The sequence below is a fragment of the Streptomyces sp. NPDC007856 genome, from assembly GCF_042868225.1.
Taxonomy (GTDB): Bacteria; Actinomycetota; Actinomycetes; order Streptomycetales; family Streptomycetaceae; genus Streptomyces.
This window is the reverse complement of record NZ_JBIAEC010000002.1, coordinates 286,381-341,438: the sequence shown is the minus strand read 5'-3', so window position 1 is coordinate 341,438 and position 55,058 is coordinate 286,381. Positions and strand designations below refer to the sequence as shown.

The window sequence follows — 55,058 nt, the reverse complement described above, 5'->3', positions numbered from 1 at the left end:
GTCATACCGGGGACGCTGTCCGATACACCCGGGGTGCCGGCCATGCCGGAGACGCTGTCGGTCACGCCGGGACCGTCGGTCATTCCGGAGACGCTGTCCGATACGCCCGGGGTGCCGGTCACGCCGGAGACGCTGTCGGTTCCGCCGGGACCATCGGTCGTACCCGCCACGCCGTCGGACGCACCGCAACCGCCGACGGCACCGGAAACGCCGTCGGACAGGCCAGGGCCGTCACGGATCCCGCCCCCGCCGGGGGGCCGGCGCTGGGCCGTGCGGCGGATACCCGGTGTCCTGCCGGTGCTGCTCGGCTCTCTGCCCGGGCTGGTGGCCGTTCTCGTGCTGGCCCTGTGCCCCACCGGCGTCGAGGGCTCCGCCGTGGCCCGCTTCGACCGGCCCGTCCCGGCCCGCACCCCGGTCACCCACCGCGCCCCCCGGCCGCACATCGTGCCCCGCTCCGTCTGGCTGGGCGCCGCCGCGCGCACCCAGCCGCCGCCGCGCTACGACGACAAGGTGGTCGCCGTCTTCCTGCACCACACCGACTCGCCGAGCGACTACGACTGCGCGGACGCGCCGGAGATCATCCGCCGCCTGTACGCCGGCCAGACCGGCGTCCGGAACTGGGACGACATCGGCTACAACTTCCTCGTCGACCGCTGCGGCACCATCTACGAAGGCCGCGCCGGAGGCGTCGACCGGGCGGTCACCGGCGCCCACACCCAGGGCTTCAACCACCGCACCGTCGGCATCGCCGCCATCGGCACCTTCACCGCGGGCGTGCCCGTGCCCCGGGCCATGACCGACGCGATCGCGGCGCTGGCCGCCTGGAAGCTCGGCCTGGCCGGCATCGACCCGCGGGCCAGCGTCCGGCTGGTCTCCAGCAACAGCCTCAGCCGCTACCAGGCCGGCACCAAGGTCACCCTGCCCGTCCTGGCCGGCCACAACGCCGGGTTCATGACCAGCTGCCCCGGCGCCGCGCTCACCGCCCGGCTCCCCGAGATCAGGGAGCAGGCCGCGCGCCGGCAGGGCCGGACCACTCCGGTATGGCCCATAGGAACCCCCTAGGTGCCACGCAGCCCGCTCCGAGCCACGCGCCCTACGGTCGTGGACGTCACAAGCCGACTGGAGGCGGGGTTCATGAAGAACAGTCGTACGGGTGAAAAGTCCACGGCCGCGAGCACGGCCGAGAGCACGGAGCGGGCGCGCTGGACGTGGACCGCGCGCGGCCCCTGGGTGGTGCTCTGCGCGGTCGCGACCGTCGTCCTCGGCCCGGCCGCGGCCACCGCGTCCGCCCTCGACCAGGCCAACGCCGCGCCGCTGCACCACGCGGTGCGTGCCGACCAGCCGCAGGCGCATCTGCCGGCCGACAGCCTCCGCAGGCGCGCGGTCGGCTGAGCCGGGGCCGGCTACTCCCGGAAGCGGTCCCACAGCCGGGGGAACCGTGCGGCGAGCTCCCGCTCGTTCTCGAAGTCCACCGGCGAGCCCTCCGGTTCGGCGGGCGCCGGGGCGATGCCCAGATCGGGCGCGACGGTGCCGGTCAGCTGCTCGTAGGCCTCGTCCGCCGCGTAGCCCAGCTCCTCGCCGTCGCCGTCGATCTCCTCGTCGAACTCGTCCAGCAGCTCCGCCAGCGCGTCGGGATCGTGCAGGGCGCCCTCGTAGACCTCCCGGCCCTGGCCGATCAGCCAGCAGCGGAAGAAGTCGAAGGCGTCGTCGCTGGCCCCGTCCAGCAGCAGCCAGGCCGCGCCCCACAGGTCCCAGCGGTAGGCGCGGTTGTAGCGGGCCTCGAAGTGACGGGCGAAGTCCAGGATCAGATCGGGGTCCAGCTGGAGCAGCCGGTCCACGAGCACGTCGGCCTGTTCCTCGGGGTCGCCCTCGGCGGTCTCGCGGGCGGCGTCGATCAGCTCCCAGAACTCCGTCTCGTCCATCACGGCACCAGCATCGGGCCTCCACCCGTGCGACGCACGCGGAGTACGCCGGAGTACGGCGGGATCGCTATCCGGCGTCCGTCCGGCCCTCCGGACGCGCACCGTCGTACAGCGCGGCCAGCCGTGCCGCGTCCCCGGCGAACCGCTCGCGCAGGCCCTTCGGCGCGAGCACCTCCGCCTCCGCGCCGAGCGCCGTCAGCTGCGCGTGCGCCACCTCCTCGGACTCCACCGGCAGCGTCACCGTCACCCAGCCGGCCCCGTCCGGCTCGCCGGCGCCGCTCAGCGCCTCGCGCGCCGACACGGGATCGACGGCGTACCGCAGCATGCGCGCTCCTTCCGGGGACAGCCGTACGACGACCTCGGCGCGCAGGATCGACCGCGCGAACCGCTCGGCCTGCTCGGCCCAGTGGCCGGGCAGATCGAAGTCCGGATCACGGGCGAACCGTTCCTCCAGCCGTGCCACCTCGGTGAACCGGTCGATCCGGTAGGTCCGGAAGCGGCCGTCGCCGGTCCGGGAGGGGCCGTCGCCGGCCACCCGTGCGCACAGGTACCAGACACCAGCCTTCAGCACGAGCCCGTACGGCTCCAGCATCCGCTCCACCTCACGCTCGCCCCGCCGGTAGCGGGCGGTGACCCGGCGGTCGTCCCACACCGCCTCCGCGACCGCCGGCAGCAGCGCGGGCGGCTCCGGCTCCCGGAACCAGGCCGGCGCGTCCAGATGAAACCGCTGGGCGGCGCTGTCCGGGGCGTCCCGCAGCGAGGGCAGCAGCGCCGCGGACACCTTCAGCCGGGCCGCGGAGGCGGCGTCCTCCAGCCCCATCTCCCGCAGTGCCCCCGGCACCCCGCTCAGGAACAGCGCCTCCGCCTCGCTCCTGGCCAGCCCCGTCAGCCGCGTCCGGTATCCGCCGACCAGCCGGTAGCCGCCGGCCCGCCCCCGGTCCGCGTACACCGGCACGCCCGCCTCGGACAGCGCCTGCGCGTCCCGGGTGACCGTCCGCTCCGACACCTCCAGCTCCCGGGCGAGTTCGGCGGCGGTCATGGACGGCCGGGACTGCAGCAGGAGCACCATCTTGATGAGCCGGGCCGCACGCATGGCGCCAGCCTGCCACGAAGCCCGCCGGCCCGGCGGCGATCTCCTCCGCTGGCGGCACATGGGGAGCGGGGAAGGGAGGGGGCATGCGGGGGGAGATCCTCGACGGCCGGTACGAACTGGCCTAACGGCTGGGCCGGGGCGGCATGGGGCAGGTGTGGGCGCCCCGCGACACCCGGATGCACCGGGAGGTCGCGGTCAAGCTCGTCACCGCGCTGCCGCGGATCGGGGAGCAGAAGACCTTTCTCCGGTTCCGCCGCGAGATCAGGTCGGCGGCACAGCTGCCCGGCCGGTACACGGTCATCGCCCACGACTGCGGCGAGGCCGTCCCGGACGACGAACGCGTGCTCTACATGGTGAGGGAACGCCTGACCGGGCGGACCCTGTACGACGAGGTCGTGCAGCAACGTCCGTCCTGGCGGCGCACCGTGGCCTGGGCACGGCCCCGCCGCCGACTTCGAGACGAACCTCGCCAAGCGGCGCGAGCAGTCGGAGCGGGATCTGGCCGCGCGGCAGCACAAGGCGGAGAAACGGCTCACGGAGATCGAGGGGCGTGCCGAGCAACTGCGCCTGGAGGCCGAGGCCATGGTGACCGGGGCGACCGAGAAGGCCGGCCGGATCCTCTCGAACGACGCGGTGAGCGAGCTGCGGGACAAGGTGGCCGCGATCATCGCCGACAGCAAGTTCACCCCGGTCGGCGGCCTGGTCGAACAACGCGCTCTGATCCTGCGTGAGCTGACCGGGCTGCACGACGCGCTGTCACGCTTCGACGAGCTTGAAGGCGGCTGGGAAAGGGTCGGCGGCTGAGAACGGAAGCGGCGGACAGAGGGCACCCGCACCCCTTGTCCGCCGCAACGTCGCTGACTACAGCCCGTACCTCTCCCGGGCCTCCTTGACCGCCGTGGCCTTCACCTCGCCGCGCTTGGCGAGCTGGGCCAGGGCCGCGACGACGATCGACTGGGCGTCGACGCCGAAGTGGCGGCGGGCGGCCTCACGGGTGTCCGACAGACCGAAGCCGTCGGCGCCCAGCGAGGACCAGTCCTGCTCGACCCACTGCGCGATCTGGTCCGGCACCTGGCGCATGTAGTCGGAGACGGCCAGCACCGGGCCCTCGGCGCCCTGCAGCGCCTGGCGGACGTACGGCACCCGCTCCTCGCCGCGCAGGAGGGCGGCGTCCGCGTCCATCGCGTCGCGGCGCAGCTCCGACCAGGAGGTCGCGGACCACACGTCGGCGGCCACGCCCCACTCCTCGGCGAGCAGCCTCTGGGCCTCCAGGGTCCAATGGATCGCCGTACCGGAGCCCAGCAGCTGGATGCGCGGGGCGTTGGCGGCCGGGGACAGCCCCGCCGACTCCGCCGTGTTGAAGCGGTACAGGCCCTTGACGATGCCCTCGTCGATGCCGAGGCCGGCCGGCTTGGCGGGCTGCGGCAGCGGCTCGTTGTAGACCGTCAGGTAGTAGAAGACGTTCTGGTCCTCGCCCGGCTTGGCCTCGCCGTACATCCGGCGCAGACCCTCACGGACGATCACCGCGATCTCGTAGGCGAACGCGGGGTCGTACGACAGCGCGGCCGGGTTGGTCGCGGCGATGACCGGCGAGTGGCCGTCGGCGTGCTGCAGGCCCTCACCGGTGAGGGTCGTACGGCCCGCGGTCGCGCCGACGAGGAAGCCGCGGCCGAGCTGGTCGCCGAGCTGCCACATCTGGTCGGCGGTGCGCTGCCAGCCGAACATCGAGTAGAAGATGTAGAACGGGATCATCGCCTCGCCGTGCGTCGCGTACGCGGTGGACGCGGCGATGAAGTCGGCCATCGAACCGGCCTCGGTGATCCCCTCGTTGAGGATCTGGCCGTTCTTGGCCTCCTTGTAGTACATCAGCTGGTCGCGGTCGACCGGCTCGTACGTCTGGCCCTTGGGGGAGTAGATGCCCAGCGACGGGAACAGGCTCTCCATGCCGAAGGTGCGTGCCTCGTCGGGGACGATCGGCACCCAGCGCCTGCCCGTCTCCTTGTCGCGGACCAGGTCCTTGACCAGGCGGACGAAGGCCATGGTGGTGGCCACGTTCTGCGAGCCGGAGCCCTTGTCGAAGGAGGCGAAGGCCTTCTCCGCTGGGGCCGGCAGCGGGGCCAGCGCGTGCGTACGGCGGGCCGGGGCGGGGCCGCCGAGGGCCGCGCGGCGCTCCTGGAGGTAGCGGACCTCGGGGGAGTCGGCGCCCGGGTGGCCGTAGGGGACCACGCCGTCGACGAAGTCGCTGTCCTTGATCGGCAGGTCGAGGCGGTCGCGCATCGCCCTGAACTCGTCCACCGTCAGCTTCTTCATCTGGTGGTTGGCGTTCTTCGACGCGAAGCCCTCGCCGAGGGTGTGGCCCTTGACCGTCTGGGCCAGGATCACGGTCGGCGCGCCCTTGTGCTCGACGGCGGCCTTGTACGCGGCGTAGACCTTGCGGGCCTCGTGACCACCGCGCGAGAGGTGGAAGCATTCCAGGATCTTGTCGTCGCTCAGCAGCTTCGCCATCTCGGCGAGCGCCGGGTCCTTGCCGAAGAAGTCGGCGCGGATGTAGGCGGCGTCGCGGGTCTGGTACGTCTGGATCTGCGCGTCCGGTACCTCGCGTAGCCGGCGTACGAGCGCGCCGGTGGTGTCGAGCTGGAACAGCTCGTCCCAGGCCGTGCCCCACAGCGTCTTGATGACGTTCCAGCCGGCGCCGCGGAACTGGGCCTCCAGCTCCTGCACGATCTTGAAGTTGGCGCGGACCGGGCCGTCGAGGCGCTGCAGGTTGCAGTTGATGACGAAGGTGAGGTTGTCCAGCTCTTCACGGGCGGCGAGCGCGAGGGCCGCCGTCGACTCCGGCTCGTCCATCTCGCCGTCGCCGAGGAACGCCCACACGTGCGAGGACGAGACGTCCTTGATGCCGCGGTTGGTGAGGTAGCGGTTGAAGCGCGCCTGGTAGATGGCGGAGAGCGGGCCGAGGCCCATCGACACCGTCGGGAACTCCCACAGCCAGGGCAGGCGGCGCGGGTGCGGGTACGACGGCAGGCCGTTGCCGCCGGCCTCCTGGCGGAAGTTGTCCAGGTGCGCCTCGTTCAGGCGGCCGTCGAGGAAGGCACGGGCGTAGATGCCGGGGGAGGCGTGGCCCTGGATGTACAGCTGGTCGCCGGAGCCGACAGCGTCTTTGGACTCCTTGCCCTTGAAGAAGTGGTTGAAGCCCGTCTCGTAGAGCCACGCGGCGGAGGCGAAGGTGGCGATGTGGCCGCCGACGCCGTGCTTGCTGCCCCGGGTCACCATCGCGGCCGCGTTCCAGCGGTTCCAGGCGGTGATCCGGGCCTCCATCTCCGGGTCGCCGGGCAGGGCCGGCTCGGCGGAGGTGGGGATGGTGTTGACGTAGTCCGTCTCGAGGAGCTTCGGCAGCGCGATGCCGCCCGCCTCGGCGCGCTCCAGCGTGCGGCGCATCAGGTACGCGGCGCGGTGCGGCCCGGCCTCCCTGGCGACGGCGTCGAGGGAGGCCTGCCACTCGGCGGTCTCCTCCGGATCGCGGTCGGGGAGCTGGTCGAGCGCGCTCGGCTGGATGGCGTTGGGGTCGGTCATGTCGCCGCCTTCCTCAGTCGAAGGGGGTTCCCTCATCGGTAAGGGTTCGGGGGTGCCCTAGGTCTTTGGCAGGACAGGGCTGGGACTTCGGTGGAAGTCCGTCGGCGACTGTAACTCCCTGATCGATGATCGATCAAAGGGTTGAGGGGGAAAAAGTCTCGATTCCGAGAAAGTCGGCACGCGGTGCCTTGGGTGATGGCACCCGGTGACGCGATTTCGCCTTGTTTTCGCAGGTCGAGCGGCGTTTGAGCGTGGGTCCGCTCGGCTGAATCAAGCGCGCGGCGCGCAGCCCAGAACGTGCGCCTTCACGATCTCCGCGATGCGCGGGTCCCGCCGCTTGAAGGCGGCCACCAGCTCCTCGTGCTCCTCCGCGTACGACTGCTGGACCGTGCCCAGCCAGCGGATCGACAGTGCCGTGAAGACCTCGATGCCCAGGCCCTCCCAGGTGTGCAGCAGCACCGAGTTGTGCGCGGCCCGCACGAGTGCGCGGTGGAAGCCGACGGTGTGGCGGACCTGGGCGGTGCCGTCGGCCTTGCGGTCGGCCTCGTACAGCGCCAGGACGTGCGGCTCCAGGGCCGAGCAGTCCTCGGCGAGGCGTTCGGCCGCCAGCTCGGCCGCGATGGCCTCCAGGCCGGCCCGCACGGGGTAGCTCTCCTCCAGGTCGGCCGCCGTCAGGTTCCGTACCCGCACGCCCTTGTTCGGCGCGGACTCGATCAGCCGCAGGGACTCCAGCTCGCGCAGGGCCTCACGGACCGGCGTCTGGCTGACCTCCAGCTCCGTGGCGATCCGGCGCTCCACGATCCGCTCGCCCGGCTGCCAGCGCCCGCTGACGATTCCCTCCACGATGTGCTCGCGGATCTGTTCGCGCAGCGAGTGGACGACGGGCGCGGTCATGGAGGCTCCTTAGGGAGGGCTGACGTTTAGACAATAAGGCCGGACGCTCCGGTTGGAAGGGCGCGTGGGGTGCTTTGGCGCAGGTGAGACGAGGCTTACACGCAAGGCGCGCCGACAAACACGAACACCCCGCCCGGAAAGCTCCGGACGGGGCGCCGTACTGCCGAAGGGGTGTCAGAGGCCGAGCTCGACCTCGAACTCACCCGCCTCCAGGATCGCCTTGACCGCCGTCAGGTAACGGGCCGCGTCGGCGCCGTCGACCAGGCGGTGGTCGTAGGAGAGGGTCAGGTAGGTCATGTCGCGGACGCCGATGACCGTGCCCTCCTCGGTCTCGATGACGGCCGGACGCTTGACCGTGGCACCGATGCCGAGGATCGCGACCTGGCCTGGCGGCACGATGATCGTGTCGAACAGCGCGCCGCGCGAACCGGTGTTGGAGATGGTGAAGGTCGCGCCGGACAGCTCGTCCGGGGTGATCTTGCTGGCGCGGACCTTGCCCGCCAGCTCCGCCGTGGCCTTGGCGATGCCCGCGATGTTGAGGTCGCCGGCGTGCTTGATGACCGGAGTCATCAGGCCCTTCTCGGAGTCCACCGCGATACCGATGTTCTCGGTGTCGAAGTAGGTGATCGTGCCCTCGGCCTCGTTGATCTTGGCGTTGATGACCGGGTGGGCCTTCAGCGCCTGCGCGGCGGCCTTCACGAAGAACGGCATCGGGGAGAGCTTGACGCCCTCGCGGGCCGCGAACGAGTCCTTCGCCTGGCCGCGCAGCTTCATCAGGCGGGTGACGTCGACCTCGACGACCGACGACAGCTGGGCCTGCTCGTGCAGCGCCTTGACCATGTTGTCGCCGATGACCTTGCGGATGCGAGGCATCTTGACGGTCTGGCCGCGCAGCGGGGAGACCTCCAGCGCCGGGGCCTTCTTCGCGGCGGCGGCCGGAGCGGCGGCGGCCGGAGCCGGGGCAGCGGCGGCGGCCTTCGCGGCCTCGGCGGCGGCGATGACGTCCTGCTTGCGGATACGGCCGCCGACGCCGGTGCCCTTGACGGTGGCCAGGTCGACGCCGTTCTCGGCGGCGAGCTTGCGCACCAGCGGGGTCACGTAGGCGCCCTCGTCGGTCGCCTGGGTGGCGGTCGGGTGGGTCGGCGCGGTGGCCGGGGTGACCGGAGCCGGGGCGGGCGCCGGAGCCGCGGGGGCGACCGGGGCCGGGGCGGCAGCGGCGGGAGCCGGAGCCGGGGCGGCCGGAGCCGCGGGGGCGGCCGGGGCCGGGGCCGGAGCGGCCGGGGCAGCGGCGGCGGGGGCCGGAGCCGGGGCGGCCGGAGCCGGAGCGGCGGCCGGGGCGGCACCCGGGGCGCCGATGACGGCGAGCTTGGCGCCGACCTCGGCGGTCTCGTCCTCGTTCACCACGATCTCCAGCAGCACGCCGGAGGCGGGCGCCGGGATCTCGGTGTCGACCTTGTCCGTGGAGACCTCGAGCAGCGGCTCGTCGGCCTCGACGGAGTCGCCGACCGACTTCAGCCAGCGGGTGACGGTGCCCTCGGTGACGGACTCACCGAGCGCGGGCAGGACCACGTCCGTGCCGGTGGCGCCACCGGCCGGGGCGGCGGGGGCCGCCGGGGCCTCGGGAGCCGGGGCGGGGGCCGGAGCCTCGGCCACCGGAGCGGCGAGGGCCGGAGCCGGCGCCGGAGCCTCGGCAGCGGCGGGGGCCGGGGCGGCCGCGGGGGCGCCGGTGCCGTCGTCGATCACGGCCAGCTCGGCGCCGACCTCGACCGTCTCGTCCTCGGCGACCTTGATGGAGGACAGCACACCGGAGACGGGCGAGGGGATCTCGGTGTCGACCTTGTCGGTCGACACCTCCAGCAGCGGCTCGTCGGCCTCGACGCGCTCGCCCTCGGCCTTCAGCCAGCGGGTGACAGTGCCCTCGGTGACGCTCTCACCGAGCGCCGGAAGGGTTACGGAAACCGCCATGGTTTCGGTTGCTCCTAACGAATTGCGGAAGTCTGTGTCGTCGCGCCCGTGGACCGAGGGCTCAGTCGTGGGAGTGCAGCGGCTTGCCGGCCAGGGCAAGGTGCGCCTCGCCGAGCGCCTCGTTCTGCGTCGGGTGGGCGTGGATGAGCTGGGCGACCTCGGCCGGCAGCGCCTCCCAGTTGTAGATCAGCTGGGCCTCGCCGACCTGCTCACCCATGCGGTCGCCGACCATGTGGACGCCGACCACGGCACCGTCCTTGACCTGGACGAGCTTGATCTCGCCCGCGGTCTTCAGGATCTTGCTCTTGCCGTTGCCCGCCAGGTTGTACTTCAGAGCGACGACCTTGTCCGCGCCGTAGATCTCCTTCGCCTTGGCCTCGGAGATACCGACGGAGGCGACCTCCGGGTGGCAGTACGTCACCCGCGGAACACCGTCGTAGTCGATCGGAACGACCTTCAGACCGGCCAGACGCTCCGCCACCAGGATGCCCTCGGCGAAGCCGACGTGCGCGAGCTGGAGCGTCGGGACGAGGTCACCGACGGCGGAGATGGTCGGAACGTTGGTGCGCATGTACTCGTCGACGAGGACGTAACCGCGGTCCATGGCGACCCCGGCCTCCTCGTAGCCCAGCCCCTGCGAGACCGGGCCACGGCCGACGGCGACGAGGAGGACCTCGGCCTCGAACTCCTTGCCGTCCGCCAGGGTGACCTTCACGCCGTCCTGGGTGTACTCGGCCTTCTGGAAGAAGGTGCCGAGGTTGAACTTGATGCCGCGCTTGCGGAACGCGCGCTCAAGAAGCTTCGAAGAGTTCTCGTCCTCGACCGGGACGAGGTGCTTCAGGCCCTCGATGATCGTGACGTCCGAACCGAAGGACTTCCACGCCGAGGCGAACTCGACGCCGATGACACCGCCGCCCAGGATGATCGCGGACTTCGGCACGCGGTCCAGGACGAGGGCGTGGTCGGAGGAGATGATCCGGTTGCCGTCGATCTCCAGGCCCGGCAGCGACTTCGGCACGGAGCCGGTCGCCAGCAGGACGTGGCGGCCCTGGATGCGCTGGCCGTTCACGTCGACGGAGGTGGGGGAGGACAGACGCCCCGCACCCTCGATGTACGTCACCTTCCGGGACGCGATGAGACCCTGCAGACCCTTGTACAGGCCCGAGATCACGTCGTCCTTGTACTTGTGGACGGCCGGGACGTCGATGCCCTCGAAGGTGGCCTTGACGCCGAACTGCTCGCTCTCGCGGGCCTGGTCGGCGATCTCGCCCGCGTGCAGCAGGGCCTTGGTGGGGATGCAACCCCGGTGCAGGCAGGTGCCGCCGACCTTGTCCTTCTCGATCAGGGCGACGTCCAGGCCCAGCTGCGCCCCGCGCAGGGCCGCGGCGTAACCACCGCTACCACCGCCGAGGATCACTAGGTCGAAAACGGTGCTGGCGTCGTTCGCCACGTCACGTCCTCCATGCATGTGCGCCTTGCGCCGATCTCCTGTGACCGGCGGGCGGCTGGTGTCCGGCCGCTTGATGCTTCGGCCCTTCGGTGGGGGCCCTGTCCTGCCGGGCTCCATCTTTGCACTTGTTCGAGACGAACGATGCGCCGGGCTGGAGTGTGAGACGTCCCACGTTCACTTGGCACGAACGGGGAAGCGGCCGACACAGAGGGGCGTGGGGAACTGCGCGAACAAGCCCCACGCCCCCGCGGCCGTCACTCGAACCGGGCGCCCCGAGTCAGTGGGCGAACGTCAGCCCAGGTCACCCGCGGCGGTCAGCTCCGCGAGGCGGACCAGCGTCCGGACAGCGGATCCGGTGCCACCCTTCGGCGTGTACCCGAACGGGCCGCCCTCGTTGAACGCCGGGCCGGCGATGTCCAGGTGCGCCCAGGTGATCCCCTCGCCCACGAACTCGCGCAGGAACAGACCGGCGACCAGCCCGCCGCCCATCCGCTCACCCATGTTCGCGATGTCGGCGACCTGGGACTCCATGCCCTTGCGCAGATGCTCCGGCAGCGGCATCGGCCAGGCCGGCTCGCCGACCTCCTCCGCCGCCTCGTGCACCGCGGAGCGGAACGCGTCGTCGTTGGCCATGACACCGAACGTCCGGCTGCCCAGCGCCAGCATCATCGCGCCGGTGAGGGTCGCGACGTCCACGATCGCGTCCGGGTTCTCCTGCGAGGCCGCCCACAGCGCGTCCGCGAGCACCAGTCGGCCCTCGGCGTCGGTGTTGAGGACCTCCACGGTCTTGCCGCTGTACATGCGCAGCACGTCACCCGGGCGCGTCGCGGAGCCGGACGGCATGTTCTCCGCCAGCGCCAGCCAGCCGGTGACGTTGACCTCCAGGCCGAGGCGCGCGGCGGCGACGACGGCGGCGAACACGGCGGCGGCACCGCTCATGTCGCACTTCATCGTCTCGTTGTGCCCGGCCGGCTTCAGCGAGATGCCGCCCGAGTCGTAGGTGATGCCCTTGCCGACGAAGGCCAGGTGCTTGTCCGCCTTCGGGTGGGTGTACGACAGCTTCACCAGGCGCGGCGCGGCCGAGGAGCCGGCGCCGACGCCGAGGATGCCGCCGTAGCCGCCCTTGGCCAGGGCCTTGTCGTCGAGCACCTGAGCCTTGATGCCGTGCTCCTTCGCCGCGGTCTGCGCGATGCCGGCGAAGGCGGCGGGGGTCAGGTCGTTCGGCGGGGTGTTGATCAGGTCGCGGGCGCGGTTCAGCTCCTCGGAGACCGCGACGGCGCGGGCGACGGCCCCCTTGTGGGCGGCGTCGCGCGGCTTGCCGCCGAGCAGCGCGACCTCGGCCAGCGGCGCCTTGCCGTTCTTGGCCTTGGCGTCCTTGCCGTTCTCCTTGTAGACGTCGAAGGAGTACGCGCCGAGCAGGATGCCCTCGGCGATCGCGCCGACGGCGCCGGGGCTGTCGACCGGCAGCGCGAAAGCGGCCTTCTTGGAGCCGGCGAGCGCGCGGGCGGCCACGCCGGCGGCCCTGCGCAGCGCCTCGGCGTCGTAGCCCTCGTCGCCCGCGTCCTCGCTCTCGGCGTCCGGCTCCGCGCCCAGGCCGACCGCCACGACGATCGGTGCCTTGAAGCCGGCCGGAGCGGGCAGCTTCGTGAGCTCGCCCTCGGCACCCGAGGCGCCGAGGGTCTGCAGGACGCCGGCCAGCTTGCCGTCGTACGCCTTGTCCACGGCCTCGGCGCCCGGCGCTACGACGAGGTCCCCGGACCTGGATCCAGCGCCCTTGGCGACACCGATCACGATCGCGTCGGCCCGCAGGCCGGGCGCCGCGGCGGTGCTGAGAGTCAGAGCAGTCACGGTGGTGAAATCTCGCTTCCGATGTGAGGTTGCTGTGGCCGTTGCGATCCTCGGTCGTCCTCGTGGGACGACCGCCGCAGTGGGGTGGGTCGACCGGACCCGAGAGCCGACCCTAGGTCCATGCCTGGGCACAGGTGGCAACCGGGGCCTTCACCCTGTCGGCGAACACCCGGGACGAGACTACGCGCGTGCGCGCGTTCGCTCATTCCTGCGGGCGTTCACCTGTGCGTGGCGGCATGCGGAGAGCTCAGCGGGCGCCTCAGTGGCCCAGGGACGACACGATCAACGCCGTTGTCGCCGCCGTCTCCGCCAGTGCGCCGAAGACGTCCCCCGTCACTCCGCCGAACCGGCGCACGCAGCGGCGCAGCAGGAGGTCGGCCGCGGCCAGGGACAGCAGGACCGCTGCCGCCGCGCGCACGGCGCCGTACGGGCCCAGGGCCGTCCCCCAGGCCGCCGAACCGATCGTGAAGGACGCGGTGACGGCCAGCGCGCCCGGCACCGGCACCACCCCGGCCACCGCCGCCCCCAGCCCCTCGGGCCGGGCGGCCGGGACCCCCGCCCGGGCGGCCAGGGTGAGGGCGAGCCGGGCCGTGACCGCCGAGACGACGGCCGCCAGCGCACCCCGGGCCCAGGAGCCGCCGTACAGCTGGGCCAGGACGGCGACCTGGGCCAGGAGCACCAGGACCAGGGTGATGACGCCGAACGGGCCGATGTCCGACTGCTTCATGATCCGCAGCGCGTCCTCCGCGGGCTTGCCGCTGCCCAGCCCGTCGGCGGTGTCGGCCAGGCCGTCGAGGTGCAGCCCCCGGGTGAGAGCCGCCGGTACGGCGACGGAGGCGACGGCGGCGAGCAGCGGGCCGGCGCCCAGGAGCAGGAGCAGCAGGCCCAGGCCGGCCGCGCAGGTGCCGACGACCAGTCCGGCGACCGGGGCGCTCAGCATCCCGCCGCGTGCGGCCTCGCGGTCCCAGCGGTGCACCCGGACCGGCAGCACGGTGAGGGTGCCGAAGGCGAAGCGGAGGCCGTCGAGCGGTGAGGACTTGGGCACCGGCGAAGGTTACCCGGCGGTCGTGGAGCCGCTTTCCGCACCCGGAGATAAAGTGCGCATATGGGGCACTGGTGGGTGCGGAACATCGTCGAACCGGGCAAGCTCCCGCTGCTGCTCGCCCTCGCCGCCTTCCTGCTCACCTTCGTCGTCACCCGGGTGATCACCCGGCTGATCCGGGCCGGGAAGGGCCCGTTCAAGAACGTCAGCGCGGGCGGGCTGCACATCCACCATGCCGTCCCCGGGGTCGTCCTCACCATCGTCGGCGGGTTCGGCGCGGTCGCCAGCGACCGGCAGGGCGCCGGCGGTGCGATCGCCGCCGTGGTGTTCGGGATGGGTGTCGGGCTGGTCCTGGACGAGTTCGCGCTGATCCTGCATCTGGACGACGTCTACTGGACCGAGGAGGGCCGCAAGAGCGTCGAGGTCGTGGTGCTCACCGCCGCGCTCGTCGGGCTGCTGCTCGCCGGGTTCTCCCCGTTCGGCGTCAACGACCTGTCGCAGCAGGAGCTGCAGGACCGCGGCGGTGCCCTCAGCACCATCGCCCTGAACTTCCTCTTCGCGCTCGTCGCGCTGAGCAAGGGGAAGGCGCGCATCGCGGTCTTCGGGGTGATCGTGCCGCTGGTCGCGCTGCTCGGCGCCGTGCGGCTGGCCCGCCCCGGCTCCCCGTGGGCCCGCCGCTTCTACGGCCGCCGGCCCCGCGCCCGCGCCAAGGCCGCGCTGCGCGCCTACCGGCACGACCGGCGCTGGGCCCGGCCGAGGCGCGCCGTTCAGGACTGGATCGGCGGCAGGCCCGACCCGCGCCCGGCCCGGCTGCCCGACCGCCGCTGAGCGCGCCGCGGCGGGTGGCCGTACGCGTGCCGCGGCCGGAGCCGCAGCCAGGGCCCGCAGCGCAGCCGCAGTCCGTGGCCGTACCGGTGCCGCACCGCCACCGCGAGGCAGATCAGCCCGACGGCCATCAGCGCGGCCAGGTGTTCCTTGCCCGCCAGGTTCTGCTTGAGCAGCACCTCGGCGACCATCGCCACGGTCACCGCGCTGGAGGTGACGTACGCGGCGTAGCGCCAGCTCACGAACACGGCGAGGCCCACCACGGCCGCCGACGGGCCGGTGTCCACCACCTGCGCGTCCGTCCACGGCAGCCCGAAGGGGGCGTGCGTGCCCAGCGAGATGCCGAGACGCGCGTAGAGGGTCCCGGCGAGCGTGGCGGCGTACGCGATGAACAGCGTGCGCCACCAGCCGATGCAGATCTCGGCGATCCCGAACACCAGCAGGATCTGCGTCAGCGCGCCCCACACCGGCAGATCCAGCGCCGGCACGAACAGCGACAGGGGAGTGCGCAGCAGGGCCAGCCACAGCGGGTCCTGGGCCCGTACGGCGCCCACGTCCTGCACGAACTGATAGCCCCACGGCCGGTTCTGCACATACTGCAGCAGGGCCGTCAGACACACCGCGCCGAGCGTCATCGGCACCGCCCGCAGGTGCCGCTTCGGCAGGGCCGTGCGTACGGTGACGTACAGCAGCCCCCACTCCTCACGGGCCCAGCGGGCTAGCGCTCTCATCGAACGGTCCTCATCGGTGTGTGTCCAGGTGTCTGCGGTGCAGCCACTTCGGCAGTCCCGGCGCCTCCAGGAACCCCTCGGCACGCGCTGACGCGAGGCCGATGCGCGGCAGGTCCGCGCTCTTCTCGAAGAGCAGGAACCGTGGCTCCCAGATGGGCCGGTACTTGGCGTTGGCGCGGTACAGCGACTCGATCTGCCACCAGCGGGAGAAGAAGCTGAGCAGCGACCGCCACAGCCTGAGCACCGGACCGGCACCCAGGCGCGCGCCACGTTCGAAGACCGATCTGAACATCGCGAAGTTGAGTGACACCTGGGTGATCTCGATCTCGTCGGCCCGCCGCAGCAGCTCGATGACCATGAACTCCATCAGTCCGTTGTCGGAGTCCCGGTCCCGGCGCATCAGGTCCAGCGACAGCCCGTGCGGCCCCCACGGCACGAAGGACAGCAGTGCCCGCAGCCTGCCGTCGGCGTCCGTGCACTCCAGCATCACGCACTGCCCGTCCTCGGGGTCCCCGAGCCGGCCGAGCGCCATGCTGAAGCCGCGCTCGGTCGCCCCGTCCCGCCAGTCGTCCGCCCGCTGCACGAGATGCGCCATCTCGTCCGCCGGGATGTCCTCGTGCCGCCGGATCCGCACCTCGTACCCGGCCCGCTTCACCCGGTTGTACGCCTGCCGGACCGTGCGCATCGCCCGGCCCTCCAGCGTGAAGTCGGCGACCTCCACGATCGCCTCGTCGCCGAGTTCCAGGGCGTCGAGCCCGTGCCGGGCGTAGACCGTCCCGGCCTCCTCGCTCGCGCCCATCACCGCCGGGATCCATCCGTGCGCCCGCGCCTCGGCCAGCCACGGCACGATCGCGCCCGGCCAGGCCTCCGGATCGCCGAGCGGATCACCGGAGGCCAGGCTCACCCCGCCGACCACCCGGTAGGCGACAGCCGCCTTGCCCGTGGGCGACCACACCACGCTCTTCTCCCGGCGCAGCGCGAAATAGCCGAGCGAGTCCCGCTCGCCGTGCCTCTCCAGCAGGCCCCGCAGCTGCTTCTCGTCGTCCTCGGTGAGCGGGTCCACGGCGCGCCGGGAGCGGAACGCGGCGTAGAACACGGCGAGCACGAGGGCCGTGCTGAGCACGTTGACGGCGACGTTGGCCCAGTTCGGAGGGGCGATCCCGGGGAAGCGGTTCTCGTCGGCGGCCACCGACACCAGGCGCAGGGTGCCGTAGTGCCAGCGCTCCGGGAAGGTCGAACGGGCCGCGTCCGGCGCCTGGTTGGTGACCGTCACCAGCAGCCCGGCCAGCAGGCTCGCGGCCAGCCCGCCGCCGACTGCGACCGTCACCGCGAGCCGCGGGTTGGACCGGTCGCCCTTGGCGTAGAACTCCCGGCGGCCCATGAGCAGCGCGCCGACGAACACGGCCGTGAGCGCCAGCGAGACCCAGTTCTGCGCGTACCGCCGGATCTCCGGGAACGCCATGGCGAACGCGAACAGCGCGAGGAAGGCCCCGCTGATCACCAGGTTGAGGATCCAGGCGGCCCGCTTCCTGCGCCGCATGGTGATCGCCAGGAAGGCGGTGAACACGCCCGAGGCGAAGCCGGCCGTCAGCAGATACGGGGTGAAGAAGTCGTCCTGGTTGTGCCGGCGCACGTCCTGGCCGAGCGAGACCCAGACCGCGCTGAGGAAGTTGATGAAGGCGACGGTCCGCAGGTACCAGACGGCGCAGGCGGCGGCCCGCCGGGAGGCCCCGGTGGACCGCCTCCCCTCCTCACCCGGACGTCCCGGTTCGGCCTGCTGCGGAACGGCATTTCGGGCATCTCCCATGGGGCAGGATCATATGGGTGCCGCTAAGGCGAACCGCGTCTTTCCGCCGGGAGTTCACGCGAACCGGAACTACTCCTTCTCCTTCTCCTCCTCCGGCTCCTTATCGGCCCCGGGCTTCTCGGGAAGCTCCGCCGCCAACGCCGCCGCGGCCCGCACCAACGGCAGAGCCAACAGCGCACCCGCGCCCTCGCCGACCTTCACCCCCTGCTCCAGCAGCGGCTCCAGGGCCATCCGGTCCAGTGCCTTCGCCTGCCCCGGCTCCCCGCTGTCGTGCCCGGCCAGCCACCAGTCCGGCGCCCGGAACGCGACCCGCTGCGCGACCAGCGCACACGCGGCGGCCACCACCCCGTCGAGGATCACCGGCAGCTTCCGCACCGCGCACTGCAGCAGGAACCCGGTCATCGCCGCGAGGTCCGCCCCGCCCACGGTCGCCAGCAACTGCAACTGGTCCCCGAGCACCGGCCGCGCCCGCCTGAGCGCGTCCCGGATCGCCGCGCACTTGCGCATCCACGCCAGGTCGTCGATCGCGAGCCCGCCCCGCCCGGTCACCACCGACGCGTCGGTCCCGCACAGTGCGGCGATCAGCACCGCGGCGGCCGTGGTGCCGCCCACGCTGATGTCGCCCAGCACCACCACGTCCGTACCCGAGTCGGCCTCCTCGTCGGCGACCGCGATGCCCGCGCGCAGCGCCGCCTCGGCCTCGTCCAGGGTGAGCGCGTCCTCGATGTCGACACGGCCGCTGCCGCGCCGCACCCGGTGCCGTACGACGTCCTCGGGGAAGGCGTCCGGCGCGCAGTCCAGGGCCATGTCCACGATCCGTACGGGCACGTCCTGCCCCCGCGCGAGCACGGACACCGGGCTCGCGCCCTCCAGCACGGCCCGCACCAGGTGCTCCGCGCTGCCGGCGGGACGCGCCGAGACGCCCAGTTCGGCGACGCCGTGGTCACCGGCGAAGAGGATCACCTTCGGCCGCTCCACGGTCCGTACCGGTACGGCGCTCTGCGCGGCGGCCAGCCACTCGCCCAGCTCGTCGAGGCGGCCCAGCGCCCCGGGCGGCACGATCTGGCGCTCCCGACGGGCCTCGGCGTCACGGCGCACGCCCCCGTCCGGGCGCTCGATCAGATCGGTGAAGTCGTCCAGATTAAGCCTGCTCATTCGCCGAACAGTACCGCCAGAGAACGAACGCTTCCGCGCCACATGGCCACCACACCCCCACAACGTCATTGCACTCAAGATCGGGACCCCATACGTTCCGGTTTGCAGCGGAATGTCGCACAGGGAGTCGCCCATGCCGACCTCGCCCCCGACCACGCCCCGGGTCGCCGAGGCGTTCCACGAGCCACGCCGCGAGAACTGCCCCTGGTGCGGCGGCGGGAACCTGCGCACGCGGGCGCGGGCCGCCGCCCCGGGGCCGGCCGATCCCGGCGCGTTCGTCGTGGACCAGTGCCGCGACTGCGGGCACGCCTTCCAGAACCCGCGGCTCACGGCGGAGGGCCTCGCCCACCACCTGGGCCTCTTCTCCGGCCAACTGGACGACTTCGCCGAGCGGGTCCTCTCCAGCCGGGCGGTGCACCGCCGGCACCGGGCCGCCGCCCGCACGATCCTGCCGCTGGCCGAGCCGGAGAGCTGGCTGGACGTGGGCACGGGTCACGGCCGCTTCCCGCAGACGGCGAAGGAGGTCTTCCCCTACACGTCCTTCGACGGACTGGACCCGACCCCCCGCGTCGAACAGGCCCTCCAGGAGGAGCGCATCGAGGAGGCGCACATCGGAGACCTCACGGATCCCCGGGTCCTGGCCCGCCTGCGCTCCCGCTACGACGTCGTCAGCATGTTCCACCACCTGGGGCACACGCCCGACCCGCGCGCCGAACTCCGCGCGGCCCTGGCCACCCTGCGGCCCGGCGGCCATCTGATCCTCGAACTACCCGACCCGCGCAGCGCCTTCGCGGCACTCCTCGGCAACTGGTGGCTCCCCTACGGCCAACCCCGCCATCTGCATCTGCTGCCACAGGCCAACCTGTGCGCGGAGCTGGCGAGCCGGGGCTGCGAGATCCTCATCACGGACCGCCGCGCTCCGCACATCCCGTACGACCTCTCAGCGGCCCTCACCATCGCCCTGACCCGCGTCCCCGCACCGCTCCGCAGAGCAGCGGCCCCTCTCACGGCCACCGCGTCCGCCGTGGACCACGCGCTGGGTCCGCTACTGCGCCGCACTCGCTTCTCGAACGCGTACCGAATCGTGGCCCGCAAGGCGGAACGGTCCACATAGCTGCGGGCAGACCCAACCCCTGGCCGGCACCAGCACCGGGCATCCTTTCAGCCCCGGAGCACCACAGCCTGCCCGGCGACGACCAACAGCACCTGCTCGCACTCCGCCCCGAACGCCGCGTTCAGCCGCCCCAGTTCGTCCCGGTACCGCCGCCCGGACGCGGTCGCCGGCACGATCCCCGACCCCACCTCGTTCGACACGGCCACCACCGTCCGCCGCGTACGGCGCACCGCCTCCGTCAGCTCCCGCACCCGCTCCCGCAGGGACTTCTCACCCCCGCCCGCCCACTCCGCGTCGTCCCACGCCCCCACGGCGTCCATGACATCCGTCAGCCACAGCGACAGACAGTCGATCAGCAGCGGCGGTCCGTCCTCGCCCAGCAGCGGCACCAGGTCCGTCGTCTCCGCCGTACGCCACGACCCCGGCCGCCGCTCCCGGTGCAGAGCCACCCGCGCCGCCCACTCGGTGTCCCCGCCCCGCGTCCCGCCGGTCGCCACGTACAGCACGTCCGGGAAGGACTCCAGCCGCCGCTCGGCCTCCACCGACTTGCCCGAGCGCGCCCCGCCCAGCACCAGCGTCCGGCGCGGCACGTCCGGCACGTCCTCGTACGCGCCGACCGCCAGCGTCGTACCGTCCGGCACCGCCCGCGCCCCGGCCGCCGCCAGCCGGCGCCGCAACTCCGCACCGGGCGGCACGTCGTGGTCGAGGTGGACCGCCAGGACATCCGTCGTGGGGCCGACCGAGCCGACCGCCCGCAGCCGCGCCAGCGCGTCGGGGCGGTCCACCACGTCCGCGAGGACCATGTCGTACGACTCCGCCGTCGCCTCCTCCAGCCCCGCCGACGCCCCGCCCGGCGGCAGATACAGCAGCCGCTGCCCGTCCGGCCCGGTCACCGCGTACCCGGTGCCGCCCGCGTCCATCGCCACGGCCCGCACCCGATGCCCCGTCAGCAGCGCCAACTCCCGCCCGTCCGGCACCCGCCCGGGCTGCGGCAGCCCGGCCGGCACCTCGACCGCGGGTCCGTCGTGCGGATGGGACAGCAGTACCTGCCGTACGCCGGTGAGCGAATGCCCGGCCCGTGCCGCCGCGAAGGCCGCGCCCGGGGTGAGGTCGAGGAGCAGCGCCCCGTCCACCAGCACGGCGGTGGCCGCCCGCGCGTCCGGTCCGAGCGCCATCGCACATGCGGCGCACGGGCAGTCGGGGCGGGGCAGCCCAGCAGGGGCACCGGTACCGAGCAGAGTGATGTCCACGGGACCGATTCTCACCTGCCCGCACAGGCACTGCTCACCGCGGCGCCCCGAAGAAGGGGCGCGGGTACGCGGCGCCGCCGGTGGGCGCGGCAGCCCCGACCGGACCCGCGGATGATCCACAGCCTCTAACGGCCGAACCCGCGGACCGCATACTCTTCCAGCAGGTGTTGGATCGAGGGAGGCCCACATGACGGCATGGACGTGGCGGTTCGAGAAGGCCGACGGGACGGAGGTCCAGCCCGCGGTGGAACCGGAGGAGTTCACCACCCAGGGGGATGCCGAGTCCTGGATCGGCGAGCACTGGAAGGCGCTCCTGGAGGGCGGCGCCGACCAGGTGCGGCTGTTCGAGGAGAACACCGAGATCTACGGCCCGATGAGCCTGCACGCCGACGCGGCGTAGCCGGCGCCGTCGGCGTGGCGGGGTACGGCCGCGGTCGTACCCTTCGTCACTGCTCGCCCAGCGTCACCTCCACCGTCTTCTCGGCGCCGCCCCGCTGGTAGGTCACCGAGGTCTTCTGGCCCGGCTTGTCCGCCGCCAGCGCCACCGCGAGGGAGGTGACGGTGGAGATCGGCCGGCCGCCCACCTTGGTGATGACGTCGCCCGGGCGCAGTCCCGCCCTGTCCGCCGCACCGCCGGGTCTGACGGTGACCACCGCCACCCCGGCGGGCTGGTAGCGGTCGTCCACGACCGACCGCGCGGTGATGCCGAGCGCGGCCCGGCCGGAGTTGACGACCTTGCCCTTCTGCACGATCTGCCCGGCGATCGTCTGCACCATCGACGCCGGGATGGCGAACCCGATGCCGGGCGCCGCGTTGCCCCCGAGCTGCGGGTCGGCGGCGGCGAGCGTCGGGATGCCGATGACCTGACCGGCGAGATTGACCAGCGCGCCGCCGCTGTTGCCCGGGTTGATGGCGGCCGAGGTCTGCACCATGTTCGCGAGCGTCGCGCCCGTGGCCCCGCCGGGGGCCTCGCTGACGGTGCGTCCGGTCGCCGAGACGATGCCCTGGGTCACGCTGGACGACAGCCCGAGCGGTGAGCCCATGGCCAGCACGATCTGGCCGACCTCCACCTTCTCGGAGTCGCCGAACGCCGCTGCTCGCAGCCCGGTCGGCACCTTGTCCAGCTTGATCACGGCCAGGTCCTGCTCGGGGTAGGAGTACACCAGGCTCGCGGTGAGCGGCTCCTCGCTGTTGGCCGTGGTCACCTTGAAGGTCTTCTCCGAACCGACCACGTGCGCGTTGGTGACGATGTGTCCCTTGCCGTCGTACACCACCCCGGAGCCCAGTTCCTGGCTCGCCTGGATCTGCACGACCGACGGCAGGACGTCCTTGATGACCTTCTGGTACCGGCTCTGCAGATCACCCGCGGCCATCGGGGCGGCCGCCCGCGCGGAGGCCGCGGGGTCCCGCGCGGCCTCGGGAGCGTCCGCCGTACAGCTCGCCACGCAACACACCAGCGTGACCGCGACGGCGGTCCTCCGCAGGGCACGGATCGGGGAAGCTTCCATGCCCCGAGTCTCACCGCGCGCCGATCACCCGGCCCGCGGTGTTGGCCCGAACGGTCTCAGCCCCGTACGCCGCACAGGTGCAGCAGCGCCGCAACCCGGCGGTAGGGGTCCGTGCGCCCGGCCCGCTCCTCGACCGCGAGCAGCGTCTGAAGGTCGTCCGGGATCTCCGCGTCGTCCGCCGCCGTGTCCGTGAAGACCCGCACGCCGTACCAGGCGTGCAGCGGGGCCGCGATCCCGGCGAGCGTGGCGGTGAGGGCGGCCAGCCGGTCGGCCCGTACGTCCAGGCCGAGCCGGTTGTGATAGGCGGCGGTGTCAAAGGCGGCCAGCGCGCCCGCCCAGTTGCCGGACAGGCCCGGGCGCATGGCGAGCGCGTCGCCGTTGCGGACGAGCAGGGAGAGGAGCCCGCCGGGGGCGAGCATCCGGGCCAGGCCCGCGACCAGCGGGTCCGGCTCCTCGACGTACATCAGCACCCCGTGGCACAGCACCACGTCGAAGCTGCCCGGCAGGAAGTGGACCCCGGTGTCCCGGCCGTCGCCCTGCACCAGCCGGACCCGCTCCCGGATGCCCTCCGGCTGCGCGGCCAGCGCCTCACGCGCGGCGGCGATCATCGTCGCGTCCTGCTCGACACCGGTCACCTGATGGCCGAGCCGGGCCAGCCGCAGCGCCTGCGTGCCCTGGCCCATGCCCACGTCGAGCACCCGCAGCCGCTGCCCGACCGGGAACCGCCCGGCTATCTGCTCGTCCAGCTGCCGCGCCACCAGCTCCTGGCGTACGACGTCCCGCAGCTTGCCCAGCTTGTTCAGCCAGGCGTCGGCCGCAGCCCCGGTGAAGGCGTCTGCGCTCAGGGCCGCTCTCCGCGCTTGACCTGCGGCTTCGGCAGCCGGAGCCGGCGCATCTGGAGGGAGCGCATCAGGGCGTAGGCGACCGCGCCACGCGTGTTCTGGTCCGGGAAGCGCTCTCCCAGCCGCTTCTTCAGCCGGAAGCCGCTGAACGCCGCGTCCAGCACGATCAGCACGATCACCACCAGCCACAGCAGCAGCGCGATCGACTGGATCGCCGGCACCCGCACCACGCTCAGCACCAGGATCACCACGGCGAGCGGCAGGAAGAACTCCGCCACGTTGTACCGCGAGTCCACCCAGTTGCGGGCGAACTTGCGGACCGGGCCCTTGTCCCGGGCGGGCAGATAGCGCTCGTCACCGGTGGCCAGCGCCTGGCGCTGCCGCTCCAGTGCCTGGCGCCGGTCCTCGCGCTGGCGCTTGGCGGCCTCCTTGCGGTTGGTCGGCGTGTTGGCCACGCTGCGCCGCTGGGACTGGGCCTCACTGCGCTTGGGCGTGGGCCTGCCCTTCGGGGCCTGCGGGTCACGGGACTGCTTGGAGAGGTTCACCTGCGCCTTGTCGGCGGTCGGGGCCTTCTCTTCCTTGGCACGGCTACGGAACACAAAACCCAAGGGTACGGGCTTCACCGGCATGGACCCCAGCCCGGCGGGGAACGATCCGGCAACACCGGACGTCTGTAGGGGGACAGAGGGGACGTTCCGGTGCGGGCGGTGGGGGATCACCTACTCCTCACGCCGGAGCGCTGGCGTCCGCAGTCGTCCTCGGGGATGAGCGCATCCGTCCCCGAACAGTGCGGTAATGGAGTCAGGGCCCGTACTGTGGGTCCTGTCGCAGGATCTGTGAGCTGGAGTCCGTCAGAAGGGGGCGCGCGAAGCCCATGAGCGGTGTCATGAAGCGTATGGGGATGATCTTCCGCGCGAAGGCGAACAAGGCCCTTGACCGGGCCGAGGACCCGCGCGAGACCCTCGATTACTCGTACCAGAAGCAGCTGGAGCTGCTGCAGAAGGTCCGCCGTGGCGTCGCCGACGTGGCGACCAGCCGCAAGCGCCTGGAACTCCAGCTCAACCAGCTGCAGCAGCAGTCGACCAAGCTGGAGGACCAGGGCCGCAAGGCGCTCGCGCTGGGCCGCGAGGACCTGGCCCGCGAGGCGCTGTCCCGGCGCGCCGCGCTCCAGCAGCAGGTCACCGACCTGGAGTCGCAGCACGCCACCCTCCAGGGCGAGGAGGAGAAGCTCACCCTCGCGGCCCAGCGTCTGCAGGCCAAGGTGGACGCCTTCCGGACGAAGAAGGAGACCATCAAGGCCACCTACACCGCCGCCCAGGCGCAGACCCGGATCGGCGAGGCCTTCACCGGCATCTCCGAGGAGATGGGCGACGTCGGCCTGGCCATCCAGCGCGCCGAGGACAAGACCGCCCAGCTCCAGGCCCGGGCCGGCGCCATCGACGAGCTGCTCGCCTCCGGTGCCCTGGACGACCCGACCGGCATGGCCAAGGACGACATCGCCGCCGAGCTGGACCGGATCTCCGGTGGTACGGATGTAGAGCTGGAACTGCAGCGCATGAAGGCCGAGCTGGCCGGGGGCTCCCCGCAGCAGGCCATCGAGGGCGGCACCGGGCAGGGGCAGTCCCAGCAGCAGCCGCAGGACACCCCGCGCTTCGACAAGCAGTAGCCCGGCGCCGGGACCCGAGCCGAGGAGGCCGACGTGATCGTACGGATCATGGGGGAGGGCCAGGTCAAGCTGGACGACTCCCACGTCGTCGAGCTGAACAAGCTGGACGACGAGCTGCTGGCCGAGATGGAGAGCGGCGACGAGGCGGCGTTCCGCCGCACGTTCGCCGCGCTCCTGGACGCCGTGCGCCGGCTCGGGGTTCCCCTCCCCGACGACTCGCTGCAACCGTCCGAGCTCATTCTTCCGGCGCCGGACGCGTCGCTGGAGGAGGTACGGGAGATGCTCAGCGACGACGGGCTGATCCCCGGCTGAGGGCGCCCGAGGGCTTGGGGCGCAGGGCATCTTGCCGGCACCCGTACTGTTCAGGACGTGAGCACTCTCGAACGAGCCCGTTGCCGCGTGAAGGCCCACCCCCTCGCGCTGGACGCGTCCATCGCCGCAGCCGTGCTGGCATGCATGGTCGCCGGCTCCTTCGTGGTGCCCCGCGGAGCGCACGGCGTCACCTGGGGTTTCCGCACCCCCGACCCCCTCAGCCTGCTCCTCATGCTGCTCGCCGCGGTCACGCTGGTTTTCCGTCGCCGCGCCCCCAGGACGGTCCTCGCCGTCACCGGCGCCCTCTCCGTGATCGAGTGCGTCACAGGCGACCCCCGCGCCCCGGTCGCGATGTCCGCCGTGGTCGCCCTGTACACCGTCGCCTCGACCACCGACCGCACCACCACCCTGCGCGTCGGCCTGCTCACCATGACCGTGCTGACGGCCGCCGCCATGCTCGGCGGCCCGCTGCCCTGGTACGCGCAGGAGAACCTCGGCGTCCTCGCCTGGACCGGCATCGGCGCCACCGCCGGGGACGCCGTACGCAGCCGGCGTGCCGTCGTCCAGGCCATCCGGGAGCGGGCGGAGCGAGCCGAACGCACCCGGGAGGAGGAGGCCCGGCGCCGGGTCGCCGAGGAGCGGCTGCGCATCGCCCGCGATCTGCACGACGTCGTCGCCCATCACATCGCCCTCGTGAACGTGCAGGCCGGGGTGGCCGCGCATGTCATGGACAAGCGGCCCGACCAGGCCAAGGAGGCCCTGGCCCACGTCCGCGAGGCCAGCCGCTCGGCACTGGAGGAGCTGCGCGCCACCGTCGGCCTGCTCCGCCAGTCCGGAGATCCGGAGGCCCCCACCGAGCCCGCCGGCGGGCTCGGCCGGCTGGAGGAGCTCGCGGACACCTTCCGCAACGCGGGACTGCCGGTGGAGGTGGCCCGCGCCGACCAGGGCGCCGAACTGCCCGCCGCCGTCGACCTGGCCGCCTACCGGATCGTCCAGGAGGCCCTGACCAACGTGCAGAAGCACGCCGGACCGCAGGCCAAGGCCGAGGTCAGCGTCGTACGGGTGGGCACGGACATCGAGGTCACCGTGCTGGACAACGGCGCGGGCGCGGCCGGAGTGCCCGGGGCCGGTGGCGGGCACGGACTGCTGGGCATGCGCGAGCGGGTCACCGCCGTCGGCGGCACCCTCACCACCGGGCCCCGCTACGGCGGCGGCTTCCGCGTCCATGCGATCCTGCCCCTCAAGACCCGCACCGAGACCCGCAGAGATCCGTACTGAGACCCGTACGACGGCCCCCGGGGGGAGCCCGCATGACGATCCGTGTCCTGCTCGCCGACGACCAGGCCCTGCTGCGCAGCGCGTTCCGGGTGCTGGTCGACTCCGAGCCCGACATGGAGGTGGTGGGGGAGGCCTCCGACGGGGCAGAGGCGGTCCGGCTGGCGAAGGAGCAGGGCGCCGACGTCGTCCTCATGGACATCCGGATGCCCGGCACCGACGGACTCGCCGCCACCCGGCTGATCAGCGCCGATCCCTCCCTGGCGGAGGTTCGCGTGGTCATCCTGACCACCTTCGAGGTCGACGACTACGTCATCCAGGCCCTGCGCGCGGGCGCCTCCGGCTTCCTCGGCAAGGGCAGCGAGCCGGAGGAGCTGCTGAACGCCATCCGGGTCGCGGCGGGCGGCGAGGCCCTGTTGTCCCCGGCCGCCACCAAGGGGCTGATCGCCCGGTTCCTCGCCCAGGGCGACGGAGACGACGGGCGCGACCCCGCCCGCTCCGAGCGGCTCGGCGCGCTCACCGGGCGGGAGCGCGAGGTGCTGGTCCAGGTCGCCGGCGGCCACTCGAACGACGAGATCGCCGAACGGCTCACGGTCAGTCCGCTGACGGTGAAGACGCACGTCAACCGGGCCATGGCCAAGCTGGGCGCGCGCGACCGGGCGCAGCTCGTGGTGATCGCGTACGAGTCGGGGCTGGTGCGTCCGAGGGCGGACTGATCTCCACCCGGGCGTACTGCGGGTGCGGTAGGGCCCGGATAAGGAAAGGGACTCTGGGCTTACGGTTCGGCCGTCCGGGATGGCTCAGGGTGAGAGGGGCAGTTGCTGCCCACCATCAAAGGTGCTGGAACCGGCCGGAGTCTGACGGCATGCGAAGGGGCCGGGTCTCGTCCGAGACCCGGCCCCTTCGTGCGTGCTAGGGAAGCGCGAGCATCCGCTCCAGCGCCAGCTTCGCGAACGCCTCCGTCTCCTTGTCGACCTCGATCCGGTTGACCAGGTTGCCCTCGGCCAGGGATTCCAGGGCCCAGACCAGGTGGGGCAGGTCGATGCGGTTCATGGTCGAGCAGAAGCAGACCGTCTTGTCGAGGAAGACGATCTCCTTGTTCTCGGGCGCGAAACGGTTCGCCAGGCGGCGGACCAGGTTCAGCTCCGTGCCGATGGCCCACTTCGAGCCGGCCGGGGCCGCCTCCAGGGCCTTGATGATGTACTCGGTGGAGCCGACGTAGTCCGCGGCGGTCACGACCTCGTGCTTGCACTCCGGGTGGACCAGGACGTTCACGCCCGGGATGCGCTCGCGGACGTCGTTGACCGAGTCCAGGCTGAAGCGGCCGTGCACCGAGCAGTGGCCGCGCCACAGGATCATCTTGGCGGCGCGCAGCTCCTCCGCCGTCAGCCCGCCGTTCGGCTTGTGCGGGTTGTAGACCACGCAGTCGTCCAGGGACATGCCCATGTCCCGGACGGCGGTGTTGCGGCCGAGGTGCTGGTCGGGCAGGAACAGCACCTTCTCACCCTGCTCGAAGGCCCAGCCGAGGGCGCGCTTGGCGTTCGACGAGGTGCAGATCGTGCCGCCGTGCTTGCCGGTGAAGGCCTTGATGTCGGCGGAGGAGTTCATGTACGAGACGGGGACGACCTGCTCCGCGATCCCGGCCTCGGTCAGCACGTCCCAGCACTCCGCCACCTGCTCGGCCGTCGCCATGTCGGCCATCGAGCAGCCGGCGGCGAGGTCGGGCAGGACGACCTTCTGGTCGTCGGAGGTGAGGATGTCCGCCGACTCGGCCATGAAGTGCACACCGCAGAAGACGATGTACTCGGCCTCAGGGCGGGCGGCCGCGTCCCGGGCCAGCTTGAAGGAGTCGCCCGTGACGTCGGCGAACTGGATGACCTCGTCGCGCTGGTAGTGGTGGCCGAGCACGAAGACCTTGTCGCCGAGCTTCTCCTTGGCCGCGCGGGCGCGCGCGACCAGGTCCGGGTCGGACGGCGAGGGCAGGTCACCGGGGCACTCGACGCCCCGCTCGCTCTTCGGGTCGGCCTCACGGCCGAGCAGCAGCAGGGCGAGCGGAGTCGGCTGCACGTCGAGTTCCGGGGTCTGGGCGGTGGTCACGACACGCACCCTTTCTACTTTTCGTCTAACTGACGCTATCTATCATAACTGGTTCACGTCAGTTTGACGATCGCCATAACGTCGATGTGACGTGAATCCCGCTCGGGTCCCTCCACAGGCCGCTGCCGACCCCGTGGGGCATGTGCGAGCATGAAGACGGAAGTAAAAACGCGACAACGCGATTGCCCGGCCCGGAATGAATCCGCGGAAGCGCCGGTTGCACTCGTCGGCAAGCAGTCTCCGTACAACCCGGGAGAGATGTAGATGTCCGTATCGGACGAGACCACCACCGTCACCGACGGCATCATCCTGACCGACGCCGCCGCGTCCAAGGTCAAGGCGCTGCTCGACCAGGAAGGCCGCGACGATCTCGCGCTGCGTGTCGCCGTCCAGCCCGGCGGCTGCTCCGGCCTGCGCTACCAGCTCTTCTTCGACGAGCGCTCGCTCGACGGTGACGTGGTGAAGGACTTCGGCGGGGTCAAGGTCGTCACGGACCGCATGAGCGCTCCGTACCTCGGCGGCGCGACCATCGACTTCGTGGACACGATCGAGAAGCAGGGCTTCACGATCGACAACCCGAACGCGACCGGCTCCTGCGCCTGCGGCGACTCCTTCAGCTGAGAACGGAGTTCCCCGCGCCCCAAGGGGCGCGGGGTCTTCTCATGTGCGGCCACCGCCGCGCGGGCGCGAACCGTCAGGAACCTCCCCGCAGCGCGCCCGGCTTGCCCTGCGGAATACGGCCGCCGTCGATGCCGACGACCGTCCGCCCGTCGAGCGGCGCGGCCAGCCGTACGGTCTTCACGTACTCCTTGGCGATCAGCACACAGACCTTGTCCGGCCAAGGGTGCTCGGTGACGCTCACGGTCACCCGCTCGCCGCTCTCCTTCGCCGCCACCGTGTAGTCGGCGCACACCCCGCCGTAGAAGCTCACGGTCAGGACCCGGCCCTCGGCCGTGTAGCCGATGACCTTCACGGTGTGCGGGCTCGGTGCCGTGCCCGGCCCGCTGGGGGCAGTCGTCGCCGACGCCAGATACCGCGGATCGACCGCCGGGTACGAGACCGTCGAGGCGCCCTGGCCGGCCGGCTCCCGCACCTCGAACAGCCAGGACGGCACCAGCGTCTGCCGCCCGGCGACGGAGTGCGCGGCCAGCCCGAACTCCGCCTTCTCCACGGTGACCGGGTCCGTCCCCGCGTCCGCCCCCCGCTTCGGCACGCCCGTCGACCCGCCGCAGGGCTGCTCCAGCCGGTTCTTCAGCGGCACCGGACTGGCACAGCCGCCGATCCCCATGCGGTGGTCGCCCTTCGGCGCCGCGTTCATCAGCTTCAGTGTCTTCGCGGCGCTCAGCACGGGATACGTGTCGCCCTTCACCGGCGCCCCGAGCAACCCGTGCCCGCCGACCAGCGCGCCCTGCTGGTCCACGGTCAGGCCGGTCGTCCAGCCGTACGTCGGCAGCCCGCCGACCACCGGGTCGGCGTTCACGACCCGCTGACTCCCCATGACCTGGCTCGCGTCGATCTTCGCGTCGTCCAGCCCCGCCGCCTTCAGCACCGGCGCGGCCACCTCGGTCGCCTTGCGCACGCTCACCGGGGCGCCGGTCGGGCCCATCGGGTCATGCGCGCACAGGACGCCCTCCTTGCAGTCGTCGGTGCCCGGCGCGTACCGGCTGAACGTCCAGCTGCCCGGCGCGTCCCGGTTCACCGTCAGGCTCGGACCGGTGCCGTCCTTGCCGCCGACCCGCCAGATCCGGCCCTCGGCCACCGGCGCGCCGTCGATGCCCAGCGCCTTGGCCAGCCGGGTCACCGCGTCCTTGCCGACCTCGCCCTTCGGCACGTACACCGGCGCGGAGCCGGGGCCGGCCGGCAGCTCGCCCTGGGCGACGTACGTGGCGCCGTAGGGGGCCGGTTCGCCCGGGGCGATGCCGCCCGTGCCGCCGAAGCCGTCCAGCGCGAGCGGCGGGGGAGTGGCCCCGGATCCAGCCGCCCCGGGCCCGCCCGTACGGCCGCCGGTGGCGCCGCTCGCCGCGAGGTAGGCGCCGCCGCCGACCAGCAGCACGGCGGCGGCGACGGAGACGACGACGAGCCGCGACCGCCGCCGGCCGGCCGGCCCGTCCTCCGTGTCGTCGGCGCCCTCCGCCGCGGCGGGCACCGGCTCAGGCTGCCCCGAGTCCTCGACACCCTCCTGGCTCCCGCCGTTCCCGGCGCTCTCCGCGCCCTCGGCCTGCTCGGAGCCCTCGGGGTGCTCGCGGTTCTCGGGTCGCTCGGTGTTCACCGCATCGCTCCTCGCTGGTCGTATCCCGAATCCCCCGTCTGGGGGACGGCGATGGGACGCGCGAGGGGAGCGTGCGGTTCCCCGCGAAATGCGCCCCGCGTCAGTCGCCGTAGTCCGACATCGCGTCCAGCAGCCGTGCGGACCGCGCCGGCACGGTCACCCCGTGGATCAGCGACGGCGGCACCGGCCGGGGCTCGGCGTGCTCGGGGACCGCCCAGTGCGGAGCCATCCGGGCGCAGTCGCCGCGCAGTGCGGCGAGGTCGCCGGGGTCACTCCCGAGGTCTGCGGGAGCGGTGTGGCGGAACTTGAGGTTCGTCATGCCCGCACCGTAGGCCTGCTCCGGGCCGCGAAGAAAGATCTACTATCGGGTAGTTTCGCCAGCTACAGAGTGAGTGGCCGAGCGGGTAGCGTGAACTGTCAACCTTGCCTCCCGCAGGAGATTCCCCGTCGTGCGCATCGCAGTCACCGGCTCCATCGCCACCGACCACCTCATGACCTTCCCCGGCCGCTTCGCCGACCAGTTCGTCGCGGACCAGCTGCACACGGTTTCGCTCTCCTTCCTCGTCGACAACCTGGACGTGCGCCGGGGCGGCGTCGGCGCCAACATCGCCTTCGGCATGGGCCAGCTGGGCACCCGGCCCATCCTGGTCGGAGCGGCCGGCTCCGACTTCGACGAGTACCGGGCCTGGCTCGACCGGCACGGCGTGGACACCGGCTCGGTCCGGATCTCGGAGACCCTGCACACCGCCCGCTTCGTGTGCACCACCGACGCCGACCACAACCAGATCGGCTCGTTCTACACCGGCGCGATGAGCGAGGCCCGCCTCATCGAGCTGAAGACCGTCGCCGACCGCGTGGGCGGCCTGGACCTGGTCCTCATCGGCGCCGACGACCCGGAGGCGATGCTCCGCCACACGGAGGAGTGCCGCTCCCGCGCGATCCCCTTCGCCGCCGACTTCTCCCAGCAGATCGCCCGGATGGACGGCGACGAGATCCGGGTGCTGCTGGACGGGGCGACGTACCTGTTCTCCAACGAGTACGAGAAGGGCCTCATCGAGTCCAAGACCGGCTGGAGCGACGCCGAGATCCTGGCCAAGGTCGGCCACCGCGTCACCACGCTCGGCTCGCGCGGCGTGCGCATCGAGCGGGTCGGTGAGGACCCGATCGAGGTCGGCTGCCCCGAGGAGGAGCGCAAGGCCGACCCGACGGGCGTCGGCGACGCCTTCCGCGCCGGGTTCCTGTCGGGGCTGGCCTGGGGTGTCTCGCTGGAGCGGGCCGCTCAGGTGGGCTGCATGCTGGCGACGCTCGTCATCGAGACGGTGGGTACGCAGGAGTACCGGCTGCGGCGGGGCCACTTCATGGAGCGGTTCGTGAAGGCGTACGGGGACGAGGCCGGGGAGGAAGTGCGGGCTCATCTGGGCTGAGGCCGGGTGGCCGGTCGGGGGCCGGCGCCCCCGGACCCCTCAGCCGACCCGGCGCACCAGATACGCCGTACCCCGCTCCGCCGGTTCCTCTCCGACGTACTCCTGCCCCCGCATCTCGCACCACGCCGGGATGTCCAGGCGGGCCGCCTCGTCGTCGGAGAGGACCCGTACGATCCCGCCGACCGGCACCTGACCGAACACCTTCGCCAGTTCGATGACCGGGATCGGGCACCGCTTGCCCAGGGAGTCGACGAGCACTTCCCCGGGACCCTGCTGGGCGGCCGGTGCCTCCGGTGCGCCCAGCTTCTCCCGGACCTCCGCCACCGCCCCCGGCAGCACCCCGAGGAACCGCTCCACGTCGGCCTCCGGCGTGCCCAGCGGCAGGGACACCCGTACGTTCCCCCCGCTCAGCACGCCCATAGCCTTCAGCACATGGCTGGGCGTCAGCGTGCTGCTGGTGCAGGAGGAACCGGAGGAGACGGAGAAGCCCTCCCGGTCCAGCTCGTGCAGCAGCGCCTCGCCGTCGACGTAGAGGCACGAGAAGGTGACGATCCCGGGCAGCCGGCGCTCGGGTTCGCCGACGACCTCCACGTCCGGCACCAGTTGCGGCACCCGTGTCCGGATCCGCTGCGTCAGCTCCCGCAGCCGTACCGCCTCGTGGGCCGCCTCGGCCCGCACCGCCCGCAGGGAGGCCACGGCCGCCACGATCGCCGGGATGTCCTCGAAGCCGGGCGCCCGCCCCGACTCCCGCTCGTCGACGGGTCCTTGGGCGGCGAACCGCACCCCCTTGCGCACGACGAGCAGCCCGACCCCCGAGGGCCCGCCCCACTTGTGTGCGCTGGCCGTGAGCAGCGACCAGTCACCCTCGACCGGCCCCCAGCCCAGCGACTGCGCCGCGTCCACCAGCAGCGGCACCCCGGCGGCCCGGCACACCTCGGCCACCTCGGCGACCGGCTGCACGGTGCCGACCTCATGGTTGGCCGACTGCAGACACGCCAGCGCGGTGTCCGGACGCAGGGCACTCGCATAACCCGACGGCTCCACGGCACCGGCCCGGTTCACCGGCACCTGGGTCACCGTGCCGCCGTCCGCCTCGAACACCTCCGCCGAATGGAGCACGGAGGAGTGTTCGACGGACGACACGATCAGGTGGCGTCCGACCCGGCGCCGCCCGGCCAACGCCCCCACGACACCCGTGTGTACGGCCCTGGTCCCGGACGACGTGAACACCACCTCGTCCGCCCGGCACCCGACCGCCTCGGCGGCCGCCTCCCGGGCGGCGTCCAGCAGCATCCGGGCCTTGCGCCCTTCCCGGTACAGCCGTGCAGGATCGGCCCACCCCTCATCCAGAGAGGCCAACAACGCCTGACGGGCCACGGGATGGAGGGGAGCGGCGGAAGCAGCATCAAAGTAGGCCATACGGCAACGCTAAACCGCCGGTCGGGGCAGCGTCCCGAAGGGGCGCGCGGCGGTGACATCAGCGGCTCCGCCGCGGGGCACGACCAGCCACAACGCACCCGCAGCCGCCAATTAAGCGAACCACCCACTCCAGTAGGCACCCCTCCCCGCGAACCCCCGGAGGGCGTCGGCTAGGGTTTGGTCCGCATAAACATCCAAACCCCTGCCCGACGCAGGGCGGCGACCGACCAGCGAGAAGAAGGCCGCAGCCGACCGCGCGGGCGAGACTCTCGGGAAGGCGCTACGTGAGTCCCAACGGCTCCGACCGCTCGCCGCGGCGCCCGATGCGGCGGAAGCTGCTGCAGGCACTGACCGCGGGCCTGGTCCTGGCGACCGCAACCGGTTGCACATACAAGGACTTCCCCCGCCTTGGCATGCCCAGCCCGACCACGGAAGAGGCTCCGCGGATCCTCTCCCTGTGGCAGGGCTCCTGGGCTGCCGCGCTCGCCGTCGGCGTGCTGGTGTGGGGCCTGATCCTGTGGAGCGCCATGTTCCACCGGCGCAGCCGCACCAAGGTCGAGGTACCTCCGCAGACCCGGTACAACATGCCGATCGAGGCCCTGTACACGGTGGTCCCGATCATCATCATCTCGGTGCTCTTCTACTTCACGGCCCGGGACGAGTCGAAGCTCCTCGACATCTCCAAGAAGCCCGACGTCACGGTCAACGTGGTCGGCTTCCAGTGGAGCTGGGGCTTCAACTACGTCGAGAACGTCCCCGGTGTCTCCGGCGACGCCAAGACCGACAAGAACCTGGACGCCATTCCGGACCGGTTCAAGAAGGACTTCCCGGCGAACGCCGGCGGTGTCTACGACGTCGGCACCCCCGGCACGCGGAACCCGCAGACGAACAACCCCGGTCCGACGCTCTGGCTCCCCAAGGGCGAGACAGTCCGCTTCGTCCTGACCTCTCGTGACGTCATCCACTCCTTCTGGGTGGTGCCGTTCCTGATGAAGATGGACGTCATCCCGGGCCACACCAACTCGTTCCAGGTGACTCCGAACCACGAAGGCACCTTCCTCGGCAAGTGCGCCGAGCTCTGCGGCGTCGACCACTCGCGGATGCTGTTCAACGTGAAGGTCGTATCCCCGGCGGCGTACCAGAAGCACCTCCAGGACCTCGCCAAGAAGGGGCAGACCGGTTACATTCCCGCCGGCATCGCGCAGACGAGCCACGAGAAGAACCGGGAGACGAACAACCTGTGAGCATCCTCAACGAACCCCAGGGTGCCGCGGCAGCTGAAGGCGCGTACGCGGACGAGCTGCCGGTCAGGCGCAAGCAGCCCGGCAATCTCGTGGTGAAGTGGCTGACGACCACCGACCACAAGACCATCGGGACGATGTACCTCGCGACGTCGTTCGCGTTCTTCCTGATCGGTGGCGTGATGGCGCTGCTCATGCGCGCCGAGCTGGCCCGTCCGGGCCTGCAGATCATGTCGAACGAGCAGTTCAACCAGGCGTTCACGATGCACGGCACGATCATGCTGCTGATGTTCGCGACGCCGCTGTTCGCCGGTTTCGCGAACTGGATCATGCCGCTGCAGATCGGCGCGCCCGACGTGGCGTTCCCGCGGCTGAACATGTTCGCCTACTGGCTGTACCTGTTCGGCTCGCTGATCGCGGTGGGCGGCTTCCTCACCCCGGAGGGCGCGGCCGACTTCGGCTGGTTCGCCTACTCGCCGCTGTCGGACGCGGTACGCAGCCCGGGTGTCGGCGCCGACATGTGGATCATGGGTCTGGCCATGTCCGGCTTCGGCACGATCCTCGGCTCGGTCAACTTCATCACCACGATCATCTGCATGCGCGCGCCGGGCATGACCATGTTCCGCATGCCGATCTTCGTGTGGAACGTCCTGCTGACCGGTGTCCTGGTCCTGCTGGCCTTCCCGGTCCTCGCGGCCGCGCTGTTCGCCCTGGAGGCGGACCGCAAGTTCGGCGCCCATGTGTTCGACGCCGCGAACGGCGGAGCCCTGCTATGGCAACACCTCTTCTGGTTCTTCGGACATCCAGAGGTGTACATCATCGCGCTGCCGTTCTTCGGAATCATCTCCGAAGTGATCCCGGTGTTCTCCCGTAAGCCGATGTTCGGCTACATGGGCCTGATCGCCGCGACCATCGCGATCGCCGGTCTGTCCGTGACCGTGTGGGCCCACCACATGTACGTCACCGGTGGTGTGCTGCTGCCGTTCTTCTCCTTCATGACGTTCCTGATCGCCGTGCCGACCGGTGTGAAGTTCTTCAACTGGATCGGCACGATGTGGAAGGGCTCGCTGTCCTTCGAGACGCCGATGCTCTGGGCGACCGGCTTCCTGATCACCTTCACGTTCGGTGGTCTGACCGGTGTCATCCTGGCCTCGCCGCCCATGGACTTCCACGTCTCCGACTCGTACTTCGTGGTGGCCCACTTCCACTACGTGGTCTTCGGCACGGTCGTCTTCGCCATGTTCTCCGGCTTCCACTTCTGGTGGCCGAAGTGGACCGGCAAGATGCTGGACGAGCGCCTCGGCAAGATCACCTTCTGGACGCTGTTCATCGGCTTCCACGGCACCTTCCTGGTCCAGCACTGGCTGGGTGCCGAGGGCATGCCGCGTCGTTACGCCGACTATCTGGCGGCCGACGGCTTCACCGCCCTGAACACGGTCTCCACGATCAGCTCCTTCCTGCTCGGCCTGTCGATCCTGCCGTTCCTCTACAACGTCTGGAAGACGGCCAAGTACGGCAAGCCGGTCGGCGTGGACGACCCGTGGGGTTACGGCCGTTCGCTGGAGTGGGCGACGTCCTGCCCGCCGCCGAGGCACAACTTCGTCACCCTGCCGCGGATCCGCAGCGAATCCCCGGCGTTCGACCTGCACCACCCTGAGATCGCCGCGCTCGAGCAGCTTGCGCACAGCGGTCACGGCACCGCCATCGCGGGCAGCAAGGAGGCCGGCAAGTGAGGATCCAGGGTCGGATGTTCATCTGGCTGAGCGTCTTCATCCTGATCATGGCCATCGTGTATGGCGTGTGGTCGAAGGAGCCGGCCGGTACCACCGCACTGTTCCTGGCCTTCGGCCTGAGCGTCATGATCGGCTTCTACCTGGGCTTCACCGCCCGGCGGGTCGACGCGGGCGCCCAGGACGACAAGGAGGCCGACGTCGCGGACGACGCGGGCGAGCTGGGCTTCTTCAGCCCGCACAGCTGGCAGCCGCTTCTGCTGGGCTTCGGCGGTGCGATCGCCTTCCTCAGCATCGCGGTCGGCTGGTGGCTGATCTACTTCTCCGCCCCGTTCATCGTGGTCGGTTTGTTCGGCTGGGTGTTCGAGTACTACCACGGTGAGAGCCGCACCCAGTAGCACTCGCGCGCAGGCAACCGGAAGCCCGGACGCTCCCTCAGGAGGGTCCGGGCTTCCGCTTTTTCCACAGGCCACGCCGGTGGGGTCGTTCCTTTGCCGTAGTGTCGATCCCCCGTACGGCCTACTCGCCGCGCCAATGGGGTCAGCGCCTCATAACGTGATCGTATGAACCACACTCCGCGGACCCGCACCGTCGTCAGCCGCGCTCTGCTGGTGACCGCGCTCGGCGCGGGCGTCACCGCCTGCGGTTCGGACGGCAACCCCCTGTCGGCCAAGCCGTACGACGCGGCGGACCTGATCGACTTCAACGGCCCCACCGAGCCGGGGAAGCAGGCCGACCCGGACAAGCCCCTGGAGATCACCGCCAGCGGTGACGACCGCATCACCGACGTCACCGCCCAGGACTCCGCAGGACGCTATGTGGCCGGCGAACTCTCCGCCGACGGCAGCAGATGGCACAGCACCGCCCCGCTGGCCGCCCACACCCACTACACGGTCACCGTGAGCACCGAGGACGGCGACGGCGCGCCCGGCCGGAAGGTCTTCTCGTTCGACACCAGCAAGCCCACGAGCAGGAAGCGCCTGACCGTCACCTTCGGGCCGAAGTCGGGCCAGTACGGCGTCGGACAGCCCATCACCGCCCAACTCGACCAGGAGGTCAAGGACAAGGCGCAGCGCGCCATCGTGGAGCGCGCCCTCCGGGTGGACTCCGTACCGGCCGTGCAGGGCTCCTGGTACTGGGTGAGCGACAAGGAACTCCACTACCGGCCCGAGGAGTACTGGCCCACCCACGCCACCATCACGGTGCACAGCAACCTGGACGGCATCAGGATCAGCGACCGGCTGTGGGGCGGCCCGGCCAAGCCCGTGAAGCTCACCATCGGCGACCGGATCGAGGCCGTCACCGACGCCGCGACGCACCAGCTGACGTTCTACAAGAACGGCCAGGACATCAAGCGGATCCCCGTCACCACCGGCAAACCCGGCTTCGGCACCCGCAACGGCATCAAGGTCGTCCTGGAGAAGGCGTACGTCGTCCGCATGCGCGGCACCACGATCGGCATCGCCGCGGGCAGCTCCGACTCCTACGACCTGTCGGTCTACTACGCCACCCGGGTGACCTGGTCCGGCGAATACGTGCACGCCGCGCCCTGGTCCGTGGGCTCACAGGGCTACGCGAACGTCAGCCACGGCTGCACGGGCATGAGCACCGGCAACGCCGAGTGGTTCTTCGACAACATCCACCAGGGAGACATCGTCAAGGTCGTCAACGCCAACGGCCACCAGATGGAGGACTTCGGCAACGGCTTCGGCGACTGGAACGTCGACTGGAACAAGTGGCGCAAGGGCAGCGCCCTGGTCAACGGCAAGCCGGACGGCCCGTCCGACGCGGACACGGTGAGACTGCAGCCGACGGCCTTCTGAGGGCCCCGCAAGGGGCGCGGGGCATCCGCCGTGCGTAGCCCTGCGCCCCGAGTTCTCAGGCGCTCAGCAACCGCTTCCGACGGAGCAGGGAAGCCAAGGCGGAGGCGAACTCCACCGGATCCACCGGCAAGGTGACCGCCGCGTCCGCCCGGCTCCACGTCGCCAGCCACGCGTCCTGCGGCCGCCCCATCAGCAGCAGCACCGGCGGGCAGTTGAACACCTCGTCCTTGATCTGCCGGCAGACCCCCATACCCCCCATCGGCACGGCCTCACCGTCGAGCACACAGACGTCGATGCCGCCCTTGCCCAACTCGCGGATGACCGCCTCCGGGGTGGCACACTCCACGAACTCGACCAAGGGAACATCAGGAGCCGGCCGACGCCCGGCGGCCAGCCGTACTTGCTCGCGGGTGTTGGAGTCGTCGCTGTAGACCAGCACCGTGGCGGTCGGCTGCATTGTTCCTCCGGGACGTCAGCGTCGTACGGACGGGACGGACAGGGCCGTTCGGGGCGGAGCTTACTCCCGTCGAAGTCCCCATGAACACCACGTCAACACCGGTTCGGCGGGGAGCAACACTCCGAACGGCACCCCCCGGAGTGAGGGCGGGATAAGCGACCGACATAATGTCGGTCGTGGCGACAGCAACGACAGTAGAAACCGGGCACGCGCACCCGTCGGTCAACCGGCCGAACCTCACCAGCGTCGGAACCATCATCTGGCTGAGTTCCGAGCTGATGTTCTTCGCGGCCCTCTTCGCGATGTACTTCACCCTGCGATCGGTGACGGGTCCGGCGCACTGGAAGCACATGGCCGACGCGCTCAATGTGCCCTTCTCCGCGACGAACACCACGATCCTGGTGCTCTCCTCGCTCACCTGCCAGCTCGGCGTGTTCGCGGCCGAGCGCGGTGACGTGAAGAAGCTCCGCGGGTGGTTCATCCTCACCTTCATCATGGGTGCGATCTTCATCGGCGGTCAGATCTACGAGTACACGAGCCTGGTGAGGGACGAGGGCATCTCGCTCTCCTCCGACCCGTACGGCTCGGTGTTCTACCTGACCACCGGCTTCCACGGCCTGCACGTGACGGGCGGTCTGATCGCCTTCCTGCTGGTCCTCGGCCGCACCTACATGGCCAAGAGGTTCACCCACGAGCAGGCGACCGCCGCCATCGTCGTGTCCTACTACTGGCACTTCGTCGATGTGGTCTGGATCGGCCTTTTCGCCACGATCTACCTGATCAAGTAGCCGGGACCGGCTCCCGCACATCCAGAAGCACCGACGCAGAAGATCCTGACACCGGGGTAATCCGTGAAAAAGCTCTCCGCACGACGACGCCATCCGCTGGCGGCGGTCGTCGTCCTACTCCTCGCGCTGGCGGCCACTGGGGGGCTGTACGCCGCGTTCGCGCCCGCGGGCAAGGCGCAGGCCGACGATTCCGCCCAGTCCCTGACCATCAAGGAGGGCAAGAAGCTCTACGAGGTCGGCTGCGCCAGCTGCCACGGCACCGGTGGCCAGGGCTCCTCCGACGGGCCGAGCCTGGTCGGCGTGGGTGCCGCGGCCGTGGACTTCCAGGTCGGCACCGGCCGTATGCCGGCCGCCACCTCGCAGGGCGCCCAGGTCCCGCGCAAGAAGGTCGTCTACAACCAGACGCAGATCGACCAGCTCGCCGCGTACATCGCCTCGCTGGGCGCCGGCCCGAACGTGCCCACCAAGGACCAGTACGGCCCTGACGGTGCCGACATCGCCAAGGGTGGCGAGCTGTTCCGCACCAACTGCGCGCAGTGCCACAACTTCACCGGCAAGGGCGGTGCCCTGACCAAGGGCAAGTTCGCGCCCACGCTGGAGGGTGTCGACCCGAAGCACATCTACGAGGCCATGCAGACCGGCCCGCAGAACATGCCGTCCTTCCCCGACACCACGCTGTCCTCGAAGAACAAGAAGGACATCATCGCGTACCTGCACGCGGTCGACAGCAGCGAGACGACGAACCCCGGCGGTCTGGAGCTGGGCGGCCTCGGGCCGGTCAGTGAGGGTCTGTTCGCCTGGATCTTCGGTCTCGGCGCACTGATCGCAGTCGCCGTCTGGGTCGCCGCTCGGACCGCAAAGGCCAAGAAGTCATGAGTAGCCAAGACATTCCAGAAGAGAACCTGCCCGCTGAGCAGGGCGAAGAGCACCGCGCGGTAGCGGTCGCGGACGAGGAGAACCCGTTCGCCGACCCGGGGCTGCCGCCTCACGAGCACCGCATCCAGGACATCGACGAGCGGGCCGCCAAGCGGTCCGAGCGCTCGGTCGCCCTGCTGTTCACGGTGTCGATGCTGGCCACCGTCGGCTTCATCGTCTCGTATGTGACGATCCCGCACGACAAGAACATCTTCGTCTTCCCGATCGGGCACGTCAGCGCGCTGAACTTCGCGCTGGGCCTGACCCTCGGTGCGTCGCTGTTCTGCATCGGCGCGGGCGCGGTCCACTGGGCCCGCACGCTGATGTCCGACGTGGAGGTCGCCGACGATCGGCACGCCATCGAGGCCCCGGCCGACGTCCGCGCGAAGGTCCACGCGGACTTCCGGCAGGGTGCCAAGGAGTCGGCGCTCGGCCGCCGCAGGCTGCTCCGCAACACGATGTTCGGCGCGCTGGCCCTGTTCCCGCTCTCCGGCGTCATGCTGCTGCGCGACCTCGGTCCGCTGCCCGGCACCTCGCTGCGGCACACCCTGTGGGCCAAGGGCAAGCGCCTGATCAACATGAACACGGGCCAGCCGCTGCGCCCCGAGGACGTCGCCGTCGGCTCCCTCACCTTCGCCAAGCCCGACGGGCTGGAGGAGACGGACGAGGAGTTCCAGACGGAGATCGCCAAGGCCGCGCTGATGATCGTCCGGCTGCAGCCCGGCAACATCAAGGACAAGCGCGAGCTCGACTGGTCGCACGAGGGCATCGTCGCGTTCTCCAAGATCTGCACCCACGTCGGCTGCCCGATCTCGCTGTACGAGCAGCAGACGCACCACGTGCTGTGCCCGTGCCACCAGTCCACCTTCGACCTCTCCGACGGTGCCCGAGTGATCTTCGGCCCCGCCGGCCACGCCCTGCCGCAGCTGCGCATCGGTGTGGACAGTGAGGGTTACCTCCAGGCGCTCGGCGACTTCGAGGAGCCCGTCGGTCCTGCATTCTGGGAGCGCGGATGAGTACTGCAGCGAACGAGACGCCCCGCTCTCGCGGGAAGGCACCGGCCGGCGAGCGTGTCGCCGACTGGGCCGACGGCCGGCTCGGGATCTACTCCCTGGCCAAGGCCAACATGCGCAAGATCTTCCCCGACCACTGGTCGTTCATGTTGGGCGAAGTGTGCCTGTACAGCTTCATCATCATCATCCTCACGGGTGTGTATCTGACGCTGTTCTTCCACCCGTCGATGAACGAGGTGGAGTACCACGGCAGCTATGTCCCGCTGCAGGGACAGCTGATGTCCGAGGCGTTCAACTCGACCCTGCACATCTCCTTCGACGTGCGCGGTGGTCTGCTCATCCGGCAGATCCACCACTGGGCCGCGCTGATCTTCCTCGCCGGCATGTTCGTGCACATGATGCGCGTGTTCTTCACCGGCGCGTTCCGCAAGCCGCGTGAGATCAACTGGCTGTTCGGCTTCCTGCTGTTCGTCCTGGGCATGTTCACCGGCTTCACCGGTTACTCGCTCCCGGACGACCTGCTCTCCGGCACCGGTGTCCGCTTCATGGAGGGCGCGGTCCTGTCCGTGCCGATCGTCGGCACGTACCTGTCGTTCTTCCTCTTCGGCGGTCAGTTCCCCGGTCACGACTTCGTCGCCCGGTTCTACTCGATCCACATCCTGCTGCTGCCGGGCATCATGCTCGGCCTGGTGGTGGGCCACCTGATCCTGGTCTTCTACCACAAGCACACGCAGTTCGCGGGTCCCGGGAAGTCCGAGAAGAACGTCGTCGGCATGCCGCTGCTGCCGGTGTACATGGCCAAGGCCGGAGGCTTCTTCTTCCTGGTCTTCGGTGTCATCGCGGCCATCGCCGCGGTCGCCCAGATCAACCCGATCTGGGCCATGGGCCCCTACCGTCCGGACCAGGTGTCCACCGGCGCCCAGCCCGACTGGTACATGGGCTTCTCCGAGGGTCTGATCCGCTTCATGCCGGGCTGGGAGATCAACTTCTGGGGTCACACGCTCGTCCTGGGCGTGTTCATCCCGCTGATGATCTTCCCGCTGGTCCTCGTGGCGATCGCCGTCTACCCGTTCATCGAGTCCTGGGTCACCGGCGACAAGCGCGAGCACCACATCCTGGACCGCCCGCGCAACGCCCCGACGCGCACCGGTCTCGGCGTCGCCTGGATGACGCTGTACCTGACGCTGCTGGTCGGCGGCGGCAACGACCTGTGGGCCACGCACTTCCACCTGTCGATCAACGCCGTGACCTGGTTCGTCCGGATCGCCTTCTTCGTCGGCCCGGTCTTCGCGTTCCTCGTCACCAAGCGGATCTGCCTGGGTCTGCAGCGCCGCGACCGCGACAAGGTGCTGCACGGTCGCGAGACCGGCATCATCAAGCGGCTGCCGCACGGTGAGTTCATCGAGGTGCACGAGCCGCTCAGCCAGGAGCAGCTGCACACCCTCACGGCCCACCACCAGTACGAGCCGGCCGAGATCGGCCCGACGGTCGACGAGAACGGTGTCGAGCGCAAGGTGCCGGCCTCGGAGAAGCTCCGGGTGCGGCTGTCCAGCGCCTACTACGGCGAGGACAACCAGATCCCGAAGCCGACCGTCGATGAGTACAAGGAGATCACGAGCGGCCACGGCCACCACTGATCCCCGCGTCGCCACGCCACGCTGAAGGGCCCCGTCCGGCTTACGGACGGGGCCCTTCGCCGTGCCCGGGGGTGGATAGGCTGGGCTCACACTGTTCTTACGACACCAGGAGCGGCTGATGAGCGCTGTGACCCCCGCTGGAGGCGACACCGCGGCGGGCCGTTCCTGGCCCGAGGTACTGAACGCCCTGCTGGAGGGCCGGGACCAGAGCGCGGACGCCACGGCATGGGCGATGGACCGGATCATGCGCGGGGAGGCGACGGACGCGCAGATCGCGGGATTCGCCGTGGCCCTGCGCGCCAAGGGCGAGACGGTAGAGGAGATCACCGGGCTCGTCCGCGCGATGTACGCGCACGCGAACGTCATCGAGGTGCCGGGGGAGACCGTCGACATCGTCGGCACCGGTGGTGACGGTGCCAAGACGGTGAACATCTCCACGATGTCCTCGATCGTCGTCGCCGGCACCGGCGCGAAGGTCGTCAAGCACGGCAACCGTGCCGCGTCCTCGGCGTCGGGCGCGTCGGACGTGCTGGAGAAGCTGGGCGTCAATCTGAACCTCCCGCTGGAACGGGTCCCGCAGGTCGCGGAGGAGGCCGGGATCACGTTCTGCTTCGCGGTGAAGTTCCACCCGGCGCTGCGCCATGTGGCCGCCGCCCGTGGCCAGTTGGGCATCCGTACGACCTTCAATGTCCTCGGTCCGCTGACCAACCCGGCGAAGGTCCGCGCCCAGGCCGTCGGCGTGGCGGATCTGCGGATGGCCCCGATCGTGGCCGGTGTCCTCGCCGAGCGCGGCAACTCCTCCCTGGTCTTCCGCGGCGACGACGGCCTGGACGAGCTGACGACGACCGCCACCTCGCGGGTGTGGGTCGTCCGGGACGGCAAGGTCACCGAGGAGACCTTCGACCCGAGGGACGTCGGCATCGACCTCGTCCCCGTGGAGGCCCTGCGCGGCGCGGACGCGTCGTACAACGCGGAGGTCGCCCGCCGTCTGCTCGACGGTGAGACAGGGGCCGTGCGGGACGCGGTGCTGCTGAACTCCGCGGCGGCCCTCGTGGCCCTGCACCCGACGGACGCCCCGCTCGCCGACCAGCTGCGGGCCGGCATGGCCAAGGCGGCGGAGTCGATCGACTCGGGCGCGGCGAAGCGGACGCTGGAGCGGTGGGTGGCGGCGAGCAACGCCTAGCGGTCACCGACGGTCGTCCCGCGATCCGGACTCGGGTTGCGGGACGACGATCATTTCCCGTACGTTCCTGTACCAGGTCATGAGTGACAGCCATTCGGCCCCGGCCGGCTGTCCGGCAACCCTCCGTCCGTGGCGGGGTGCCCCGGGTGAGGACCAGGCCGTAGGCAGCGAGGTCTACGGCAAGCGCGGACCCCTCGCGCGCTGCTGAGCGCGGGACCAGGGGTCCTGGTCATCGAGGGAGCCTTCCGTGAGCAAGCGAATGCGATAGGGCCGCCGAGCCCCGCCTCCGCATCCCCTTTTCTCTTCTTCCCGTACGTCGTCTTCGGCGTACGTTCTCACGGGAGTTCCCCCATGTCCGTCTTCACCGCTGCCGCCGACCAGTCCGTTTGTTCCCCGCTGCCCGTTCTGGGCCGGGATGTCACCGTCCCGCTCGTCACCGGCGGCGAGGTCACCTACGCGGCCCTCGACTACGCGGCCAGCACCCCCGCCCTCCAGCGCGTCTGGGACGACGTGGCCGCCTACGCGCCGTACTACGGCAGCGTCCACCGGGGCGCCGGCTATCTCTCCCAGCTCTCCACCGACCTGTTCGAGAACGCCCGCAGGACGGTCGCCGGGTTCCTGGACTGCCGCCCCGACGACCAGCTGGTCTTCACCCGCTCCACCACCGACTCCCTGAACCTCCTGGCCCGCGCCCTCCCGGCCGACTGCCAGGTCTTCGTCTTCGAGACCGAGCACCACGCCTCCCTGCTGCCCTGGCAGGACGCCCAGGTCAGCTACCTCGACGCCCCGCGCACCCCGCAGCAGGCCGTCACGACCCTGGAGCGCGCCCTCGCCGGCCGCGACCCGCACGGCCCGGCCCTGGTGTGCGTCACCGGCGCCTCGAACGTCACCGGCGAGCTGTGGCCCGTACGGGAGCTGGCGGCAGCCGCCCACGCGCACGGCGCCCGGATCGTCCTGGACGCCGCCCAGCTGGCCCCGCACCACCCCGTGTCCGTCCGGGACCTGGACGTCGACTGGGTCGCCTTCTCGGGCCACAAGCTGTACGCCCCCTTCGGCTCCGGTGTCCTGGCCGGCCGCGCCGACTGGCTGCGCGCGGCCGAGCCCTACCTCGCGGGCGGGGGCGCCAGCCGCAAGGTGGCCCGGCGCCGGGACGGCGGCGTGGACGTGGAGTGGCACGAGAGTGCCGCCCGGCACGAAGCGGGGTCACCCAATGTGATCGGCGCCTACTCCATCGCGTCGGCCTGCAAGGCGCTCACCGAGGCCGGCTGGGACGGCCTGGTCGCGCGCGAGCAGCACCTGATCGCCAGGGTCCGTGCGGGCCTGGCCGAGGTCCCGCAGGTGAAGGTGCTGTCCCTGTTCGGCGACGACGCCCCGCGCGTCGGCGTGATCTCCTTCGTCGTCGAGGGCTGGAACAGCTCCCACTTCGCCGCTGCCCTGTCCGCCGAGTACGGCATCGGCGTCCGCGACGGCCTGTTCTGCGCCCACCCTCTGGTCCGCACCCTCCTCGGCAGCGACCCCCAGACCCAGGGCGAGTGCGGCGCCCCCGAGGCCGCGCCGGGCGAGAAGTCCCTCAACGCCATCCGTGTGAGCTTCGGCGCGGGCACCCCCGACGAGCACGTCGACCGCTTCGTCACGGCGGTCCGGGAACTCGTGACCGAGGGCGCGAAGTGGACGTACCGGACCGAGGACGGCCGCTGCGTACCGGCGGTGTGATCAGCGGCTGAGCGGCCCAGCCCCTAGTTGTCCAGGCCGATCGAGAACGCCGCTTCCAGGTCGTGCGTCGAGTAGGTGCGGAACGCCACATGCGTGTCCGTGCCCTCGACGCCGGGGATCTTGCTGATCCGGCCGGGGATGACATCGGCGAGATCATCGTGCTGCCGCACCCGGACCATCGCGATCAAGTCGTACGTGCCGGTGACGGAGAAGACCTCGCTCACCGACTCCAGCGAAGCGATCTGCTCCGCGATCTCGGGGATCCGGTCCACGCTGGTCTTGATGAGGACGATCGCGGTGATCACGGCTGGTTCTCTCCCTCGGGTGCCGGAGCTGGGGCGCACTTCACTCTAGCCGCCCGCCCGTCTCCCACCACCGCCCTTCCCAGGCCGCCCTTCGGGCCCTTCCTGCTGCCGTAACGCACCCACGCGTAGCCGAAGCCCAGACCGAAGCCCACGAGGTGGGCCAGATACGCCACCCCGGGCCCGCCCGAGCTCTGCTCCGCCGCCGCCCACTGCAGCGCCGCCCAGAACGGCAGCACGATCCACGCGGGAAACCGCAGTGGCAGGAAGAACAGAAAAGGCAGAAGACTGGTCACACGGGCGCGCGGGAACAGGTAGAGGAACGCTCCGAGGACCGCCGAGATCGCTCCGGACGCGCCCACCAGCGACTGCTCGGAGGTGGCGTTGGCGGCCGCGTAGCCGAGCAGGGCGAGATAGCCGCAGCCGACGTAGAAGAGGGTGAACGCGACCCGGCCCATCCGTTCCTCGGTCATCGCGCCGAAGACGAAGAGGAAGAGCATGTTGCCGAGCAGATGCACCCAGCTGCCGTGCACGAACAGGGCCGTGGCGGGGGTCAGGGCCTCGCGCACCGGTCTGGCGAACAGATCGGCCGGCACCACGCCCCAGCTCCGGAAGTACGCCCGCTGTGCGGCGAGCAGCCCGTCCCCGGAGCCGTACGCCGGGGTGAGCCCCGAGGCCGGGCCCAGGACGAAGAGCAGACAGCACAGGGCGATGAGGCCGTACGTCATGGGTGCTGATGTGCTCCGGACCGCTCTGAAGGCCCTGCCTGCCGCCGTGCTCCACGCGCTGATCATGAATACAGAGCATGACGTAACGGGACGCACGCTGACAGACCGCCTCGCCGCCTTGGACAGACCAGCGGCGAGTTGCCGCCAGGCCGTAGGGTTACGGCCACACGCGTCGGCCGGCGGCGCGGTGAGCGACTACGAGAAGGAAGCGGACAGCCACGATGACGGTTCCCCTGCCGACCGCCACCACCCGATGGCGCTGCACGCTGTGCGGCAACCTCACCCGGTTCGACGTGACGCGTTCCTCGAAGGTCGTCGAGTACGTCCACCTCGATCTGGCCGGCGAGCCGACCGTGGAGGAGCGCGAGGTGGTCAGTGAGACCATCGAGTCGGTGCGGTGCCGCTGGTGCAACGCGGTGGACCAGGTGGAACTCGTGGACAGGCCGGGTGCCGGCTCCTGAGCGGAGCGGCCCCCGAAGAAGTCGAAGTAGTGGGGTGTGACGGATGGTGGAGACCGCAGGCGGGGGGCCGGACGACGGCACCGCTGAGGTGCTTGACCGTCCGCTGCCCGACGGTGTGCGCCGCCGGGTCGTCCAGATCGTCTCGGAGGGCTTCGGCGGGCTGACCATGTCCGAACTGCCCGCCCAGCTGAGGCAGTACGCCCGGTTCGCCCCCAATCGCCGGGCCAAGTTCGCCGGAAACGCGATGGCGGCGGCGCTGGAGACCGATGCGCTGTTCCGGCAGCGCATCGGGGAGAAGTTCAGAGAGGCGCAGCCGGAACTCGCCGGCGCCCTCGACTCCGGCTCGCCGCTCCCGGCCGCGGATCCGCTCGACGTGGCGGCCGCGGCCTACGTACTGCGCCCGGCGGGCTGGGTGAAGCTGGTCACCGCGGCCGGCGAGGAGGTCCAGCGCGCGGACGCCGAGCGCGCCGACGAGGAGAACCGGGTCGAGCTGGAGCGGCTGCGCGCCGAGCTGGCCCACGCCCGCGAGTACACCCGCGCCGAGACCGAACGGCTGCGTACGGAGCTGGAGTCGGTGAAGAGGGAAGCGGAATCGCTTCACCGTAAGCTCCGGGCCGCCCTCAGCGACGTCAAGCGGGGCGAGGCAGCCCTGCGCAAGGCCCAGGGCGAGATGGACGCCCTGCGCGCCGAGGCGCACCTGCAGGTCTCGGCCGCCGAGAGCGAGTCCCGCCGGCTCAAGGCCCGCCTCGGCGAGGCCGATGCCGCGCTGGAGGCCACCCGCCGCGCCGCCCGCGAGGGCCGCAGCGTGGAGGACATGCGGGTACGGCTGCTGCTGGACACCCTGCTGGATGCCACCCAGGGCCTCAGGCGCGAACTCGCCCTGCCCCCCGTGTCCGTGCGGCCCGCCGAGACCGTGGATGCGGTCGAACCGGGACGAATGACACCGAAGGACATCGCGGCGCGCGCCCTGTCGGAGAACGATCCGGCCATTCTCGACCAGTTGCTGGCGCTGCCCCAGGCGCATCTGGTCGTCGACGGCTACAACGTCACCAAGACCGGCTATCCGCAGATGCCGCTGGAGAAGCAGCGGCTGAGGCTCCTCGGCCAGCTCTCCGCGCTCGCCGCGCAGACAGGCGCCGAGGTGACCTGCGTCTTCGACGGCGCCGAACTGGCCGCCCCGGTGCTGCTGGCGCCGCCGCGCGGGGTGCGGGTGCTGTTCTCCAAGCCGGGTGTCACGGCCGACGAGCTGATCCGGCAGCTCGTGCGCGCGGAGCCGCCGGGCCGTCCGGTCATCGTCGCCTCCACCGACCGTGAGGTGGCCGACGGGGTCGCCAGGGCGGGCGCCCGTCCGGTCGCCTCTGCGGTGCTTCTCAAGCGACTGTCCTGAAGGTCCAAGGGGCATATGCAATGCCCGAATTAGCCGTATCGTCACGCAACGTAGTGTCAACCGCGCCTCACCCCATGTGACTTGTGTGCAAAGAATGCATTGTGTGACGAGGTTTTTTGGTGTGAGGATTTGAACTGATCACAAGTGGGTCACTAGGGTCTGGGCTCGAACCTCCGAACGGGTGATCACTCACAAGAAGGAGTTCGTCCTCCGTGGCGTCCCACCGTCGACCCAAGCAGCAGAGTCGCGCTCGCGTGACCGTGCTGACCACCGCAGCAGCCGCCGCCGTCGTCCTGAGCGCGAACGCCGCCAATGCCGCGCCGAGCCAGAAGCTCACCAAGGACCAGGTCAAGGCCAAGGTCGACGAGCTCTACCAGCAGGCGGAGCAGGCCACCGAGAAGTACGACGGGGCCCAGGCGAAGCAGCAGAAGCTGCAGAAGGAGATATCCACCATCCAGGACAACGTCGCGCGAGGTCAGCAGGACCTCAACAAGCTGCGCGACGGCCTGGGTTCGCTGGCCACCTCGCAGTACCGCTCCGGCGGCATCGACCCCTCGGTCCAGCTCTTCCTGTCCTCCAACCCGAACGACTTCCTCGACAAGGCGTCCACGCTCGACCAGTTGAGCGCTCAGCAGGTCGACGCGCTGAAGAAGATCCAGGACAAACAGCGCGAACTGGCCCAGGAGCGTGCCGAGGCCACCCAGAAGCTCAAGGACCTCTCCGCCACGCGCGCCCAGCTGGCGCAGAACAAGAAGGACGTCCAGGGCAAGCTCGCCGACGCGCAGAAGCTGCTCAACACCCTGACCGCCAAGGAGAAGGCGGCCCTCGCCGCCCAGCAGGCCCGCGCCGACCGCTCCTCCAGCTCGCGGGTCAACCTCGGCAACAGCACTCCTGCCTCCGGCCGGGCCGGCGCGGCCTTCGCCGCCGCCCAGAGCGTGATCGGCTCGCCGTACGTCTACGGCGCCTCCGGTCCGTCCGCCTTCGACTGCTCGGGCCTGACCTCCTGGGCCTACGCCCAGGCCGGTGTCTCCATCCCGCGCACCTCCCAGGAGCAGGCCACCATAGGCACCAGGATCAGCTCGATCAACGACCTCCAGGTCGGCGACCTGGTCTTCTTCTACGGCGACATCCATCACGTCGGCCTGTACGCCGGCAACGGCCAGGTGCTCCACGCCCCGCACACCGGTGCCGTGGTCCGCTACGAGTCGATGTCCGACATGCCGTTCCAGTTCGGCGTCCGGGTCTGACACCTCCGGCGGACATCGCCCCGCGAAACCGGGTGTGATACCCGCGAGTTCCCGCGAGAAACGCTCGCACGGGGGCGCCCGAACGGGCGAATCCCCTGGACCGGAACTGACTCCACGCCCCGCCGCTGACCTGGGTCAGCGGCGGGGCGTCAGCGTTTGTTGCCGCGACGGCCGTTGGTCGAGCCCCTTGCGCACGGCTACTGTCTGCCGCGTTTCCCCGGCGCCGGGGCCTCCCCGTCCCCAGGCGCCGGGGAAACGGTCACTGTTCGCCAGCAGAAGGACTGCCGTGGGGTCTCATCGCCGCTTTGCCTCCTCCGGATTCGACCGGGGCGCCGTCGCCCTCTGTGTCCTGTCGGCCGCGGCCGGCGCGCTCGGCGCCGTACCGGCGCACGCGGCCCCGCGCACCGACACCCGTGCCGAGGTGGACCGGCTCTACCAGGAGGCCGAGCGGGCGACCCAGGCCTTCGACAAGGCCCAGGAGCGGGCCGGCACCCTGCGCCGCGAGGTGCGCGACGCCCAGGACCACATCGCCCGGCAGCAGCAGCGCGTCAACACCCTGCGCGAGCAACTGGGTTCGCTGGCCGGTGCCCAGTACCGCACGGGCGGCATCGCCCCTGCCGTCGCCCTGCTCTTCTCCGACGACCCCGACGACTATCTCGACAAGGCGTCCACCCTCGACCGCATCACCACCCAACAGGCGGGGCAACTCCGGGAGTTGCAGTCGGCGCTGCGGGAACTCGCGCAGGAGCGCACGGAGGCGGTCGGGAAGCTCGCCGCGCTGGAGAGCAGCCGCAAGGCCGTGGCCGCGCACAAGCGGACCGTGGAGACGAAGCTCGCCAAGGCCCAGCAACTGCTCGACACGCTCCCGGCCGCCGAGCGCGCCGCGTTCGGCCGGGCCTCGCGCTCCGACGACTCCGGCCGCGTGGACCTGCCCGGCCTGCCGGACCTGACCGGTGCCGTCGCCCCCGACGCCCGCGCCGCCGCCGCGGTGGCCGCCGCCCGCTCCGCCCTCGGCCGGCCGTATGTGTGGGGCGCGAGCGGCCCCTCCGGCTTCGACTGCTCGGGCCTGATGCAGTGGTCGTACGCGCACGCCGGAATCCAGCTGCCGCGCACCTCGCAGGAGCAGCGCTTCGCCGGCCGGCAGCTCCCGCTCTCCCAGGCCCGCCCCGGTGACCTGGTGATCTACCGCTCCGACGCCAGCCATGTGGGGATGTACGTGGGCAACGGCCAGGTCATCCACGCCCCCTATCCGGGCGCCGCGGTGCGCTACGACCCGGTCGGGATGATGCCGATCTCCTCGGTCACCCGGCCCTGACCGCGCCGGGCGCCGTTACGATCGGGAAATGGCTGGTCGCAGGCGGGCGTGGAGTATCGGGGCGGTGGGGCTCGGGCTGCTGCTGCCCCTGGCCGGCTGTGGCGGCACCCCGGCCGACTCCGCCCGCACCGAGGTGCAGCACCTGCTCGACCGGCGCTCGGCCGCGCTGCTCGGCCACGACGAGACGGCGTACGGGGCGACGGGCACCCGCACCGAGTACACCCGGCTGCGCGCCCTCCCGCTGGCCTCCTGGGCCTACCGCGTCACCGCCGTGCACCGCACCTCGGCCGGAGCCACCGCCGACGCCGACCTGAGCTACCGCGTCGCCGGGTACGACAAGGCCCCCGTCGACGCCCGCCGCATCCTCACCCTGGGCCGCACCGCCGACGGCGAGTGGTACGTCACCGCCGACCGGCCCGCGCGGGACGCCGGGCAGCAGCTGTGGGACCAGGGCCCGGTGACAGCCGTCAAGGGCGCCCACAGCCTGGTCCTGGGCACCGGCCGGACGGCCGCCCAGCTGCGCGGATACGCCACGCTGGCCGACCGCGCCGTACCGGCCGTCTCCCGGGCCTGGGGCACCGACTGGACCCGCCATGTGGTCGTCCTCGTCCCGCGGTCCCTGCAGGGCATGGCGGGACTGCTCGGCTCACCCGCCGCCAACTACCGGGGGATCGCCGCCGTCACCACCGGCGAGGCGGGGGGCTCGGGCAAGGCGCCCGCGGACCGGGTGGTCGTCAACCCGGAGGCGTACGCCATCCTCGGCGACCTCGGCAAGCAGGTCGTGCTCACCCACGAGACCACCCACGTGGCCACCCGCGCGCACACCACCGCCGCGACCCCGCTGTGGCTCTCCGAGGGCTACGCGGACTGGATCGGCTACCTCGGTACCGGCCGCACCCCCACCGAGGTCGCGCCGGAACTCACCCGCGCCGTCCATGACGGCCACCCGCCCACCGAGCTCCCCACCGACAAGGACTTCGGCTTCACCAGCGACCCGGCCGAACTCGCCCAGGCCTACGAGGGGGGCTGGCTGGCCTGCCGGATGATCGCCGACCAGTGGGGCGCGGCCCGGCTCGACGCCTTCTACCGCGCCGTCGGCGGCCATCAGCAGCGGGCGGGCGCGATCGAGGCCGCGCTGAAGACGGTGCTGGGCACCACACCGCAGGCGTTCACCGAGCGGTGGCGGGAGTATGTGCGGGCGCAGCTGATCCGCACCGAGTGACGACCGGCCCCCTTCTCCAGCAGGTCAGCCGGATGCGCTGAGCGTCTCGATGGCCTCGCGCAGCCAGGCCCGCTCCGCCTTCCCGGTGGCCCGGGCGACCCGCAGCATGCCCTCCCGGAACAGGTCCCCGGCCTCCTCCGCGCGCACCGGCTCGCCCTGCCGGTAGAAGAAGCTCGCCGGGGCCTGAAGGAAGTCCAGCCGACGGCGCAGCACCGCGGCCTGGGCGGCGGGGTCGTCCAGGTGGCGCAGGAAGGCCAGGAGCGTGTTGAAGCGGACTTGGTCGGTGATCTCCGCCTGCTTGGGGTCGCGCAGCCGCGCGAGCAGCTCCTGCCGGCCCGCGGCCGTCAGGGACAGCACCCGGCGCGGGGCGGCGCTCGCGCCTTCCTCGGTGCGCTGGTCGAGCAGTCCGGCGGCGACGAGCCGGTTGATGGCCGGATACAGCGCGCCGTCGCTGACCGGGCGGACATGGCCGCTCAGCGCCTTGATGCGCTCCTTCAGCTCGTAACCGTGCAGCTCTTCCTCGGCGAGGAAGCCCAGGATCGACAACTCCAGCACGCGCTCTCCTCCTTGCGGCGGCCTCGGGAGTCATGCTAGCTCTTATCGAGCTACCTCGTTTCGAGGTAGCTCGATAAGAGGAGCCGTCTGGTGAACGCCCACCGCAAGCAGCTCATAGCCCTCGCCCACCCCGTCTACCTCTCCCTGCTCGCCTCGGTGGCCTCCGGGGTCATCAACACCGTCTGGGTCTCCCGGCTCGGCGGCCCCGCCGTCGCCGCCGTGGCCGTCGCCACCAACACCGAGAACGTGCTGCTCGGTGTCGCGCTGGTCTTCGCCTCCGGTACGACCGTGTCGGTGGCGCACGCCAGAGGGGCCCGGGACCCGGCCGCCGTACGAGCCGCCGTGCGCGGTGGGTGGGCCCTGTGCGCGCTGGTGACACCGGCGGTCGCGATCGGCGGCCTGCTGCTGCGCGGGCCGCTGGCCGCACTGGTCCTCGGCGGCGGCGACGGCGCGGCCCGGGGCCTGGCCACCGCCTACTTCGCGATCTCCCTGCCCGGTATGACCGTCTTCTTCGCCCAGCAGCTCGTCGACGGCATCCTCAAGGGCACCGGTGACACCCGCACCCCCATGCGCCTCGCCCTCCTCGCCAACGGGCTGATCCTGCTCTGCGACCCCGCCCTGATCCACCTGTACGGCGTCCGGGGCGCCGCCGCCTCCACCGTGCTGTGCCGCGCCGTGGCCCTCGCGGTGGGCCTGCGCGCCCTGCGCCGCAACCCCCTGCTGCGGACGGCGGCCGAGGTCCCGTCCGCCGCACCGGCCCGGGCCGCCCTGCGCCGCACGCTCGCCACCGGCCTGCCCATGTCCGCCGACTTCACCGTGCGCCAGAGCGGAGCTCTGGTGCTGGTGGCGATCGTGGCCCGGCTCGGGGTGACGGCGGTGGCCGCCTACGCCATCGCCTACAAGGTCATGTACGTCGCCACCATGGCCTTCTACGCCGTACGCCAGGCCGCCGCGATCCACACCGCGCACACCAGGGGCGCGGGCGCGGATGCGCGGCGGGACATCGGCCGGCAGGCGGTGCTGGTCTCCGCTGCCCTGGGCCTGACCGCCTCCGCGGTGCTCGCCGCGACCGGCCCCTGGATCATGGCCGCCTTCGGCGCCGGGCCCGAAGTCGCCCACCAGGGCGCGCTGTTCCTGCGCTGTGCCGGCCCCTATCTGCTGCTGATGGCCTGCTTCATCGCGTTCGGCGGGGTCTTCGAGGGCGGCGGCGGAGCACCGGCGCTGCTCCGGGTCACCCTGCTCGGCACGGCCGTCCAGCTGCCCCTGGCCCACGCCCTCGGCGGCCTCGGCCTGCCCGGCGTCTGCCTGGCACTGGCGCTCGCGATGGCCGTGCAGTGCGCGGCGGTGGCGGCACTGCTGCGGAGGGCCGGCCGACACGAGGAGACCGGACAGCCCCTGGCCCGCACGGGGTGACCCGGGAGTCGGCGGGAGCGGCGCCGACGGCATGGCCGAGGGCCGACGAGGCCACCGGGGTGTTGCTGGCGGTGACCAGGGTGGGGCCGCGTGGCCCGTCGGTGGGGCGGTTCACGGCGCGGGGGTCGAGGTCTTCCGGTGGCAGGGGCTGCTGGGGCCTGGCGGGAGCGGCGCCAGTGGCATGGTCGAGGGCCGGCGAGCCTGGCGGTGACGGGTGACCGGGGCGCAGGGTGGGGCCGTGTGGCCCGGTCGGTGGGGCGGTTCACGGCGCGGGGGTCGAGGTCTTCCGGTGGCAGGGGCTGCTGTGGCCTGGCGGGAGCGGCGCCAGTGGCATGGTCGAGGGCCGGCGAGCTGGCGGTGACGGGTGACCGGGGCGCAGGGTGGGGCCGTGTGGCCCGGTCGGTGGGGCGGTTCACGGCGCGGGGGTCGAGGTCTTCCGGTGGCAGG

At 71.4% G+C, this 55,058-nt stretch carries 51 protein-coding genes, 1 pseudogene and 1 riboswitch; of the genes and pseudogenes, 29 read left to right on the top strand and 23 right to left on the bottom strand.

Going from position 1 to position 55,058, the window contains the following annotated elements:
* The first annotated feature begins 270 nt into the window (after positions 1-270).
* Positions 271-1,062, top strand: coding sequence for a peptidoglycan recognition protein (locus ACFYOH_RS05975; protein WP_388621615.1), 792 nt, complete (start codon positions 271-273; stop codon positions 1,060-1,062).
* 72 nt (positions 1,063-1,134) lie between these two features.
* Positions 1,135-1,392 (top strand): hypothetical protein, encoded by a 258-nt coding sequence (locus ACFYOH_RS05970; RefSeq protein ID WP_388621613.1) that lies wholly within the window; start codon positions 1,135-1,137, stop codon positions 1,390-1,392.
* 11 nt (positions 1,393-1,403) lie between these two features.
* On the opposite strand, the gene ACFYOH_RS05965 is transcribed toward ACFYOH_RS05970, so the two are convergent.
* Positions 1,404-1,922, bottom strand: a complete 519-nt coding sequence (locus tag ACFYOH_RS05965; protein WP_388622321.1) for a DUF4240 domain-containing protein — start codon at positions 1,920-1,922, stop codon at positions 1,404-1,406.
* A gap of 67 nt (positions 1,923-1,989) precedes the next feature.
* A complete protein-coding gene (locus tag ACFYOH_RS05960) occupies positions 1,990-3,015 on the bottom strand; it encodes a helix-turn-helix transcriptional regulator (protein ID WP_388621611.1) in 1,026 nt (341 codons plus the stop codon).
* Between the two features lie 444 nt (positions 3,016-3,459).
* Here ACFYOH_RS05960 and ACFYOH_RS05955 point away from each other — a divergent pair.
* Positions 3,460-3,607: pseudogene (locus ACFYOH_RS05955) on the top strand (cellulose-binding protein); the annotation flags it as partial.
* Complete coding sequence (locus tag ACFYOH_RS05950) at positions 3,598-3,819, top strand: hypothetical protein (protein ID WP_388621609.1); 222 nt, start codon at positions 3,598-3,600, stop codon at positions 3,817-3,819. The pseudogene ACFYOH_RS05955 and the gene ACFYOH_RS05950, both read left to right, overlap by 10 nt.
* 57 nt (positions 3,820-3,876) lie before the next feature.
* On the opposite strand, the gene aceE is transcribed toward ACFYOH_RS05950, so the two are convergent.
* From aceE to ACFYOH_RS05920, 6 genes are all read right to left on the bottom strand, one after another.
* Positions 3,877-6,588: a pyruvate dehydrogenase (acetyl-transferring), homodimeric type gene (aceE, locus tag ACFYOH_RS05945; RefSeq protein ID WP_388621607.1), complete on the bottom strand. Its 2,712-nt coding sequence runs from the start codon at positions 6,586-6,588 to the stop codon at positions 3,877-3,879.
* 270 nt (positions 6,589-6,858) lie between these two features.
* On the bottom strand, positions 6,859-7,482 hold the full coding sequence (locus ACFYOH_RS05940) for a GntR family transcriptional regulator (protein ID WP_388621605.1): 624 nt from the start codon (positions 7,480-7,482) through the stop codon (positions 6,859-6,861).
* 174 nt (positions 7,483-7,656) lie between these two features.
* Positions 7,657-9,447: a 2-oxoglutarate dehydrogenase, E2 component, dihydrolipoamide succinyltransferase gene (gene sucB / locus ACFYOH_RS05935; RefSeq protein WP_388621603.1), complete on the bottom strand. Its 1,791-nt coding sequence runs from the start codon at positions 9,445-9,447 to the stop codon at positions 7,657-7,659.
* Positions 9,448-9,508: 61 nt separating this feature from the next.
* Positions 9,509-10,897 (bottom strand): dihydrolipoyl dehydrogenase, encoded by a 1,389-nt coding sequence (lpdA, locus tag ACFYOH_RS05930; RefSeq protein ID WP_388621601.1) that lies wholly within the window; start codon positions 10,895-10,897, stop codon positions 9,509-9,511.
* A 291-nt stretch (positions 10,898-11,188) separates the two neighbouring features.
* Entirely contained in the window at positions 11,189-12,745 is a 1,557-nt protein-coding gene (locus ACFYOH_RS05925; protein ID WP_388621599.1) for a leucyl aminopeptidase, read from the bottom strand.
* 259 nt (positions 12,746-13,004) lie between these two features.
* Complete coding sequence (locus ACFYOH_RS05920; RefSeq protein ID WP_388621597.1) at positions 13,005-13,790, bottom strand: adenosylcobinamide-GDP ribazoletransferase; 786 nt, start codon at positions 13,788-13,790, stop codon at positions 13,005-13,007.
* 60 nt (positions 13,791-13,850) lie between these two features.
* Between ACFYOH_RS05920 and ACFYOH_RS05915 the strand changes: the two genes are divergently transcribed.
* Entirely contained in the window at positions 13,851-14,615 is a 765-nt protein-coding gene (locus ACFYOH_RS05915) for a hypothetical protein (protein WP_388621595.1), read from the top strand.
* On the opposite strand, the gene ACFYOH_RS05910 is transcribed toward ACFYOH_RS05915, so the two are convergent.
* The 3 genes from ACFYOH_RS05910 to cobT all read right to left on the bottom strand — a co-directional run bounded on the left by ACFYOH_RS05910 (position 14,555) and on the right by cobT (position 18,305).
* Positions 14,555-15,343 (bottom strand): hypothetical protein, encoded by a 789-nt coding sequence (locus ACFYOH_RS05910; protein ID WP_388621593.1) that lies wholly within the window; start codon positions 15,341-15,343, stop codon positions 14,555-14,557. The two genes, ACFYOH_RS05915 and ACFYOH_RS05910, sit on opposite strands and share 61 nt — an antisense overlap.
* A gap of 10 nt (positions 15,344-15,353) precedes the next feature.
* Positions 15,354-17,150 (bottom strand): phosphatidylglycerol lysyltransferase domain-containing protein, encoded by a 1,797-nt coding sequence (locus ACFYOH_RS05905; protein WP_388621591.1) that lies wholly within the window; start codon positions 17,148-17,150, stop codon positions 15,354-15,356.
* 69 nt (positions 17,151-17,219) lie between these two features.
* Positions 17,220-18,305, bottom strand: a complete 1,086-nt coding sequence (gene cobT, locus ACFYOH_RS05900) for a nicotinate-nucleotide--dimethylbenzimidazole phosphoribosyltransferase (protein WP_388621589.1) — start codon at positions 18,303-18,305, stop codon at positions 17,220-17,222.
* 133 nt (positions 18,306-18,438) lie between these two features.
* Between cobT and ACFYOH_RS05895 the strand changes: the two genes are divergently transcribed.
* Complete coding sequence (locus tag ACFYOH_RS05895; protein ID WP_388621587.1) at positions 18,439-19,419, top strand: class I SAM-dependent methyltransferase; 981 nt, start codon at positions 18,439-18,441, stop codon at positions 19,417-19,419.
* A 47-nt stretch (positions 19,420-19,466) separates the two neighbouring features.
* Here ACFYOH_RS05895 and ACFYOH_RS05890 read toward each other — a convergent pair whose 3' ends face one another.
* Positions 19,467-20,669, bottom strand: a complete 1,203-nt coding sequence (locus ACFYOH_RS05890; protein WP_388621585.1) for a bifunctional adenosylcobinamide kinase/adenosylcobinamide-phosphate guanylyltransferase — start codon at positions 20,667-20,669, stop codon at positions 19,467-19,469.
* Between the two features lie 187 nt (positions 20,670-20,856).
* Here ACFYOH_RS05890 and ACFYOH_RS05885 point away from each other — a divergent pair, with 187 nt between their 5' ends.
* Positions 20,857-21,069, top strand: coding sequence for a hypothetical protein (locus tag ACFYOH_RS05885; RefSeq protein WP_388621583.1), 213 nt, complete (start codon positions 20,857-20,859; stop codon positions 21,067-21,069).
* Between the two features lie 46 nt (positions 21,070-21,115).
* Here ACFYOH_RS05885 and ACFYOH_RS05880 read toward each other — a convergent pair whose 3' ends face one another.
* The 3 genes from ACFYOH_RS05880 to ACFYOH_RS05870 all read right to left on the bottom strand — a co-directional run bounded on the left by ACFYOH_RS05880 (position 21,116) and on the right by ACFYOH_RS05870 (position 23,648).
* On the bottom strand, positions 21,116-22,177 hold the full coding sequence (locus ACFYOH_RS05880) for a S1C family serine protease (protein WP_388621581.1): 1,062 nt from the start codon (positions 22,175-22,177) through the stop codon (positions 21,116-21,118).
* A 56-nt stretch (positions 22,178-22,233) separates the two neighbouring features.
* A complete protein-coding gene (locus ACFYOH_RS05875; protein WP_388621579.1) occupies positions 22,234-22,935 on the bottom strand; it encodes a class I SAM-dependent methyltransferase in 702 nt (233 codons plus the stop codon).
* 83 nt (positions 22,936-23,018) lie between these two features.
* Positions 23,019-23,648: a DUF3043 domain-containing protein gene (locus ACFYOH_RS05870; RefSeq protein WP_388621578.1), complete on the bottom strand. Its 630-nt coding sequence runs from the start codon at positions 23,646-23,648 to the stop codon at positions 23,019-23,021.
* A gap of 245 nt (positions 23,649-23,893) precedes the next feature.
* Here ACFYOH_RS05870 and ACFYOH_RS05865 point away from each other — a divergent pair, with 245 nt between their 5' ends.
* From ACFYOH_RS05865 to ACFYOH_RS05850, 4 genes are read left to right on the top strand one after another with little or no spacing between them, the layout of a single operon-like run.
* On the top strand, positions 23,894-24,685 hold the full coding sequence (locus tag ACFYOH_RS05865; protein ID WP_388621576.1) for a PspA/IM30 family protein: 792 nt from the start codon (positions 23,894-23,896) through the stop codon (positions 24,683-24,685).
* Between the two features lie 33 nt (positions 24,686-24,718).
* Positions 24,719-24,997, top strand: coding sequence for a hypothetical protein (locus tag ACFYOH_RS05860; RefSeq protein WP_388621574.1), 279 nt, complete (start codon positions 24,719-24,721; stop codon positions 24,995-24,997).
* Between the two features lie 57 nt (positions 24,998-25,054).
* Positions 25,055-26,275 (top strand): sensor histidine kinase, encoded by a 1,221-nt coding sequence (locus tag ACFYOH_RS05855; protein WP_388621572.1) that lies wholly within the window; start codon positions 25,055-25,057, stop codon positions 26,273-26,275.
* Positions 26,276-26,307: 32 nt separating this feature from the next.
* Entirely contained in the window at positions 26,308-26,988 is a 681-nt protein-coding gene (locus ACFYOH_RS05850) for a response regulator (RefSeq protein WP_388621570.1), read from the top strand.
* A 196-nt stretch (positions 26,989-27,184) separates the two neighbouring features.
* Here ACFYOH_RS05850 and nadA read toward each other — a convergent pair whose 3' ends face one another.
* Positions 27,185-28,369: a quinolinate synthase NadA gene (gene nadA / locus ACFYOH_RS05845; protein ID WP_388621568.1), complete on the bottom strand. Its 1,185-nt coding sequence runs from the start codon at positions 28,367-28,369 to the stop codon at positions 27,185-27,187.
* 264 nt (positions 28,370-28,633) lie between these two features.
* Between nadA and ACFYOH_RS05840 the strand changes: the two genes are divergently transcribed.
* Positions 28,634-28,990 (top strand): iron-sulfur cluster assembly accessory protein, encoded by a 357-nt coding sequence (locus ACFYOH_RS05840; protein ID WP_190000258.1) that lies wholly within the window; start codon positions 28,634-28,636, stop codon positions 28,988-28,990.
* Positions 28,991-29,063: 73 nt separating this feature from the next.
* Here ACFYOH_RS05840 and ACFYOH_RS05835 read toward each other — a convergent pair whose 3' ends face one another.
* The gene (locus ACFYOH_RS05835) at positions 29,064-30,638 is read right to left on the bottom strand and encodes a hypothetical protein (RefSeq protein WP_388621566.1); all 1,575 of its coding nucleotides are present in this window, start codon (positions 30,636-30,638) and stop codon (positions 29,064-29,066) included.
* 100 nt (positions 30,639-30,738) lie between these two features.
* Positions 30,739-30,957, bottom strand: coding sequence for a hypothetical protein (locus tag ACFYOH_RS05830; RefSeq protein ID WP_388621565.1), 219 nt, complete (start codon positions 30,955-30,957; stop codon positions 30,739-30,741).
* A gap of 130 nt (positions 30,958-31,087) precedes the next feature.
* Between ACFYOH_RS05830 and ACFYOH_RS05825 the strand changes: the two genes are divergently transcribed.
* Positions 31,088-32,062: a carbohydrate kinase family protein gene (locus ACFYOH_RS05825; protein ID WP_388621563.1), complete on the top strand. Its 975-nt coding sequence runs from the start codon at positions 31,088-31,090 to the stop codon at positions 32,060-32,062.
* 39 nt (positions 32,063-32,101) lie between these two features.
* Here the strand turns inward: ACFYOH_RS05825 and ACFYOH_RS05820 are convergent, their stop codons facing one another.
* Entirely contained in the window at positions 32,102-33,481 is a 1,380-nt protein-coding gene (locus ACFYOH_RS05820; RefSeq protein WP_388621562.1) for a cysteine desulfurase/sulfurtransferase TusA family protein, read from the bottom strand.
* A gap of 284 nt (positions 33,482-33,765) precedes the next feature.
* On the opposite strand from ACFYOH_RS05820, the gene coxB reads away from it, so the two are divergent.
* From coxB to ACFYOH_RS05800, 4 genes are all read left to right on the top strand, one after another.
* Entirely contained in the window at positions 33,766-34,725 is a 960-nt protein-coding gene (coxB, locus tag ACFYOH_RS05815; protein WP_388621560.1) for a cytochrome c oxidase subunit II, read from the top strand.
* The gene (ctaD, locus tag ACFYOH_RS05810; protein ID WP_388621559.1) at positions 34,722-36,455 is read left to right on the top strand and encodes a cytochrome c oxidase subunit I; all 1,734 of its coding nucleotides are present in this window, start codon (positions 34,722-34,724) and stop codon (positions 36,453-36,455) included. The genes coxB and ctaD overlap by 4 nt, the downstream gene beginning before the upstream one ends.
* Entirely contained in the window at positions 36,452-36,850 is a 399-nt protein-coding gene (locus ACFYOH_RS05805; RefSeq protein ID WP_388621557.1) for a cytochrome c oxidase subunit 4, read from the top strand. The genes ctaD and ACFYOH_RS05805 overlap by 4 nt, the downstream gene beginning before the upstream one ends.
* Positions 36,851-37,015: 165 nt before the next feature.
* Positions 37,016-38,275 carry an Ig-like domain-containing protein gene (locus ACFYOH_RS05800; RefSeq protein ID WP_388621555.1) on the top strand — a complete coding sequence of 420 codons (1,260 nt, stop codon included), beginning with the start codon at positions 37,016-37,018 and terminating at the stop codon, positions 38,273-38,275.
* A 55-nt stretch (positions 38,276-38,330) separates the two neighbouring features.
* On the opposite strand, the gene ACFYOH_RS05795 is transcribed toward ACFYOH_RS05800, so the two are convergent.
* Positions 38,331-38,732 (bottom strand): hypothetical protein, encoded by a 402-nt coding sequence (locus ACFYOH_RS05795; protein ID WP_388621553.1) that lies wholly within the window; start codon positions 38,730-38,732, stop codon positions 38,331-38,333.
* A 167-nt stretch (positions 38,733-38,899) separates the two neighbouring features.
* On the opposite strand from ACFYOH_RS05795, the gene ACFYOH_RS05790 reads away from it, so the two are divergent.
* The 6 genes from ACFYOH_RS05790 (at position 38,900) to ACFYOH_RS05765 (ending at position 45,981) form a co-directional block, all read left to right on the top strand.
* Positions 38,900-39,520 carry a heme-copper oxidase subunit III gene (locus tag ACFYOH_RS05790; RefSeq protein ID WP_351203789.1) on the top strand — a complete coding sequence of 207 codons (621 nt, stop codon included), beginning with the start codon at positions 38,900-38,902 and terminating at the stop codon, positions 39,518-39,520.
* A gap of 63 nt (positions 39,521-39,583) precedes the next feature.
* Positions 39,584-40,396: a c-type cytochrome gene (locus ACFYOH_RS05785; protein ID WP_388621551.1), complete on the top strand. Its 813-nt coding sequence runs from the start codon at positions 39,584-39,586 to the stop codon at positions 40,394-40,396.
* Positions 40,393-41,451 (top strand): Rieske 2Fe-2S domain-containing protein, encoded by a 1,059-nt coding sequence (locus ACFYOH_RS05780; RefSeq protein ID WP_388621550.1) that lies wholly within the window; start codon positions 40,393-40,395, stop codon positions 41,449-41,451. The genes ACFYOH_RS05785 and ACFYOH_RS05780 overlap by 4 nt, the downstream gene beginning before the upstream one ends.
* Entirely contained in the window at positions 41,448-43,085 is a 1,638-nt protein-coding gene (locus ACFYOH_RS05775; RefSeq protein WP_388621548.1) for a cytochrome bc complex cytochrome b subunit, read from the top strand. Before ACFYOH_RS05780 ends, ACFYOH_RS05775 begins: the two co-directional genes overlap by 4 nt.
* A gap of 118 nt (positions 43,086-43,203) precedes the next feature.
* The gene (gene trpD, locus ACFYOH_RS05770; RefSeq protein ID WP_388621546.1) at positions 43,204-44,268 is read left to right on the top strand and encodes an anthranilate phosphoribosyltransferase; all 1,065 of its coding nucleotides are present in this window, start codon (positions 43,204-43,206) and stop codon (positions 44,266-44,268) included.
* Between the two features lie 75 nt (positions 44,269-44,343).
* Positions 44,344-44,460: riboswitch (SAM riboswitch) on the top strand.
* Between the two features lie 159 nt (positions 44,461-44,619).
* A complete protein-coding gene (locus ACFYOH_RS05765) occupies positions 44,620-45,981 on the top strand; it encodes an aminotransferase class V-fold PLP-dependent enzyme (protein WP_388621545.1) in 1,362 nt (453 codons plus the stop codon).
* A 23-nt stretch (positions 45,982-46,004) separates the two neighbouring features.
* On the opposite strand, the gene ACFYOH_RS05760 is transcribed toward ACFYOH_RS05765, so the two are convergent.
* Positions 46,005-46,286, bottom strand: a complete 282-nt coding sequence (locus ACFYOH_RS05760) for an Lrp/AsnC family transcriptional regulator (protein WP_388621543.1) — start codon at positions 46,284-46,286, stop codon at positions 46,005-46,007.
* A complete protein-coding gene (locus tag ACFYOH_RS05755) occupies positions 46,283-47,077 on the bottom strand; it encodes a rhomboid family intramembrane serine protease (RefSeq protein WP_388621541.1) in 795 nt (264 codons plus the stop codon). The genes ACFYOH_RS05760 and ACFYOH_RS05755 overlap by 4 nt, the downstream gene beginning before the upstream one ends.
* Before the next feature lie 155 nt (positions 47,078-47,232).
* Between ACFYOH_RS05755 and ACFYOH_RS05750 the strand changes: the two genes are divergently transcribed.
* The 5 genes from ACFYOH_RS05750 (at position 47,233) to ACFYOH_RS05730 (ending at position 52,643) form a co-directional block, all read left to right on the top strand.
* Positions 47,233-47,472, top strand: a complete 240-nt coding sequence (locus ACFYOH_RS05750; protein WP_014672226.1) for a hypothetical protein — start codon at positions 47,233-47,235, stop codon at positions 47,470-47,472.
* A 43-nt stretch (positions 47,473-47,515) separates the two neighbouring features.
* A complete protein-coding gene (locus tag ACFYOH_RS05745) occupies positions 47,516-48,859 on the top strand; it encodes an NYN domain-containing protein (RefSeq protein WP_388621539.1) in 1,344 nt (447 codons plus the stop codon).
* A 212-nt stretch (positions 48,860-49,071) separates the two neighbouring features.
* On the top strand, positions 49,072-50,106 hold the full coding sequence (locus tag ACFYOH_RS05740) for an NlpC/P60 family protein (protein WP_388621537.1): 1,035 nt from the start codon (positions 49,072-49,074) through the stop codon (positions 50,104-50,106).
* 286 nt (positions 50,107-50,392) lie between these two features.
* A complete protein-coding gene (locus ACFYOH_RS05735) occupies positions 50,393-51,421 on the top strand; it encodes an NlpC/P60 family protein (protein ID WP_388621535.1) in 1,029 nt (342 codons plus the stop codon).
* Between the two features lie 28 nt (positions 51,422-51,449).
* Positions 51,450-52,643, top strand: a complete 1,194-nt coding sequence (locus ACFYOH_RS05730; protein WP_388621534.1) for a hypothetical protein — start codon at positions 51,450-51,452, stop codon at positions 52,641-52,643.
* Between the two features lie 24 nt (positions 52,644-52,667).
* Here ACFYOH_RS05730 and ACFYOH_RS05725 read toward each other — a convergent pair whose 3' ends face one another.
* On the bottom strand, positions 52,668-53,198 hold the full coding sequence (locus ACFYOH_RS05725) for a PadR family transcriptional regulator (RefSeq protein ID WP_388621532.1): 531 nt from the start codon (positions 53,196-53,198) through the stop codon (positions 52,668-52,670).
* Positions 53,199-53,288: 90 nt separating this feature from the next.
* Here ACFYOH_RS05725 and ACFYOH_RS05720 point away from each other — a divergent pair, with 90 nt between their 5' ends.
* The gene (locus ACFYOH_RS05720) at positions 53,289-54,611 is read left to right on the top strand and encodes an MATE family efflux transporter (RefSeq protein ID WP_388621530.1); all 1,323 of its coding nucleotides are present in this window, start codon (positions 53,289-53,291) and stop codon (positions 54,609-54,611) included.
* Positions 54,612-55,058 lie beyond the last annotated feature (447 nt).

What these genes read in the sequence shown, in the direction of transcription:
- ACFYOH_RS05970 (WP_388621613.1), top strand. Translation starts at nt 1,135, where the DNA reads ATGAAGAACAGTCGTACGGGTGAAAAGTCCACGGCCGCGAGCACGGCC.
- ACFYOH_RS05965 (WP_388622321.1), bottom strand. Translation starts at nt 1,922, where the DNA reads ATGGACGAGACGGAGTTCTGGGAGCTGATCGACGCCGCCCGCGAGACC.
- ACFYOH_RS05960 (WP_388621611.1), bottom strand. Translation starts at nt 3,015, where the DNA reads ATGCGTGCGGCCCGGCTCATCAAGATGGTGCTCCTGCTGCAGTCCCGG.
- ACFYOH_RS05950 (WP_388621609.1), top strand. Translation starts at nt 3,598, where the DNA reads ATGGTGACCGGGGCGACCGAGAAGGCCGGCCGGATCCTCTCGAACGAC.
- aceE (WP_388621607.1), bottom strand. Translation starts at nt 6,588, where the DNA reads ATGACCGACCCCAACGCCATCCAGCCGAGCGCGCTCGACCAGCTCCCC.
- ACFYOH_RS05940 (WP_388621605.1), bottom strand. Translation starts at nt 7,482, where the DNA reads ATGACCGCGCCCGTCGTCCACTCGCTGCGCGAACAGATCCGCGAGCAC.
- sucB (WP_388621603.1), bottom strand. Translation starts at nt 9,447, where the DNA reads ATGGCGGTTTCCGTAACCCTTCCGGCGCTCGGTGAGAGCGTCACCGAG.
- ACFYOH_RS05915 (WP_388621595.1), top strand. Translation starts at nt 13,851, where the DNA reads ATGGGGCACTGGTGGGTGCGGAACATCGTCGAACCGGGCAAGCTCCCG.
- ACFYOH_RS05910 (WP_388621593.1), bottom strand. Translation starts at nt 15,343, where the DNA reads ATGAGAGCGCTAGCCCGCTGGGCCCGTGAGGAGTGGGGGCTGCTGTAC.
- ACFYOH_RS05905 (WP_388621591.1), bottom strand. Translation starts at nt 17,150, where the DNA reads ATGGGAGATGCCCGAAATGCCGTTCCGCAGCAGGCCGAACCGGGACGT.
- cobT (WP_388621589.1), bottom strand. Translation starts at nt 18,305, where the DNA reads ATGAGCAGGCTTAATCTGGACGACTTCACCGATCTGATCGAGCGCCCG.
- ACFYOH_RS05895 (WP_388621587.1), top strand. Translation starts at nt 18,439, where the DNA reads ATGCCGACCTCGCCCCCGACCACGCCCCGGGTCGCCGAGGCGTTCCAC.
- ACFYOH_RS05885 (WP_388621583.1), top strand. Translation starts at nt 20,857, where the DNA reads ATGACGGCATGGACGTGGCGGTTCGAGAAGGCCGACGGGACGGAGGTC.
- ACFYOH_RS05880 (WP_388621581.1), bottom strand. Translation starts at nt 22,177, where the DNA reads ATGGAAGCTTCCCCGATCCGTGCCCTGCGGAGGACCGCCGTCGCGGTC.
- ACFYOH_RS05870 (WP_388621578.1), bottom strand. Translation starts at nt 23,648, where the DNA reads ATGCCGGTGAAGCCCGTACCCTTGGGTTTTGTGTTCCGTAGCCGTGCC.
- ACFYOH_RS05865 (WP_388621576.1), top strand. Translation starts at nt 23,894, where the DNA reads ATGAGCGGTGTCATGAAGCGTATGGGGATGATCTTCCGCGCGAAGGCG.
- ACFYOH_RS05850 (WP_388621570.1), top strand. Translation starts at nt 26,308, where the DNA reads ATGACGATCCGTGTCCTGCTCGCCGACGACCAGGCCCTGCTGCGCAGC.
- ACFYOH_RS05840 (WP_190000258.1), top strand. Translation starts at nt 28,634, where the DNA reads ATGTCCGTATCGGACGAGACCACCACCGTCACCGACGGCATCATCCTG.
- ACFYOH_RS05830 (WP_388621565.1), bottom strand. Translation starts at nt 30,957, where the DNA reads ATGACGAACCTCAAGTTCCGCCACACCGCTCCCGCAGACCTCGGGAGT.
- ACFYOH_RS05820 (WP_388621562.1), bottom strand. Translation starts at nt 33,481, where the DNA reads ATGGCCTACTTTGATGCTGCTTCCGCCGCTCCCCTCCATCCCGTGGCC.
- ACFYOH_RS05800 (WP_388621555.1), top strand. Translation starts at nt 37,016, where the DNA reads ATGAACCACACTCCGCGGACCCGCACCGTCGTCAGCCGCGCTCTGCTG.
- ACFYOH_RS05795 (WP_388621553.1), bottom strand. Translation starts at nt 38,732, where the DNA reads ATGCAGCCGACCGCCACGGTGCTGGTCTACAGCGACGACTCCAACACC.
- ACFYOH_RS05790 (WP_351203789.1), top strand. Translation starts at nt 38,900, where the DNA reads ATGTCGGTCGTGGCGACAGCAACGACAGTAGAAACCGGGCACGCGCAC.
- ACFYOH_RS05780 (WP_388621550.1), top strand. Translation starts at nt 40,393, where the DNA reads ATGAGTAGCCAAGACATTCCAGAAGAGAACCTGCCCGCTGAGCAGGGC.
- ACFYOH_RS05775 (WP_388621548.1), top strand. Translation starts at nt 41,448, where the DNA reads ATGAGTACTGCAGCGAACGAGACGCCCCGCTCTCGCGGGAAGGCACCG.
- trpD (WP_388621546.1), top strand. Translation starts at nt 43,204, where the DNA reads ATGAGCGCTGTGACCCCCGCTGGAGGCGACACCGCGGCGGGCCGTTCC.
- ACFYOH_RS05765 (WP_388621545.1), top strand. Translation starts at nt 44,620, where the DNA reads ATGTCCGTCTTCACCGCTGCCGCCGACCAGTCCGTTTGTTCCCCGCTG.
- ACFYOH_RS05755 (WP_388621541.1), bottom strand. Translation starts at nt 47,077, where the DNA reads ATGATCAGCGCGTGGAGCACGGCGGCAGGCAGGGCCTTCAGAGCGGTC.
- ACFYOH_RS05750 (WP_014672226.1), top strand. Translation starts at nt 47,233, where the DNA reads ATGACGGTTCCCCTGCCGACCGCCACCACCCGATGGCGCTGCACGCTG.
- ACFYOH_RS05745 (WP_388621539.1), top strand. Translation starts at nt 47,516, where the DNA reads ATGGTGGAGACCGCAGGCGGGGGGCCGGACGACGGCACCGCTGAGGTG.
- ACFYOH_RS05730 (WP_388621534.1), top strand. Translation starts at nt 51,450, where the DNA reads ATGGCTGGTCGCAGGCGGGCGTGGAGTATCGGGGCGGTGGGGCTCGGG.